We start from the raw sequence: 57671 nt of genomic DNA on the forward strand, positions 1-57671 counted from the left end.
GTTGGCCTCAACTTGCAGCCGCTTTTTCGGCTTTCAGACGGCCTGTCGTCATCATCGATTTGGAAGCCACGGGCGGTAATCCCTATACGGACCGCATTACTGAAATTGCCTTCCTCCGCTTCGACGGCAACGGGGTTTCAAGCTACCGCCAACTGGTGAATCCCCAACGGAACATCCCCGAATTCGTCAGCAACCTGACCGGCATCGACGATGAAATGGTGGCCGATGCGCCGCCGTTTGCCGACTTGTCGGACGATTTGCTGCCCCGGCTGCGCGGCACGCTCCTATTGGCGCACAACAGCAAATTCGACTATACCTTCCTGCGCCACGAATTTTCCCGCTGCCGGCTTTCTTACGCCGCGCCCACACTCTGCACCGTCCAGCTTTCGCGGCGGCTCTATCCGCAGTTTTTCAAACACAATTTGGACAGCATCATCGAACGCCATCAGATTGCCGTCAGCTCGCGCCACCGTGCCATGAACGACGTATTGGCACTAGCAGACTATTTGGAGCTGACGGCGGCCAGCCATGGCATCCTGCCTTTTGTCGAACAAGGCAGTGCGCTGACCCTCCCCAAGCTGCCGCCTGTCGGGCTGCATCCCGAACTGGCCGGGCAGCTGGATGCCCTGTCCGACGGCGATGGTGCCCTGCTGTGGCTGGATTCAGACGGCCTGCCGCTGTATGCGGACGCACACGCCAAAACCTTTCGCGAAGCAGTGGAACTGCTGCACCGAAATCCTGCCCTGCAACGGGCAGCATCGCTGCGCTTCCTGCCGGCCGTCGGCCCGCTGCATGCCTTGATGCTCAAAGCCAAACTGTCGGCCGAACACGGATTCAGGCCGTCTGAAAACGATGTACGCCCGACAGATTACTTTACCGTCCGCTTCCATCCAAACGAAAAAGGCAAACTTCAAGCGCAAATCCGCCCGCTTTCAGACGGCCTCTATTCCGACCGCCCCAACGGACTGTTTCTGCACAAAAAAGCAGCCAAGCGCGCACTGGATGCCTGGGCGCGCGAACAGCAATTCTGCCCGGCCGAACTGAATATCCTGCCGCCGGGCTATGACAGAAACGCCCCTTGTCCCGTTGCCGCCATCGGCCGCTGCCAAGGGCAATGCGGCAACATCGGGGAAGCTGCCCGGCAACGGCAGCGCATCGAAACGGCTGCCCGCCTGCTGCCCGTGGCCGACTGGGGCAAGGCGCACCAAATCGAAATTTGCGAAACGGATACGTTAAACGGCCGGCGGCTTTCCTTCCATTGTGCCGGCGGTGCACTGCAAATGCCCGACGGCTCTTGGTATTTCGACCGAAAACTGCCTGCCGTGTTCAAAGAAAAATTCAGGGCGCACAGGAACGACATCGCCGTTTCCTTCTGAAAACGACAGGCCGTCTGAAAGGGTGGTTTCAATCAAGTTACAACCGGTGGCAGTTGTACTGAAACCACTTTTTCAGACGGCCTTTATGCCATAGATTTTCAGACGACGTTTGAGGCCGTCTGAAAGTTTGAAGTTTTCCGTAGGTCGGATTCTCGAATCCGACATTACTTTAATCGTATTCAATAGAAAAGTCCGGATTGCCGCCACCCCAATTATGCGGATAAATACCCTGTTTGACATAACGGTGAAACGTAGAAAACCGCCAATCGGAAATTTGTCCTACATGTCCATGTTTGACCGGATTGAAATGCAAATAATCAAAATGGCAGGCAAAATCGGCCTCATCACGGATAGTATGTTCCCAAAAGCGTTTTTGCCAAAGCCTGAGATTGCCGCCGATTAAATATTGGCTGTGCCGCTTGATTTGCCGCCAGCGTTCCGAATAAGCAGAATCATTGTCCGGCAGCCGCCATATGGTATGCAGATGGTCGGGCATCAACACCCATGCCAAAATTTCAAACGGATACCGTTCGCGCACCACCATTACCGCCTGCCGCAAAGCCAAACGCACCGCATCATCGGTCAAAATCTTCTGCCGTTTATTGGTTACAACCGTAAAAAAGTAAGTGCCGCCATTGCGGTAAAAACGACGGTATTTCATAGTGTTATGCTCGGAATGATTTTGTAGGTCGGATTCTCGAATCCGACATTTTGGGCATTGCTGCAATGGATTGCAACGACGGGAATGTTAAAGGTTTTGTCGGATACAAGTATCCGACCTACGCTTGCTAGGATTGTTTAGGGAGCAATTTAATACCGGCTACTTCCAATCTTTCCTCCGGTCGCCCTACCATAAAATCCCAACCATCTGGCATTTTACTCTTCAATCCTGCTCCCGATTTAGCATCTAAGTATCCAGCCTCTTCCAGAGTAATACGTGCTACTTTCCAATTTTTCTGAAGTGCTGTAGCTAATTCTTCATCAGAATAATCTTTTTGTTTAATCAATTTATCTAACTCATCAATCATATAAGAGCAGGGAACTACATGCTCGAGACGACATCGATCTGTAGTAGCTGCTGCTTTTTCTGACTCCCCCAAAAACACAAAAGAATCTTCTTTGTGCAACATATGTTCAAAAATTCTTGAATTGTACCCAAGACGAATTTGATTGGTTTCATTTTGGAATTCAATTAAGTTTCTGAAATGTTTAATTAATAACAAACAAGTTTGAAAGACAACTTCTTGAGTCCGTTTTTCTAGATTTTCCATTACATAATCCTTTCTAAAATTTCAAATATTAAAATCATCACTCCGCCCCAAACAACAACCCTTCCTTAATCCCCCGAATCCTATCCCTCAACACCGCCGCTTCTTCAAACTGCAAATCCCTAGCCGCCTGCTGCATGGCTTTTTCCAGTTTGGCGATTTCTTTAATTGCGTCTTCTTCATTGTGGATTTCGCCGACTTTAACCTTGTTTTTGCCTTTCAGACGGCCTTTGCCGCTGTCTTCTTCGTGGTACACGCCGTCGATGATGTCTTTGACCTGTTTTTTAATCTGTTGCGGCACGATGCCGTGTTCTTCGTTAAATTTAATCTGTTTTTCGCGGCGGCGTTCGGTTTCGTCGATGGCGGCTTTCATGGAGTCGGTGATTTTGTCGGCGTACAGGATGGCGACGCCGTTCACGTTGCGCGCGGCGCGGCCTATGGTTTGAATCAGGCTGCGGTGAGAGCGCAGGAAACCTTCTTTGTCGGCGTCGAGGATGGCGACGAGGGAGACTTCGGGGATGTCCAAGCCTTCGCGCAAGAGGTTGATGCCGACGAGTACGTCAAACAGTCCGAGCCGCAAATCTCTAATGATTTCAACGCGCTCGACGGTGTCGATGTCGCTGTGCAGATAGCGCACTTTGATGCCGAGTTCGCTGTAATAGTCGGTGAGTTGCTCCGCCATGCGTTTGGTGAGGGTGGTAACGAGCACGCGTTCGCCTTTTTGAATGCGGTCGTTGATTTCGCTCATTAAGTCATCAACTTGGGTGGCGACGGGGCGGATGATGATTTGGGGGTCGACCAGCCCTGTGGGGCGGACGACTTGTTCGACCACTTGTCCGGCGTGTTCTTCTTCGTATTTGGCGGGGGTGGCGGAAACGAAGACGGTTTGCGGCATGACTTTTTCAAATTCGTGGAATTTGAGCGGGCGGTTGTCGCGGGCGGAAGGCAGGCGGAAGCCGTAATCCACGAGGTTTTGTTTGCGCGAGGCGTCGCCTTTGTACATGCCGCCGATTTGGGTAACGGTAACGTGGCTTTCGTCGATGAACATGATGGCGTTGTCGGGCAGGTAGTCCATCAGCGTGGGCGGCGGTTCGCCTTCTTTTTTGCCGGAGAAGTGGCGGGAGTAGTTTTCGATGCCTTTGCAGAAGCCCATTTCGTAGAGCATTTCGAGGTCGAAACGGGTGCGCTGTTCGATGCGTTGTTGCTCGACGGGGCGTTGTTCGCGGGCGAAAAATTCGATGCGTTCGCGCAATTCTTCTTTGATGGACTCGCAGGCGCGCAAGACGGTATCGCGCGGGGTAACGTAGTGGCTGGACGGGAAGACGGTGTAGCGGCCGACGCGCTGGTGCAGGCTGCCTGAAAGCGGGTCGAACATATCGAGACGGTCGATTTCGTCGTCAAACAGGCTGATGCGCAGGGCATTTTCGGAGCTTTCGGCGGGGTACACGTCAATCACGTCACCGCGCACGCGGAAGCTGCCGCGTTTGAAGTCCAAATCGCCGCGTTCGTACTGCATGGAAACGAGCGTGGCGATGATGTCGCGCTGCTCAATGGTGTCGCCTTCTTTGACGGACAACACCATTTGTTGATACTCGGTCGGGTCGCCGATACCGTAAATGGCGGACACGGTGGCGACGATAATCACATCGTCGCGCGTCATCAGGTTTTTGGTGGCGGAAAGGCGCATCTGCTCGATGTGTTCGTTGATCGCGCTGTCTTTTTCGATGAACAAATCGCGGCTGGGCACATAGGCTTCGGGCTGGTAATAGTCGTAGTAGGAGACGAAATATTCCACCGCGTTTTCGGGGAAAAACTCGCGCATTTCGGCGTAGAGCTGGGCGGCAAGGGTTTTGTTGTGCGCCATGATGATGGCGGGGCGGCCGCTTTGCGCAATGACGTTTGCCATGGTGTAGGTTTTGCCCGAACCGGTTACGCCGAGCAGGGTTTGATAGGCCAGGCCGTCTGAAAGCCCTTCGAGCAGGCCGGCAATGGCGGTAGGCTGGTCGCCGGCGGGCGGGAAGGGTTGGTGGAGTTTGAAGGGGGAATTTGGGTATTGGATGACTTCCATATTGCCGCCTGTACTGTTTTCTAGTTCGGGGAAAAGGGAAATTATAGCAAGCGGCTCGCGTATTGGCGTTTTGTCTTTATGGGGCGGAATGAAAAATCCGCCGGGTTTCGGCGGATTTGGTCAGTTGATGGGATGAGGCCGTCTGAAAACGTTGCGCGGCGGGTTTTCAGACGGCCTTAAGGTTAGGATTTGATGGCTTTGTCGGCAATATCTTTGCGGTATTGCATGTCTTCGAAATGGATTTCTGCCACGGCCTCATATGCTTTGGCTTTGGCCTGTTTCACGTCGTCGCCCAAACCGACCACGCACAACACGCGCCCGCCGTTGGTTACCGTGTGGCCGTCTGAAACCGCCGTTCCGGCGTGGAAAACCTTGCCGATTTTATTGGCGGCTTCCACGCCTTCGATGGCGTCGCCTTTGCGCGGGCTGTCGGGATAGCCGGCCGCAGCCAGCACCACACCGACGGCGGTTTGCGGGTTCCATTCCGCTTGTACCTTATCCAAACGGCGGTCTAAAGCGGCTTGCACCAAATCGGCCAAATCGCTGTCCAAACGGCTCATGATGGGCTGGGTTTCGGGGTCGCCGAAGCGGCAGTTGAACTCAATGGTGCGGGGCGCGCCGTTTTCGTCAATCATCAAACCCGCATACAGGAAGCCGGTAAATTCGCAGCCGTCCGCCGCCATGCCGCGCACGGTGGGCAGGATGATTTCGTCCATTGTGCGGCGGTAGACTTCGGGTGTAACCACCGGGGCGGGGCTGTACGCGCCCATGCCGCCGGTGTTCGGGCCTTGGTCGTTGTCGAGCAGGCGTTTGTGGTCTTGGCTGGTGGCCATGGGCAGGACGTTTTCGCCGTCCACCATCACGATAAAGCTGGCTTCCTCACCCTGCAAAAAGTCTTCGATGACCACCCGCGCACCGGCGTTGCCCATCTTGTTGCCCAACAGCATGTCGTCGATGGCGGCGTGCGCTTCTGCCAAAGTCATGGCGACAATCACGCCTTTGCCCGCCGCCAGGCCGTCGGCCTTGATGACGATGGGCGCGCCTTTCGTGTCCACATAATCATGCGCCTGCTGCGCGTTGTCGAACGTTTGGTAGCCGGCGGTGGGAATGCCGTGCCGTTTCATAAACGCTTTGGCAAAATCTTTCGAACTTTCCAACTGTGCGGCGGCACGGGTCGGGCCAAAAACAGGCAGTCCGGCGGCGCGGAAATCGTCCACAATGCCTGCCGCCAGCGGGGCTTCGGGGCCGATAATGGTGAAGGCGACGTTTTCTTTCCGGCAAAAGTCGATTAGGTCGGTATGCGCCGTCAGCGGCAGGTTTTGCAGCTTGGGTTCGGGCGCGGTGCCTGCATTGCCGGGGGCGACGAAGACAGTGGCGACTTTGGGCGACTGTGCCAGTTTCCAGGCCAGTGCGTGTTCACGGCCGCCGCTGCCGATAACGAGCAGTTTCATGGGGATTCCTTAAATTGATTCGGGTTTTTCGGAAAGGGACGCCGGATGTGCCGGAGCCTGTCGTATGGAGGCCGTCTGAAAAAGTGTCGTTGGGTTTTCAGACGGCCTCGGATTCATTTGCCTCAAAATCAAACCTTATGGTTTGCTTAAGGCCGTACTTGGAGCGACCATCAGCATCAATAACCGAAGTGTCGGCCAAACATTAAAGACGGAATCTTAACATTTTTGACCGTATCGACCAATCGGCCAAAAGCGGGAAGGCCTCAATATTTCCCTTTAGGCCCTATCGGCATTTACTTTTCCAACTGCTCAGCAACGCTTCGAAAACTCATCAAAGCCGCTTCGATATTTTCAATGATTTCATCGGCTAAAATATCGGGGGCGGGCAGATTGTCCAAGTCGGTTAAAGAATGGTCTTTCAGCCAGAAAATATCCAAGCTGGTTTTTTCTCGCTGATTGATTTCATCGATACTAAATTTACGCCAGCGTCCGTCGGGATTGTTTTCGGCATGATAGGTTTCCGCGCGCTTTGAACGGTCCTCAGGGCAATAGCAGGTAATAAAATCCTGCAAATCAGCCAACTGCATCGGTTTTTTCTTCAGCGTGTGGTGTACATTGGTGCGGTAGTCATACACCCAAACTTCTTGGGTAACGGCTTTTTCCTGTGCGGGGCGGTTATCAAAGAACAACACATTTGCTTTCACGCCATTGGCGTAGAAAATACCTGTTGGCAAACGTAAAATCGTATGCAAATCAGTCATCTGCAATAGTTTCTTACGCACGGTTTCGCCTGCGCCGCCTTCAAACAGCACATTATCGGGCACGACCACCGCCGCACGCCCGTTGTTTTTGAGCATGGTGTAAATATGCTGCAAGAAGTTGACTTGTTTGTTGGAAGTGGTTGCCCAAAAGTCTTGGCGGTTATAGACAAAATCTTCGGTTTCGGCTTCGCCCTCGGCATTGGTAATGGTCATGCTGCTTTTTTTGCCGAACGGCGGATTGGCTAAAACCAAGTCCACTTTGCGTGCGCTGGGTGCAACCAAGGAGTCATCGGAACTAATCGGGCTATCCCCGTCCATTTCGCCGATGCCGTGAAAAAACAGGTTCATCAAACACAAACGTCGGGTATTGGCGACGATTTCATTGCCGAAAAACGTCCCTTTTTTTAACCGCTCTTTTTGGTCGGTGTTTAGATTGGCGTGTTTTTCCAAATAACTGTATGCCGCCAATAAAAAGCCGCCGGTGCCTGCTGCCGGGTCGGCAATCAGGGTATCTGCCTGCGGGCGGACGCATTCGACAATTGCTTGAATCAAAGCGCGCGGCGTAAAGTATTGCCCCGCGCCTGATTTGGTATCTTCGGCATTTTTTTCCAAAATGCCTTCGTAAATATCGCCTTTCACATCCACGCCCAAGCGCGTCCATTTGGTTTCATCAATCATCGCCACCAAACGGGATAATTTGGCCGGGTCTTGGATTTTGTTTTGCGCCTTGGCAAAGATTTGCCCAAGCAAGCCTTTACGCATACTTAAATCACGCAGCAGCGCAAGATAATGACTTTCCAATTCCGCGCCCGTGCGGTCGGTCAGACTTTTCCAGTTGTATTCTTCCGGAATGCCGACATCACGATTGTAGGGCGGCTGGCTGTATTCAAACGCCATCTTTAAGAAAATCAGATAGGTAATCTGCTCCAAATAGTCGCCGTAGCCCACGCCGTCATCGCGCAGCATATGGCAGAAACTCCAAACCTTTTGGACGATGGCATTTGAAGTGTGATTTTGCGTTGTAGTCATATTCGTTTTGCTCTAAACACATGATTTTGGGTGATACAGTTTGGTATTTGATTCTCCCAAATCCAACCTCGCCCCAATTTATCCCTATCTCCACCTTCATTAAATAACACATCTCCCAATCTCAAACTATATTTATCAAAATTTTCTGCCTCAATCTGCATTTCTTTAATTTCTTTTAAGTCCAAATAACCACGTTGTACATTTCCCACACGCAAATAATTAACTGTAATTGGATTTTCTAATTTTCGGCTAGCACTTACAGACATTCCCGAACCAATATCTGCAATATTTTCTAATTTCACTACCCCCCCACCCATTCGGCAAATCTGCAAAATTTTCTTCAAATTTGACCGCTTGTGTCGGCGCTTTGGGTTTGCTCGGTTTTTTCCCTTCTTTTCCATTTTGTTCCCATTGGCTGACGGCTGTTTGCCAGTCGGCAAGCTGTTGGGCGTGGTGTTGTTCTCGGGTCGTCTGAATTTGGGCGAGCAGTTCGTTTTCAGACGGCAAGGTGTCTGCGTGCTTGCTACGCCATTTTTTGGTGAGCTCGCCGTTAAAGGCGTTTTTAAGCAGGGATTGGCGGTATTGTTGGATTTGCTGCGCTGCGGTTTTTAGACGACCTATGCCTTCGTCGATTTCGTCAAACAGGCTTTCGATTTTATTGACGATGGCTTGTTGGGTTTCTTTGCTGGTTGGGTAAAAAAAAGGAACGCCTTTTAACACTGTTTGGCTGATATTTTGTTGTGTTCCACCTTTACCCATAGAAATTAATTGACTTCTAATGGATAATAAATAATAAAAAAGAAATTTATTCAAAATATATTCAGGAATTTTTTTTGTAAAACAGATTGCCTGATTAGTCGCTAGCGGTATGGTGTTAATACCCAACTTCCCTATACTTCCATAAATTGCAATTAATACAGCACCTTGGGGAACTATTTTGGCAGAACTTTCCTGTAAACCAAGTTCTGTGATTTTTTTTCTGCATAACTAACCAAACCATCATTTAAATCACTAATGTTCAGCCAATGAATCGAACCATTCTCATAATAGGCCGGAACGCCTGATTTAGGTGTACCACCTGAACTCCATTCAAATTCAGCACCAAGAGTAGTTTTCTTCCACTCTTTCGGTAATTGCTGTTCTATGGTCATTGTTATGCTGTCCATTGTCGGTTAATCTCGTTTAATAGGGTGTTAAAGTCTTGGTCGTTGGCGACAACTCCGCTCAATACATCATAGGCTTGCCCTAAGCCGCCGTGTTGGTTGAACGGGGTAAGTTCAAAGTCGTTCCCTTCGATGGCAAAGGAAGTGATGATGTGGTCGCGAATCATGGTCAGCCATTGCATTTGCTCTTCGGTCAGCGGTTTGTCGGCGCGGGCGTTGTGTTCAAACGTCCATGTTTGGAAGTTTTTACGCACGGTTTTGCTAAACGGGGTGATTTTGTCATCAATGCCAATCACTCGGCGAACAAGGCTGACTAAGGCGGTGAGTTCGCTTTCTACCTGTTCGCTGACGTTATCCAAACGCGCGTATGCCTGCCAGATATGAGTAAATGCCAATTTCGGTTTGGCTTTTTTGATGGCGGTTGCCAGCTCTTTAATCATCGCCAGGCTTAAGGCTTGGCGTTGATAAGGCTGGTTATAGAAAATCTGCAAGGCGGTGATTTCGTCTTTGTTGCTGCGTATCCATTCGGCAAAATCTTGGGTCAGGGTTTCATCATTTTCTGCCCAGCCTGCGTGGATGACTTCATCAATCTCGGCGTCAATTTTCTGCTCGTTTTGTTTGCGGATGTCGTCCAACGTGGTGATGAGTTCCATGGAAAGCGGACGTGCGGCGGCTTTGACGCGCTGTTTTTGTATCTGTAAAACGGTTTTTTCAGACGGCATCTCATCAATGGAAATGCCTTCTTGCTCGCAGGCTGCCCGATGGATTTCATCGGCATTGATGGCGTGAAACAGGTCTTTGACCAATTGCGGTAATGGGACGCCGCCTGTGATTTCGGTAATCTGCTGCTGTTGTTCGTTATCCAGCTGTTTGTTTAAACGGGCAAGGCGTGCCGCCAGTGAGCTGATGCTGTCGCTATCAAATGCGCCGCCGAAGACGACGGCTTTGCCCAATTCGGAAAAGCTGACCGAACGTTTGGTGTCTAATTGTTGACTTGCCGTTTTGAGCCATTTGGTAACACCGATGGCATCGACAATCACATAATGGGTTTTGGCTGATGATGCGGAAGGGCTGACTTTTTGCAGGCCTTCTTTATCAAGCGTGCGTGTGCCGCGTCCTTTCATTTGCTCGAAATAATTGCGGCTTTTGACATCGCGCATAAACAGCAGGCATTCAAGCGGGCGGACATCGGTTCCCGTGGCAATCATATCGACGGTAACGGCGATGCGCGGGTTATAGCTGTTGCGGAAATTCGCCAAGACGGTTTTGGGTTCTTCGCCTTGTTCGATGACTTCGCCGTTCTCTCCCACAATATCGTCTTTGGCTTTGTAAGTGATTTTTTTGCAAAATTCGTTGCCTTGCCCGAACTCTTCGCGAACCATTTTGATGATGTCGTCGGCGTGGCTGTCGTTTTTGGCAAAAATCAAGGTTTTGGGTACTTCTTGACGATTTGGGAACATCACCGGTAAATGGTCGCGGAAAGTACGGATAATGGTGCGGATTTGGCTTGGATTGACAACATCCCTGTCGAGTTGCTTGGCGGTATAGTCTTCATCGCTATCTTGCTGCTGCCAGCGTTTGCGGCGTGTGGTGCGTTCGCGGTGTTCGACCAGCTCTTCAGCTTTGAATTTGCCGCCATCCAGGCTGATTTTGGTATTAATCAGATAGACTTCATTGCCTACGTTTACGCCATCGGCAACGGCTTGCTCGTGGCTGTATTCGCTGACGACATTTTGATTGAAAAAGCCAAAAGTGCGGTTGTCCGGTGTGGCGGTTAAACCAATCAGATAGGCATCAAAATAATCCAACACTTGCCGCCAAAGGTTGTAAATGGAGCGATGGCATTCATCGATAAAGATAAAATCAAAAAATTCGGGTGGCAGATCCGGTTGATAGGCAACGGGCAACGGTTCTTTTAAGCGGTTTTCCCATTCTTCCAATTCCATACTGTCATCCGGTATCGCCAGATCTTCCCCTTTTAATAGCGAATACATGCGCTGAATGGTACAAATGCAGACTTCTACGCCGTTGGGAATGTGCGGCGATTTAATGACTTGAGCGTTGTAGAGTTCGGTAAATTTGCGGTTGTCGTCAGACGGGGTAAAAACCAACATTTCCTGCTCGGCCTGTTCGCCCAAGTTGACGGTGTCGACTAAAAATAAAATGCGGCGCTTGCCTGTGTATTTGAGCAAACGATACATAATGCTAATGGCGGTATAGGTTTTGCCTGCGCCTGTGGCCATCTGAATCAAGGCGCGCGGCAAATCTTTTGCCAAAGAGTCTTGCATATTTTCGATGGCGGTTAATTGGCAATCGCGCAATCCTAACGCCGCTGCAGATAGATGGTTAGGATTGAGTGCCGGTATGGCTTTAAGTTTGGCGCGCAGGGTGTTTTTGCCTTCGTTTGCCCATTTTTGCAATGTCTCTGGGCGATGAAAATGGAATACTTCACGGGCACGCGGCGCGGGATCGTTGCGGTTGGTAAAACGTGTTACTACGCCCGTGCTTTCATATAAAAAGGCAATCTCTGCTTGCTGAATATAATTAAGTTCGCTATCGGCATAGCGTGCGCTTTGCTCTTCCACCGTATTAAGCTTATGGCCAAAGTTTTCCGGCTTGGCTTCAATCATGGCAACCGGATCGCCATCAACAAACAACAGATAATCTACCGGACCGCTGTCGGTTGGATATTCACGCACCGCCACACCTAAACTGCTGTTGCGATTAAAGTTCTTCACCGACTGTATCGCCCAGCCCGCCTGCTCCAATTTTTGGTCGATGATGTCGCGGGCTTGCTGCTCGGGGTGTTGGTTGTAGGTTGTCTGTTGAGTCATATACTCTCCGGATGGCGCGGTTATTTTTACAAAAATATAAAACAGGGTTTTGATTATATTCAATTCAGCCGAATCGGATAATCAAAATCAGGAAATATTTAACTTGAACTAGGGTTCCCCTCCTATTCGGCATAAGCATTCCTTAACGGCGGCATTGTCGTCATATCGTGCCTTTCAGACGGCCTATCATCAAAGCGTGTACAATCCCACCCCATTATGAGTGAAAAAAACTGTTTCCACTGCGGCCTGCCCGTTCCCGATGGTACCCATTTGCCGATTGTCTATGAACAGCGGGAAGAGCCTGCCTGCTGCGCCGGCTGTCAGGCTGTGGCGCAGGGCATTATTGATGCCGGGCTGGGCAATTATTACAAGCAGCGAACTGCCGAAGCGGAGCAGGCCGGGTTGCCTCCGCCCGAGATTCTGGCCCAACTGAAACTGTACGACCTGCCCGACGTGCAGCGCGAATTTGTCGAAACGCTGTCGGAAAACGAGCGTGAAGCATCGTTGATGCTGGGCGGCGTTACTTGCGCCGCCTGCGTCTGGCTGATTGAACAGCAGCTATTGCGGCAAAGCGGTATTCTGTCGGCCGAATTGAATTACAGCACGCTGAAGGCGCGAATCAAGTGGGACGACAGCCGGGTAAAACTCTCCGACATTTTGCTGAAAATCCGTCAAACAGGTTATTTGGCCTCGCCTTACGACGCGCACAAGGCAGACGAATCGGCGCGGAAAGAACGTAAAAAGGCCATCGTCCGCCTGGCCGTGGCCGGGATGTGCATGATGCAGACCATGATGTTTGCCCTGCCGACCTACCTGTATGACGATATCGAGCCGCAATTTCTCACTATTTTGCATTGGGGAGCATTTTTAATGGTGCTGCCCGTTATCTTTTTCGCCGCCGTCCCGTTTTATCGCGGCTGTCTGCGCGATCTGAAAAACCGCCGCCCCGGCATGGACACGCCGATTGCGTTATCCATCTGGCTGGCTTTCGGTGCCGGCCTGTACGCCCTGTTGCGGAATGCAGGACAAGGAATGTATTTCGAGGGTTTGGCCATGCTGGTGTTCCTGCTTTCACTGGGGCGTTTTATGGAACAGTCCGCACGGCGCAAAGCAGGGGATGCGGCGGAAAGGCTGGTCAAACTCGTACCTGCCTTCTGCCGCAAACTGCCGAACTATCCTGAAGACGAAACGGTTGAAGAAGCCGCCGTGGTACAGCTTCAACGCGGCGACGTGCTGCTGGTGAGAGCGGGCGAAGTGATACCTGCCGACGGTTGCATCCTGACAGGTGAAAGCGAAGCCGACGAAGCCATGCTGACCGGTGAAAACCTGCCCGTACCCAAACAGCCGGGCGATAAAGTTACCGCCGGCACGCTCAACACCGCCGGCCCGATCATCATCCGTGCAGACGGCGTGGGCGGCGATACGCGTTTGGCGCACATCGTCAAACTGCTCGACAAAGCCTTATCGCAAAAACCGCGTTTGGCCGTTTTGGCCGACCAATACGCCTCGCGCTTCGTGTTCGGCATGATTGCCTTCTCACTGCCCGTCTTCATCGGCTGGTGGTGGTATAGCGACATCCATCAGGCCTTATGGATTACCGTTTCACTGCTGGTCATTACCTGCCCGTGCGCCCTGTCGCTCGCCACACCCACCGCCCTGGCCGCATCCACGGGCAAGCTGGCCGCGCAAGGCGTATTGGTGGCCGGCCCGCAGGCTTTGGAAACTTTGGCCGTTGCCACCGATGCCGTATTCGACAAAACAGGCACGCTGACGGAAGGCCGTCTGAAAGTAAAACAAACAATCTGCCTAGGCAGCCTGACAGAACAACAGGCGGCACAAATCGCACAAACGCTCGAAGCCCAATCCGAACACCCGATTGCCCGCGCCATCGCCGCCCTACCCTTTTCAGACGGCCTCCATATCGAGCCCGGACAAAGGCTGAACCGCGTCGGCCACGGTGTCAGCGCGATGCTGGCCATCAACGGTCAAACCGACCTCTGGCTGCTGGGCAAACCCGAATACGTCGCCGAAACCGCCGGCAACCTGCCCGATACCGTTACCGAGGCAAAACATACGGGCACACTCATCACCCTCGGCAACCGCTACGGTTTTGAAGCCGTTTTCCTGCTTGAAGACCAAACCAAATCCGGCATCCCGCAAATGGTTGCCGAATTGAAACAACAAGGGTTAACCGTCCACCTCCTCAGCGGAGACCGCCAAGCCGCCGTGCAATCGCTGGCGCAGAACCTGCGTCTGGACGCATTCCGCGCCGAAGCCGTTCCGGAAGACAAACTGGCCTATGTCGAAACCCTGCAACGGCAGGGCAAGAAAGTGCTGATGGTGGGCGACGGCATCAACGACGCACCCGTTTTGGCCGCCGCCGACGTATCCGTTGCCGTGGCGGGCGGGGCCGACGTTGCCCGTGCAGGTGCAGACATCGTATTGCTGAACGACGATATGGCCGTGATTCCGCAAGCGGTAAACCAAGCCAAACGCACCGCCGCAATTATCCGTCAGAATCTGATTTGGGCAGCCGCATACAATCTGATCGCCGTCCCGCTGGCCGCAGCAGGATTCGTTACCCCCTGGCTGGCCGCATTAGGCATGAGCGGCAGCTCCCTGTTGGTATTAGCCAATGCGCTGCGCTTAAGGAAACATGGCAAACCGGTTTAATTTCCGATTTGATTTCCGACTGTGCCGCATCAAAAGCTGAAGGCCGTCTGAAAACACGCTTGACAGACGCTTAGTAAAACAAACCGATGCGGCATTGCCCTCCTTGCCCGAATGCAAGCTAATCCGCCGCCAATCCAAATCAAAAAACAGTGAAACCAAAAATATGGGGCTGACAATCGTCAGCCCCATTATGAATCCGGTTTGAAACCCGATTATTTATTTACAATATTTCGCTACTTCTTGATTGAAACGCTGAATCAATGCTTCACGCTTGTCGGTACGCGCATTTTGCGCAAAAGACAAATTCATCTGTGCGGTTTTACAGTTTGCTTCTTGCGCCTGTTTATTCTGCTCTTCAATTTCTTTATTGCGTTTTTCAGCTTCTTTATTCTGCTGTGCAATCTGCTCGCTCACTCTGGCCTGTTGTTCAGCCAAAGACGGTGTAGCATTAGGATCACCGACGGTTGTAACGGAAGCGGGCTGAACGGTCGAATTCACCGGCGGCGTTACTTTGTTGGTACGGATGTTGATAATGGTAGTGTCTGCAGGTATCAATTTATAGGGGACATCGGAATAAGTATTGACACCCCGCTTGTCTTTCCAACGGTAAATATCGGAAGAAACGGAAGCTGCGTAAACGCTGCCGGACACCAACAAGCTGCCCAACAACAAAACTTTGGCAATTTGAGTAATGTGCATAATTCGACTCTCTCTTTTGTATCGGTATGAATGAATAAGATTGTACTGTATTTACCCTTATGCTGCCATGTTATCGTCTGTACTGCCGCCAAATCTGTTGGGGCGGCGCGGCAAATTTGATACAATGGCGTGCATCTTGCACAAACTGAAAGTTGAAAGCATCATGCGCATCGTAGAAAAAGCCTACACCTTCGACGACGTTCTGCTCGTTCCCGCCCATTCCCAAGTGCTGCCGCGCGACGTTTCCCTCAAAACCAGACTCACCCGACAAATCACCCTCAACCTCCCCTTGCTTTCCGCCGCTATGGATACCGTAACCGAAGCCCGTTTGGCCATTTCGATGGCTCAGGAAGGCGGCTTGGGCATCATCCATAAAAACATGTCCCCCGACATGCAGGCCAAAGCCGTGGCTAAGGTAAAACGCCATGAAAGCGGCGTGGTCAAAGACCCCGTTACCGTCGCACCCAACGTCCTTATTCGCGAGCTTTTGGAACTGCGCGCGCAACGCAAACGCAAAATGTCCGGCCTGCCGGTCGTGGAAAACGGCAAAGTGGTCGGCATCGTAACCAACCGCGACCTGCGTTTCGAAACCCGCCTCGACCTGCCGGTTTCCGCCATCATGACCCCGCGCGAACGCCTGGTTACCGTAGCCGAAGGCGCGAGCATCGAGGAAGCGCGCGAACTGATGCACCAGCACAAAGTCGAACGCGTTTTGGTCTTGAACGCCAACGACGAACTCAAAGGCCTGATTACGGTTAAAGACATCATCAAAACCACCGAATTCCCCAATGCCAACAAAGATGCCGAAGGCCGTTTGCGCGTCGGCGCGGCAGTCGGCACGGGGGCGGACACGGAAGAGCGCGTCAGAGCGTTGGTGGCCGCAGGCGTGGACGTGATTGTGGTCGATACTGCGCACGGCCACAGCCAGGGCGTACTCGACCGCGTGAAATGGGTAAAGGAAAACTTCCCCGAAGTACAGGTTATCGGCGGCAATATCGCCACTGCGCAGGCGGCACGCGATTTGGCCGCTGCCGGTGCGGACGCGGTCAAAGTGGGCATCGGCCCGGGTTCCATTTGCACCACGCGTATCGTGGCCGGCGTGGGCGTACCGCAACTGACGGCGATTCACAACGTTGCCGAAGCCTTGAAAGGCACCGGTGTGCCGTTGATTGCCGACGGCGGCATCCGTTTCTCGGGCGACATCGCCAAAGCCTTGGCTGCCGGCGCGTCATGCGTGATGTTGGGCGGCATGTTTGCCGGCACGGAAGAAGCCCCGGGCGAAATCGAGCTGTACCAAGGCCGTTCGTACAAATCTTACCGCGGCATGGGTTCGCTGGGCGCAATGAGCCAAGGCTCTTCCGACCGCTATTTCCAAGACAAACAGGAAAGCGCCGACAAATATGTGCCCGAAGGCATCGAGGGCCGCGTCCCCTACAAAGGCCCGATTGTAAACATCATCCACCAGCTCACCGGCGGACTGCGTTCCAGCATGGGCTATCTGGGCTGCGCCACGATAGACGAAATGCACGAAAAAGCGGAATTTGTCGAAATCACTTCCGCAGGCATGAACGAATCGCACGTTCACGACGTACAGATTACGAAAGAAGCACCGAACTATCACCGCTAAGGTAAAGTAAACAAAGGTCGTCTGAAAAGCTTTTCAGACGACCTTACTTACAAAAAAATTACAAATCGCTATTCCACTTCAACCGGTTTGCCTTGCTTATCAATATAAAAAAATTCATCTTCACTAAAATCTTCGTCTTTAAATATATTCTTCATATTAACAAGTGCCACACCATTTTGGAAATCATTAAAAGTACCAAATTTGAACGGTATGATTACTTTGCCGGTTTTATCTAAATAGCCGAATTTGCCGTTTAATTCTGCACCAATCAGACCTTCGCTCAATGAACCTAGATATGTATATTTAAAAGGAATAACTACCTTTCCCTTTTTATCGATATAACCATATTTATCATTTTGTGTAACTTTTGCCATACCATCCTGAAAACTAGAAGCACTTTTATATCGAGCAGGAATTACCCACTTATTTTCCTTATCAATATAACCCCATTTATCAAGAATCTTAACAGCAGCTAAGCCTTCATTAAAATAAAAAGCTTCTTCATATTTTGTTGGAATAACCATCTCACCTTTTGTATTGATATAACCATATTTATTTGTATCAGCAGTGGCGACTGCAGCGAGTCCTTCACTGAATGAATCGGCTTTAACATATTGAAATGGGATGACAACTTTACCCTTTGTATCAATAAAACCCCATTTACCTTTTTGTTTGGTAGGAGCAATACCTTGTTCAAAATCACCAGGCAAGTCTTCAAATTTTAAAGGAATAACTTCTTTGCCACTGGCGTTAATATAGCCACATAAAATCTGATCTGATTTTCCTACGGTTTTACATACTGCTGCCAATCCTTCATAAAAATCATGGGCAACGTAATATTTGAGCGGAACAACAACTTTCCCTTGTCGATTGACAAAACCATATAAAAAAGGAATCTTCTCGTTACCCGGCTTAGTAACCATAGACAAACCTTCTTCATTAAGGCACTCAACCATGCTATAACCTTCTCTACCGGTTAATTTTGGTTTTTCGCAGGTATCAGCCAGTGCAACAGGCATATACACTGAAGCGATGAAAGCACCTAAAAATATTTTCTTCATATATTAACTTTATCTAAAAATGATGTATGAATTTTATAAAAATTCATAAGGCATGTCCATATTCAAAAACAGTTAACTTACTTAAGATATTTTCAGACGACCTTTCCACCTAAAACAAAGCATTTGCAGCAAGCCTCCCTGCCCTAAAATCTCAAAAACTGTTAAAATATGAGGCTGTTTCGGCATATCTTGCTTCTTATGCAAACCGATGTGGACGTGAAACAAACTTACAGTCGGTTTCATCGCAATTTTGGTATCGCTATCGGTATTAATCGCCGCCGACCACACGGCCTTAGAGGCCGTCTGAAAACATCATCCATCCCTATCGACCACAAAAGGAAGAAAACATGAGCGCCATCATCGACATCTTCGCCCGCGAGATTTTGGATTCGCGCGGCAACCCCACCGTAGAATGCGACGTGCTGCTGGAAAGCGGCGTGATGGGTCGCGCGGCCGTGCCCAGCGGCGCGTCCACGGGCCAAAAAGAAGCCCTGGAACTGCGCGACGGCGATAAAGCCCGCTATCTGGGCAAAGGCGTATTGAAGGCAGTCGAACACGTAAACATCGAAATCGCCCAAGCCCTGATCGGCATCGACGCTTCCGAACAAAGCTACATCGACAAAGTGATGATCGAACTGGACGGCACCGACAACAAAGGCCGTTTGGGCGCAAATGCCACCCTGGCCGTTTCCATGGCCGTCGCCCGCGCCGCAGCCGAAGATGCCGGACTGCCGCTCTACCGCTACCTGGGCGGTGCCGGACAAATGGCCATGCCCGTACCAATGATGAACGTCATCAACGGCGGCGCGCACGCCAACAACAGCCTGGACATCCAGGAATTCATGATTATGCCCGTCGGCGCGCCGACCTTCCGCGAAGCCCTGCGTTGCGGCGCGGAAGTCTTCCACGCCCTGAAAAAACTGTGCGATGCCAAAGGCTTCCCCACCACCGTCGGCGACGAAGGCGGTTTCGCACCCAACCTGAACAGCCACGAAGAAGCCTTGAAACTGATGCAGCAGGCCGTTGCCGACGCGGGCTACAAAACCGGCGAAGACGTACTGTTCGCCTTAGACTGCGCCTCCAGCGAATTTTACAAAGACGGCAAATACCACCTCTCCGCCGAAGGCAAAGCCCTGAGCAGCGCGGAATTTGCCGACTACCTGGCCGACCTGGCCGCCCGCTACCCCATCGTTTCCATTGAAGACGGCATGGACGAAAACGACCGCGAAGGCTGGAAACTGCTGACGCAAAAACTCGGCGGCACAGTCCAACTGGTGGGCGACGACCTGTTTGTCACCAACCCCAAAATCCTGGCCGAAGGCATCGAAGACGGCATCGCCAACGCCCTGTTGGTCAAAGTGAACCAAATCGGCACATTGAGCGAAACCCTCAAAGCAGTCGAACTGGCCAAACGCAACCGCTACACCAGCGTGATGAGCCACCGTTCCGGCGAAACCGAAGACAGCACCATCGCCGATTTGGCCGTCGCCACCAACTGCATGCAGATTAAAACCGGCTCGCTCTCCCGCTCCGACCGCATGGCCAAATACAACCAACTTCTCCGCATCGAAGAAGAATTGGGCGAAGCGGCCTACTATCCGGGCAAAGCCGCGTTTTACCAACTAAAAAAATAAGGCCGAAACATGAAGTGGGTAACTTTGGTGCTCGTGTCCGCCATCACCCTTTTCCAATATCAACTGTGGATAGGGAAAGGCAGCTATCACGACGTGGTCGTTACGGACGGCAAAATAGCGGCACAACAGGCCACGAACGCGAATCTGCAGCTGCGTAACAACGCCCTGAGTGCCGAAGTCGCCGACCTGACCGACGGCAGCGAGGCCATCACCGAAATCGCCCGCGTCGATTTGGGCTACATCGAACAAGGCGAAACCTACTACCGCCTGATCAAACGGAACGATTAAGGCTTCCCGCCCGTTCCTTCAACAAAGGCCGTCTGAAAACCCGCAAACAAGGTTTTCAGACGGCCTCAATCCATATTTTCAGACGGCCTAACTTTGTTTATCATCTGCTTTCCATTTCCCGACCAACATCAGGAGGACACCATGCAGGACACCGCCGCCTACGTCCGCGCCCAGGCCGCCGCCGCGCGCAACGCCTATTACGCCGTATCCGCCGCCGACAGCTCGGCCAAAAACGCCGCCCTGCTCCGCACGGCCGAACTACTGGACAAACACCGCACCGCAATCTTGGCCGCCAACCGCCAGGACATGGAAAACGCCGAAGCAAAAGGACTGGACGCCGCCATGCTCGACCGCCTGCAACTTTCCGACGCGGGCATAGACAACATCTGCGAAGGCCTGCGCCAGATTGCCGCCCTGCCCGACCCCGTGGGCGAAATGGACGAATTCCGCACCCGCCCGAACGGCCTTCAAATCGGCAAAATGCGCGTACCGCTCGGTGTCATCGGCATCATCTACGAATCGCGGCCGAACGTAACCGCCGATGCCGCCGCCCTGTGCCTGAAATCCGGCAACGCCTGCGTCCTTCGCGGCGGCAGCGAGGCCGTCAACAGCAACAGCGCGATTGCCAAACTGTTCCGTCAAGCCCTGCACGAAAACGGCCTGCCCGCCGATGCCGTCTGCTTTATCGAAGACACCGCCCGCGAAGGCGTGGGCGCGATGCTGCAAAGCCCCGATTTAATCGACGTCATCATCCCGCGCGGCGGCAAATCGCTGGTGGCGAGGATTGCCGCCGAAGCCCGCGTACCGGTCATCAAACATTTGGACGGCATCTGCCACGTCTATCTGGACGAATTTGCCGACCCCGAAAAAGCCGTCTCCATCGCCTTCAACGCCAAAACCTCGCGCTACGGCACCTGCAACACCATGGAAACCCTGCTGGTCCACGCCGCCCGTGCCGCCGAACTCCTGCCGCCGCTGGCAGAAAAATACCGCGAAAAAGGCGTGGAACTGCGGGGCTGCCCGCAAACGCTGTCCATACTGCCCGACATTCAGACGGCCTCCGACCAAGACTGGGACACCGAATACCTCGCCCCCGTACTTGCCGTCAAAATCGTCGGCAGCCTCGAAGAAGCCGTCGCCCACATCAACCGCCACGGCAGCGGCCACACCGACAGCATCGTAACCGAACACCTCGGCCGTACCCAAACCTTCCTGCGCGCCGTCGATTCCGCCAGCGTGATGGTAAACGCCTCCACCCGTTTTGCCGATGGCTTCGAATACGGCCTCGGCGCGGAAATCGGCATTTCTACCGACAAAATCCACGTCCGCGGCCCCGTCGGCCTGCACGGCCTGACCTCGCAAAAATGGATCGTGCTCGGCAACGGCCAAATCCGTACCTAAACCCTGCAAGGCCATCTGAAAAACAATTTTCAGACGGCCTCCCAACCGCAAAACCACATACGGCAAACACATGGCGAACCAACGGGAAAAGCGCGTCAAACCATCCAACAAACACCACAGCCAGCCCTTTTGGCAGGCCGACAAACCCTACCTGCACGACTGCCAGATTACCGACGGCGGCTTCCGCGCCCTCGGCTACATCATGTCCTTCCTTGCCGGCGCAATCAACGCCGGCGGTTTCTTCGCCGTCAAAAGCTACACCTCGCACATCACCGGTTCGATGTCGGGCGCTGCAGACGCGGCCTATCTGGGCGACTGGCACGGCTTCTTCGCCGCCATGTCGTGCGTAGTCGCCTTCCTAATCGGCTCCGCGCATTCCAGTTGGACGATACTGTGGGCGAAACGCCAACGCTTCCGCAGCAGCTACGGCCTGTCGATGTGGCTGGAAAGCCTCTACCTGCTCGCCTTCGGCCTTTTGGGCGTGGCCTTGTCGCACTACGGCCGCATCCTCCTGCCGCCCACCGTGCTGCTGCTGTGCTTCATCATGGGGATGCACAACACCGTCATGACCGTACTCTCCGGCGGCATCATCCGCTCCACCCACATGACCGGCACCGTAACCGACCTGGGCATCGAATTGGGTAAAGTGCTGTATTACCGCCGCAGCAAAAACCCAAAACTGCCCGACATCGCCGTCAACCGCCCGAAAATGCGCCTGCTGCTGGCACTCCTGGCCGCCTTCATTTTAGGCGGCGTAGTCGGCGCGTGGGGCTACCACCGGCTCGGCTACCACTTCACCCTCCCCGTGGCCGCCCTGCTGTTCTGGTTCGGCGCCGGATCGGTCGGCTACGACGCCAAACTGCGCTGGCGCATCTACTGGCGGCAGAAAAAACGGTTTAAACGGTAGGCAGGGCGTAATATCAAGTTAAGGCCGTCTGAAACACCGCACAATCGGCTATAGTTGCAGTATTTCCACACCCGACAGAAAGGACAATCATGAAACTGTTCAACACGATTACTGTCATCACCGTTTCCTCCGCCCTGATGCTCGGCGGCTGCATCACCTACCCCGACGGCACACAGAAAACCAGCAAAACCGCCATGTACGGGCTCGGCGGCGCGGCGGCCTGCGGCATTATCGGCGCACTGACCCACGGCGGCAAAGGCGCGCGCAACTCCGCCCTGGCCTGCGGCGCGGTCGGCGCGGGCATAGGCGGCTACATGGACTACCAAGAGAAAAAACTGCGCGAAAGCCTGGCCAACACCGGCGTGGATGTGGAACGCAACGGCAACCAAATCAAACTGGTGATGCCTGAAAACGTTACCTTCCCCACCAACAGCTCCACGCTGAACGCCAACGCGCAAAACGCCTTGGCCGCCGCCGCGCAAACCCTGACCCAATACCACGACACCACGCTGACCATCAACGGCCACACCGACAACACCGGCTCCGACGCCATCAACGATCCGCTGTCGCAACGCCGCGCCCAAGCCGTTGCTTCCTATCTGCAATCACGCGGCGTGAGTGCTTCCCGCATGAACATCTTCGGCCACGGCTCCCGCCAGCCGATTGCCTCCAACGCCACCGTTGAAGGCCGCGCGCAAAACCGCCGTGTCGAAATCTTAATCAATCCGGACCAAAATGCCGTGCGTGCCGCACAACAGCAACTGCGTTGATTAAGTTCTTTTGCCGCATGACAAAAGGCCGTCTGAAAACAACTTTCAGACGGCCTCATTTTATGCAGGGGCATCAACCGCTGCCTGCGGGTTTGATATCCATAGATTTGCAATTTGCCGCATCGTTATCCTGCCGCTACCGAAAAAATTGATTTCATCGTTCACCCTGCTGCATAACATAGATAATGAAAAGGAAAAAACAAAAGGCCGTCTGAAAAGGATTTTTAGCTTTTCAGACGGCCTTCCGCTATTTTACCTATTTCACCCACCAAGTCTGCAACGCCCAAGATGCCGCCTGATAGTATTTCGGCGGACGGGCGGGGATGCCCAGCGTACGGCGGTAAATGATGCGGTAGCGGTCGCTGTACCAGTTGGGGACGACGATGTATTGGTGGCGCAATACGCGGTCGAGGGCGCGGGCGGCGGTAACCAGTTCGCGGCGGTCGGAGAAGTGTTCAAACCGTTTCAGCAGTTGTTCGACGGCAGGGTCGCATACGCCCGCATAGTTGCCGCTGCCTTTGGTTTGGGCGGCGGCACAGCCGAAATAGTCGATTTGTTCGTTGCCCGGGCTTTGACTGTTGGAGTAAGTGGCCATAATGATGTCGTAGTCGAAATCGGCCAGCCGCTTTTGATAAAGGGAGGCATCGACGGTGCGCAGGTTGAGGGTGATGCCGATTTTGGCCAGGTCGCGCTGCCATTTGCCCGCCACGCGCTCGAAGGTTTTGCTGTTGGTCAGATATTCCAATACCAGCGGCCTGCCCTGTTTGTCGGTCAGCACGCCGTTTTGATAACGGTAGCCGGCCTCCAGCAGCAGGCTGCGGGCTTTCAGCAAATTCGGTCGGATGCCGAGCGCGGGGTCGCTCTGCGGCGGCATCGGCACGGGTTGGCGGAAGACGGCGGCAGGCAGGCGGTCGGACAGCGGGGTCAGCAAGGCGAGTTCGGCGGCATCGGGCAGGCCGGAGGCGGCCATTTCGCTGTTGGTAAAGAAACTGGGGCTGCGGCGGTAGGCATCGTACATCATGCGGCTGTTCACATTTTCAAAGTCAAAGCTCAAAACCAAAGCCTGCCGTACCCGGATGTCTTTCAATGCCGCACGGCGTTGGTTCAGGACGAAACCCTGCATGCCGACGGTGTTGCTGTGCGGCAGTTCGGCCTTTTCCAGCCCGCGCTTTTTCAGGATGTCGGCCGGATAGGCGCGCGCCCACGAACGGGCGGCGGTTTCCTGCGTGAAGTCGAAATCGCCCGCCTTCACGCCTTCAATCCGCATGGTCGGGTCGCGCAGGTAGCGGAAGCGCACAGTGTCGAAGTTGTACATGCCGCGCCGCGAGGGCAAATCGCGCGCCCAATAGTTTTTGTCGCGGGCAAACTCGCTCAGGCGGCCTGAATCGGTTTTCACCAAACGGTAGGGGCCGGAACCGATGGGGGCGGTGTTGCCGCCCTTTTCCAAACCCTGCGGGTAACTTTTGCGCGAAAACACGGGAAGCTGCCCCAAAATCATGTGCAGTTCGGCATTGCGTTTTTTGAAGCGGAAGCGGACGGTTCGGCTGTCGGGCGTTTCCACCGCCGCCACGTCCGACCAATAGAATTTCCAACGCGGTTGCGCGGCTTTGTCCTGCGTCAGCAGTTTGAACGAGGCGGCCACGTCTTCGGCCAGCACCGGATCGCCGTTGTGGAAACGCGCTTTCGGATTGAGCCGGAAGGTAACGGAGAGGCCGTCTGAAGCCAGCGAAATATCTTGCGCCAACAGGCCATACATGGCAAAAGGATCGTCGCCGCCCTCCGTCATCAGCGTATCCACCGTCAGCATCGCAACGCCCGACTCCGCCGAACCTTTCAAGGTAAACGGGTTCAGCGTATCGAAACTACCCTGCACAGGCAGGGTGAAACTGCCGCCCTTGGGCGCGTTCGGATTCACATAGCCGAAATGTTTGAAACCTTCGGCATACAGCGGCGGCTGCCCCAAACCGGCCGCATAACCGGCAACGGCGGGACGGACGGCGGCCGACAACAGGACGGCGGCGCAAAAGGCGGAAACGGCGGACGGCTTCATGCGGATACCTTGCAGGCAGAAAAAGGAAAGCCGCATTGTAACCCGTTTTCAGACGGCCTTTTCCACCGCCGCGCAAACTCAGCTATAATCGCGCCTATTTTCATCTCCCAACCAAGGACTATCGACATGGGCTTCCTGCAAGGCAAAAAAATCCTGATTACCGGCATGATCTCCGAACGCTCCATCGCCTACGGCATCGCCAAAGCCTGCCGCGAACAAGGCGCGGAACTGGCATTCACCTATGTGGTGGACAAACTCGAAGAACGCGTACGCAAAATGGCCGAAGAACTCGGTTCGCAACTGGTATTCCGCTGCGACGTACAAAGCGATGCCGAAATCGAGCAACTGTTTACCGATCTGGGCAAAAGCTGGGACGGCCTCGACGGCTTGGTACACGCCATCGCCTTCGCCCCGCGCGAAGCACTCAACGGCGACTTCCTCGACAGCATCAGCCGCGAAGCCTTCAACACCGCACACGACGTTTCCGCCTACAGCCTGCCCGCGCTGGTGAAAGCCGCCCGCCCGATGATGAAAGGCCGCAATTCCGCCGTCGTCGCCCTCTCCTACCTCGGTGCGGTGCGCGCCATCCCGAACTACAACGTCATGGGTTTGGCCAAAGCCAGCCTCGAAGCCGCCATCCGCTTCACCGCCTCTTCGGTCGGCCGCGACGGCATCCGCTGCAACGGCATCTCCGCCGGTCCGATTAAGACACTGGCCGCCTCGGGCATAGCCGATTTTAGCAAACTGCTCAAACACGTTGCCGACCAAAACCCGCTCGGCCGCAACGTAACCATCGAAGAAGTCGGCAACGCCGCCGCCTTCCTGCTGTCCGACCTCGCCTCCGGTATCACCGGCGAAATCACCTATGTGGACGGCGGTTACAGCATCAATGCCCTGAGCGAAGTCTGATTCTCGCACATCAGACCGTCTGAAAAACAGCGCAGGCACGGAAACTTCCGCACCTGCGTTTTTTCATGCGCCGAAACAGCAAAAAATCGCCGTATATTGCCCAAAACAACCGAAAATCATATAAATATAACGAAAACGACGCATTTCCCTACACTGCCGCCTTTATTGATACACGGCAACATCACGAAAGGACAAAATCATGTCAATCAAACAAGAATTCAAAGATTTCATCATGCGCGGCAACGTCGTCGACCTCGCAATCGGTATGGTGGTCGGCACCGCCTTCTCAGGCATTGTCAAATCACTGGTAGACGACGTCATCATGCCCCCCATCGGCCTGCTGATCGGCGGCGTGGACTTTTCCAACCTGTTCCTCACTTTGAAAAACGGCGCCAACGCCCCGGCAGACGGCTACGCCTCACTGGCTGCCGCACAAGCGGGCGGCGCGGTTACCCTGAACCTCGGCCTGTTCATCAACAGCATCATCAGCTTCCTCATCATCGCCTCCGCCATCTTCATGGTGGTCAAAGCCCTGAACACTTTGAAAAAACAGGAAGCACCGCCCGAAGAAGCACCGGTCGAACCGAGCGAAGAAGTATTGCTGCTGCGCGAAATCCGCGATTCATTGAAAAAATAATCCCCACGCATATTAAGCAGCCGTCTGAAAACATTTTCAGACGGCCTTTTGTCAGCGGATGGAAGTGATGGCGGCATTTTTTCCCTTTGGTATCAAACGTTGCATCGCGATAGGAAACTATAGTGGATTAAATTTAAACCAGTACGGCGTTGCCTTGCCTTGCCGTACTATCTGTACTGTCTGCGGCTTCGTCGCCTTGTCCTGATTTAAATTTAATCCACTATAAATAATCAAACTGTCTTGTACCATCCGGCCAAACGGTATGCGGGCGGATGATGTTTACGATACTGGCCCGCCGTGATTTTGAAAGGCCGTCTGAAACATACTTTCAGACGGCCTTTCTGTCGGGAAACCTCAAGGGTAGGCGATATAGGCGTAAGCCGAGTGGTTGTGGATGCTTTCGAAATTTTCGCTTTCCACCGTGAAGGATTCTATCCTGTCGTCGCCGCGCAGGGCGACGGCCACGTCGCGCACCATGTCTTCGACGAATTTCGGGTTTTCATAGGCGCGTTCGGTGACGTATTTTTCGTCGGGACGTTTCAAGAGGCCGTAAAGTTGGCAGGAGGCTTGGTTTTCTACAATGTCGATAACCTCTTCCACCGATACGTTTTCGCGGCACACCAGCGATACGGTAACGTGCGAACGCTGGTTGTGCGCGCCGTATTGCGAAATTTCCTTCGAGCACGGGCAGAGCGAGGTAACGGGTACCAGCACTTTGAGGCTGTGGCGGTATCCGCCGCCGGCCACTTCGCCGCAGAGGGTAACGTCGTAATCCAACAGCGAGCGGATGCCCGATACGGGTGCGGTTTTCTGGCGGAAAAACGGAAACGCGATGCTGATTTTGCCCGCGTCGGAATCCAACAGCTCCAACATGCGCTGGGTGAGGTCTTTCAGTTCGCCGTAATCGAGTTCGCGGCGGCGGTCTTCCATCAGGGCGACGAAGCGCGACATGTGCGTGCCTTTTTGTTCTGCGGGCAGGCGGACGGTCATGGTGAGCCGGGCGACGGTGGACTGGGTGCCGGAGGCGGTGGTGATTTGCAGGGGGAAGCGGAGGTCTTTGATGCCGACTTGGTTAATCGGCATATTGCGTAAATCTTTACTGCTCTGCACATCGGCGATGGCATTCATGCGTTGTTATTCCTTAAAGGGCGTGCGTGTTTGAGAAATGCGCGAGTATATATCCGCAGCCGCGTGGCGGCAATGCGGATTGGGAATGTCTATTGTTTGATAGCCTTTCGAGGCCGTCTGAAAACCGCTTTCGGACGGCTTTGGCGTGTTGCCGCCGTTTTTCAGACGGCCTACAATCCCGTTTCCCGTCAAACCATCGGAAGACAGAGATGAAATACCGTTTCGACACCCAAGCCATCCATACCGCCTACAACCCCGACGAACACAACCGCGCCATCATGCCGCCGATTTATCAAAATTCGATGTTCGCCATGAAGGAAATCGGCGAGCAGATCCCCTTCCGCTACGCCCGTTTGAGCAATCCGACGCGCAAGGTGCTGGAAGACACGGTGGCCGCGCTGGAACACGGCGCGGCGGGCTTTGCTTTCGGCAGCGGCATGGCGGGCATAGACTGCGTGTTCCGCACTTTTTTACGGCCGGGCGACACCGTCGTCGCCGTCTGCGACATCTACGGCGGCAGCTATGATTTGCTGACCGAAGTTTACGCGCCTTGGGGGGTGAACGTCGTGTTTGCCGATTTGACCGACCCCGCCAACCTCGACCGCGCGTTGGCGGAAAATCAAAACGTGAAGCTCGTGTGGCTGGAAACGCCGTCCAACCCGCTTTTGCGGCTGGTGGACATCGTCGCGCTGGCGGCCAAGGCCAAGGCGGCAGGCGCGCTGGCCGGCATTGATAACACTTTTGCCACGCCCTATCTGCAACAGCCGCTGGACATGGGCTGCGACATCGTTTTCCATTCGGCCACCAAATATTTGTGCGGCCACTCGGACGTTTTGATGGGCGTGGTCGTCGTGAAAGACGAAAAGCTGGCCAAACCCATGCAAAACATGATGGTGAATACCGGCGGTGTGGCCGGCCCCATGGATTGCGCGCTGGTGTTGCGCGGGATTAAAACCCTTGCCCTGCGGATGCGGCGGCACTGCGAAAACGCGCTGGAAATCGCCCGCCGCCTGGAAAACCACCCCGCCGTGGAAAAAGTGTTCTACCCCGGCCTGCCGTCGCACGAACATCACGCGCTGGCGCAAAGGCAGATGGCCAAAGGCTGCGGCGGCGTGGTCACACTGTATCTGAAAAACGACAGCCGCGAAGCCGCAAACAGTGTGATTAAAAACATGAAACTGGTTACGATGGCTTCCAGCCTGGGCGGCGTGGAAAGTTTGGTGAACCACTGTTACAGCCAGTCGCACAGCGGCGTACCGCATGACGTGAAGATGCAGCTCGGCATCAAGGTCGGCCTGCTGCGTTTCTCCATCGGCATCGAAGACGTGGAAGATATTTGGGCGGATATTTCATCCGCATTGGATACCACGTTATAAAGGCCTGCAGGCCGTCTGAAAAAACTTTTCCGCTTTTCAGACGGCCTGCCGTTTTATAGGAAGTCGCCCGATATGCGCAAATGGCTGAAAAGGGAGCCGCTGCCCGCTGCTGCCGATGACGCACCGGCAGCAGGTTTTCTTTACTGTCAGCATGCTGGTGATGTACAGCTGCCTGCTGTGGATAATGCCGATATACCTAAGCGACAAACACAACCGCTTCAAATAACCAAAGGCCGTCTGAAAACCCGAAATACGGTTTCAGACGGCCTTTCCGTTTCCTTCAACTGTGGATTACCAAATATCCGATTTGATTTTCCGCTTCAGGCTCGGATGTTCGGACAGCTTGAATTCCGGGTCTTTGCCCATTCTGAGTTTGGCCGAATAATCTTTCAGCAACAGGAACACCAGCGGCGACAGCAACAGGATGGCAACCAGGTTGATCAACGCCATCGTGGTCATGGTCAAGTCCGCCATATCCCACACCAGCGGCACTTCGGCCACCGCGCCGAAATACACCATGCCCAACACGGCCATACGGAAAATGGCGATTGTCAGCCAATGGTTGTTGATGAACTGCATGTTCGATTCCGCATAGGCGTAGTTGCCGATGATGGTGGAGAAGGCGAACATGAACAGGATGGCGGTCAGGAAGTCCGCACCCCAGTTGCCGACCTGGCTGACAATCGCGGTCTGCGTCAGTTCGACGCCGCTCAAGGTTTCGTAAGGCGCACCTGAAGCAAGCACGATAAACGCGGTGCAGGAACAAACGATGATGGTATCAACGAACACGCCCAGCATCTGAATCGTGCCCTGCGACACCGGGTGCTTCACATCGGCTGCTGCGGCGGCGTTCGGGGCGGAACCCTGTCCGGCCTCGTTGGAATACAGGCCGCGCTTGATGCCATTGAGCATGGTTTGCGAAATCAGGCCGCCGAGCAGGCCGCCTCCGGCCGCGTCAAAACGGAAGGCATTGCCGAAAATCTGGCCGAACACGGCCGGCACGGCGCTGATATTCATCGCCATGACATACAACGCCATCAGCAGGTACAAAACCGCCATAATCGGCACCAGCCCTTCGGCAATGCGCGAAACGCGGCGGATGCCGCCGAAAATAATCGGCGCGGAAAGGATGACCAAGGCAACGCCGACCGCATCCCTATCCCAGCTCCACGACCCTTTGGCCGCCACCGCGATGGTATTGGACTGCACGGCGTTATAAACCAAACCGAAGCAGAAAATCAGGCTGACGGAAAACAGCACCGCCATCCAGTTCTGCCCCAAGCCCTGACGGATGTAATAAGCAGGGCCGCCGCGGAAGTGGCCGTTTTTGTGGTCGCGGACTTTGAAAAGCTGCGCCAGCGACGATTCGGCAAAGGCAGAGCTCATACCGATGACGGCGGTTACCCACATCCAAAACACCGCGCCCGGCCCGCCCAAATGAATGGCGATGGCCACACCGGCGATATTGCCCACACCCACACGGCTGGCCAATCCGGTCACGAAAGCTTGAAACGGCGTGATGCCGTGCGGATCATCGACCGCCTTACGCCCGCCCAGCATCTCGCGGATGCTGCGGCCGAACAGGCGGATTTGGACAAAACCGGTGGCCAAAGTGAAAAACAGCCCCGTACCCAACAGCAGGAAAATCAGATAAACGCCCAATTCGCCGTTAATCTTATTGACCCATTCGTGTATCGTCTCAATCATAAATTCCGAACCTCCCAAACAGAACCGGCCGTCGCCCATGCGGCGGACATACGGCGGAAAAGGCGCGATTGTAATATACTGCAAAGAAATTGAGAAAACTTTACATTGCAACCGCAGGCCGTCTGAAACATCCCCGCCCTTCAGACGGCCTGCGGCTGCCAAACCGAGGATACGCCCGTGTTTACCGTCCAACGCATCTATGCCTTCCACCCCGAATCCGGCCTCTGCGCCGTCTTCATCGACCGCCTCTACCCGCGCGGAATTACCAAAGAAACATTCGCCGCCGTCGAATGGCTGAAAGACATCGCCCCCAGCACCGCCCTGCGCCGTTTCTATCACGAAAATCCGGAGGAAAACTTCGCCGCCTTCGCCTCCCGCTACTATAAAGAACTGAACGGTGCAGAAACGAAGCAGGCCGTTTCACGGCTGCTCGAACTGGAAAAAGCGCACGGCGAAGTCCGCCTGCTGACCGCCGTCCGCCATCCGGAACAGTCACACGTTTCCGTATTGGCGGACTTCCTCGGCGAAACCTTCGTTTACCTCGATAAAACAGACGGTGCCTAGCGTCTTCGGCAACTGCCGTTTTCCGCCCACTTTCACTCAAAGCGACATTTTCCGTGCTGAAAATTCTCACAAAATATCCGGCCTGACTGCCGTTTTCCGCCTCGAATTTTCCGCTCCCAGGTCAAAAACCCGCATGGAAAAGTAATTATCGACAGACCCTAATCCTTTCAGACGGCCTGCTATAATCCGCCGCCTATCCCGTTCAAACTCGCATTCAGGCAAACACCATGACTGACATCCTGCAAAAAATCCTCGCCACCAAAGCCGAAGAAGTCGCCGCCGCCAAGGCCGCCGTCCCATTGGAAACACTCCGTCGCCAAGCCGAACAAGCCGAAGCGCCGCGCGGCTTTATCGCCGCCATCTGCGCCAAACGCACCGCCGGTCTGCCCGCCGTGATCGCCGAAATCAAAAAGGCCAGCCCGTCCAAAGGACTGATACGCCCCGACTTCGATCCCGCCGCCCATGCCGCCGACTACCAACGCGGCGGCGCGGCCTGCCTGTCGGTATTGACCGACGAACCATACTTCCAAGGCGCGCCCGAATACCTGAAACAGGCCAAAGCCGCCTGTTCGCTGCCCGTATTGCGCAAAGACTTCATCATCAACGAATATCAGATTTACCAAGCGCGCGCCTGGGGTGCGGATGCCGTGCTGCTGATTGCCGCCGCACTGGAAGCGGGACAACTCGAACATTTCGAACAAACCGCGCACCAATTAGGCATGGACGTATTGCTGGAGCTGCACGACGAAAGCGAATTGGAAAAATGCGCCCGCCTCACCACCCCCCTGCGCGGCGTCAACAACCGCAATCTGCGCACGTTTGAAGTCAGCCTCGACCAAACCCTGCGCCTGCTGCCCCGTTTGGACGGCAGCATCGTCGTGGCCGAAAGCGGCATCCGCAACAAAGCCGACGTCGAATCCATGCGGAAACACGGCGTGCACACCTTCCTCATCGGCGAAACCTTCATGCGTGCCGACGACATCGCCGCCGAAGTCGCCAAACTGTTTTAACGCCCGCCCGTCCTGCCCCGGCACACGGATGCCCGGACTGTGATATAGTGCCCGCGTTTGCAATTCCTCCGTATTTCAGGCCGTCTGAAAGGAAGTTTCCGCTTTCAGACGGCCTCTTGGCATCATCATTCATGAATCAAAAAGTTTTACGCCTCTGCATCCTGCTGTCTGCCGCCGCACTGGCCGCCTGCACAGCCAAAAAACCCCGCCCCGCCTTAAAGCCCGCCGGCACCACCGTGCAACCGGTCAACACCTACCGCACCCCGCAGCCCGCAGGACAGCGCGCCACCGCCGGTACGACCGTCCGCCCCGCGGGCAGCAGCGCGTCCTACACCGCCGTCGACTACGCCGCACTGCCGCAATGGTCCCACCAGCACTTCGCCAAAAGCCTCGAATCCTTCCTCAAAGGCTGCGAAAAACTGCAAAACCAACCCGGCTGGCAGGCCGTCTGCACGCAGGCCGCGCAAACCCAACGCAACAACCACGCCGCCCGCAGTTTTTTCGAACAATACTTCACCCCCTGGCAGGTCAGCGAAAACGGCCAACTCGGCGGCACCGTAACCGGCTATTACGAACCCGTCCTCCACGGCGACACGCAAGCCTCCGCCCGCGCCCGCTTCCCTGTTTACGGCATCCCCTACGACTTCGTCTCGGTAGACCTGCCCGCCAACCTGCGCGGCAGCAAAGCCACCGTCCGCGTGCGCCAAACCGGACAGAACACCGGCCGCATCGCCGCCGACGGCACCCACACCGCCAACCTCGCCGCCTTCCCCATCACCGAGCGCACCAAAGCCCTCAAAGGCCGTTTTGTCGGCGGCAGCTTCGTCCCCTACCACACCCGCAACGAAATCAACGGCGGCGCGCTGAACGGCAAAGCACCGATACTCGGCTATGCCGACGACCCCGTCGAACTCTTCTTCCTCCAAATACAAGGTTCCGGCCGCCTGAAAACCCCGTCCGGCAAATACATCCGCCTCGGGTTTGCCGACAAAAACGAATACCCCTACGTCTCCATCGGCCGCTACATGGCCGACCGCGGCTACCTCCCGCTGGCGCAGACCACCATGCAGGGCATCAAAGCCTATATGCAGCAGAACCCGCAAAAACTAGCCGAAGTATTGGGGCAAAACCCCAGCTATGTCTTCTTCCGCACCCTCGACGACAACAGCGACGGCCCCATCGGCGCGCTCGGCACCCCCCTGATGGGCGAATACGCGGGCGCGGTAGACCGCCACCACATCACGCTCGGCGCACCCCTCTTCGTCGCCACCACCCACCCCGAAACCCGCCACGGCCTCAACCGCCTGATTATGGCGCAGGATACCGGCAGCGCCATCAAAGGCGCGGTGCGCGTGGATTACTTCTGGGGATACGGCGACGAAGCCGGACGCGTCGCCGGCAAAATGAAACACACAGGCTACGTCTGGCAGCTCCTGCCCAACGGCGTCTCGCCGCAATACCGCCCCTGAGCCGGAAACCGACAGGCCGTCTGAAAGTCCCGCTTCTGCATATTGAAAACAGAAAACCCTGTTTCGTCCAGAAAACGGCGTTTCCGCGAAGCCCGAGCGGCTTTTCAGACGGCCTCAGCACTACAGCCAAGAGCATAAAATGCCATAAAACCACACAAAACGGCGCATCAAATAACAAACAACGCCGAAAACGGAAAATTAAGCAATTTAATAACACAAAACCGCAAATTCCATCTTGCCAAGCCCCTGCCGGGGCGGCTATCCTTCCCGCCTGACAAAAACAACGCGACAACGGACACAGCCATGAACCGCATGAACAAAACCGACGACATCCGCATCAACGGCATAGACGAACTGCTGCCCCCCATCGCCCACCTCTACGAACTGCCGCTGGACGACAAGGCGGCCGAACTCGTCGAAAGCACCCGCAACCAAATCGCCGACCTCATCCACGGCCGCGACAAACGCCTGCTCGCCGTTATCGGCCCCTGCTCCATCCACGACCCCAAAGCCGCCCTCGAATACGCCCGCCGCCTGCTGCCCCTGCGGCAAAAATACGAAAAAGAGCTGCTCATCGTCATGCGCGTTTATTTTGAAAAACCGCGTACCACCGTCGGCTGGAAAGGCCTCATCAACGACCCCTATCTGGACGGCACCTTCGACATCAACTTCGGCCTGCGCCAAGCCCGCCGCCTGCTGTTGGATCTGAACAACCTCGGCATGCCCGCCTCCACCGAATTCCTCGACATGATTACCCCGCAGTATTACGCCGACCTCATCTCCTGGGGCGCCATCGGCGCGCGCACCACCGAAAGCCAGGTGCACCGCGAGCTTGCCAGCGGCCTGTCCTGCCCCGTCGGCTTCAAAAACGGCACCGACGGCAACCTCAAAATCGCCATCGACGCCATCGGCGCGGCCTCCCACCCGCACCACTTTCTCTCCGTTACCAAAGCCGGACACTCCGCCATCGTCCACACCGCGGGCAACCCCGACTGCCACGTCATCCTGCGCGGCGGCAAAGAGCCGAACTACAGCGCGGAACACGTCCGAGACGCAGTCGCCCAACTGACCAAAGCCGGAGTCAGCCCCCGCCTGATGGTAGACTGCAGCCACGCCAACAGCCGCAAAGACTACACCCGCCAAATGGAAGTCGCTCAGGACGTGGCGGCGCAAATCCGCAACGGCAAACAAAACATCATGGGCGTGATGGTGGAAAGCCACCTCGTCGAAGGCCGTCAGGACAAACCCGAAACCTACGGCCAAAGCATCACCGATGCCTGCATCGGCTGGGACACCACCGAAGAAATGCTCGCCCTGCTGGCCGACGCCGTCCGCAACCGCCCCTGACGCACGCACACCGTCCGAGGCCGTCTGAAAAGCACCACCCGCATTTTCAGACGGCCTTTCCGCATCAGCCGTCGGACAGAACCGCAAATACCGATTGCCGTCAGACAAACGGCCTGCTATAACCGCAAACCTTTCTTTCAGACGGCCTTCAAACACACGGAACACCCATGAAAATCATACTGGCCACCTCCATGGGCGGGCTGGGCGGCACCGAAACCGCCAGCCTGCGCCTCGGCAGCCTGCTGGCACGGCACGGACACGACGTATTGCTGGCCGCATCCGACGGCCCGCTGGTCTCCGACGCACAAGCCGCAGGCATGCGTTGGCAAAACATCGACTTTTACGGCGGCGGCCGCACCGGCTACCTGCGCGCCGCCCTCGCCTTCGCCCGCCTGCTGCGCCGCGAACGCCCCGACATCGTCCACTGCCAAATGGCGCGCATCGTCCCCGCCTGCGCAATAGCGGCCAAAATCTGCTCGCCGCGCAGCAAGGTTTTCTACCACGCGCGCGGCCTGAACTCCGAAACCTATCCCAAAATCGCCCGCCTGTTTGCCAAGCTCGGCGTATACATCATCGCCAACTGCCGCCACGAACAGCAGAAACTCATCCGCCACGGTTTTCCCGCCGAACGCACCGCCTACACCTACAACGCCCTGCCGCCCGCCCCCGCCGTTTCCGCCAAAACGCCGCGCGGTTTCGTCGTGCTCGGCACATTGTCGCGCTTGGACAAAGTACGCGCCGTCCACCTGACGATAGACGTTTTCCACACCCTGCTACAACGCGGCCTGCCCGTCCGGCTGCACATCGCGGGCACGGGCGAAGAACGCCCCGCCCTAGAAGCGCAGGCCGAACGGCTGGGCATTGCCGACAAAGTTTCCTTCCTCGGCGCGGTGCGGGATTTGAACGCCTATTTCGCCGACACCGATATTCTGGTGAACACCTTGGACTGCGCGGGCGACCACGGCGCGGGCGTGGGCAACAATATTTTGGAAGCCGGGCTGTACCGCACCTCTGTCGCCAGCTACGACGCAGCGGGCATTGCCGAAATGGTGGAAAACGGCAAAACCGGTTTCTGCACCCCGCTGCACGACCAGGCCATGCTGGCCGACGCGCTGGAGCAACTCGTCCGCTCGCCCGAACTGCGTCAAACCTTCGGCAACGCCCTGCACGAACGCGTTACCCGCCTGTGCTCGGACGACGAAATCTACCGCACGACCATGGCCGCCTACGCACTGTAAGGCCGTCTGAAAAAAACCGTTTCATCCAGCTAAACCGTGCTTTCAGACGGCCTCATCCGCAAAACCGCGCCTGACGGAAAACCAAGCCTGCGGTCGCGGATTGCCGAAGCGCACGCGCACGGCCAACCCGACATGCAAAACCCGCACCGGCGGCAGAAAACCATCCTGAAACCGCCCCGACCGACCGCCGCCCGCCACATGGCGGCAAACTGTTTTTCAGACGGCCTCCCGCACACACTTTGCGGATAAAACCGCCGCCCTTACAATAGCCCCTTTTTCAGACGGCCTCCCGCACCATGAACATCACCATCGTCGCCCCTTTCTGCTCGCTGCCGAACGAACCCTACTTCAACCGTTTCCGCTATCTGGCCGAACGGCTGGCCGAACGGCACGACGTTTTGCTGATTACCAGCAATTTCCGCCACCACGACAAAACCTTCCGCCGCCCCGAAGACGCGGCCGCCGCATCGGAAGGCCGTCTGAAAGTCATGCTGCTGGCCGAAGACGGCTACCGCAAAAACGTTTCCCCCGCCCGCCTGAAAAGCCACCGCACCTTCGTCAAAAATCTCGAACGCTGGCTGCAAAACTGCCCGCCGTATTCGCAGGACGTCGTCTATTCCGCCTACCCGCTGATGGGCAGCAATATCCTGCTGGGGCAACACAAAGCGCGGCTGGGCTTCAAACTGATTACCGACGTGCAAGACGTATGGCCCGAATCCTTCTCCGCCGTTTTGCCCTTCATCAAAAAACTCCCGCCGCGCCGCCTGCCCTTCGCCCGCCGCGCCGACCGCGCCTATGCCTGCGCCGACGGCCTGATCGCCGTCTCCGACAGCTACCTTGCCCGCGCCCGCGCCGCCAATCCCGACGTACCCGCCGAAACCGTCTACATCGGTGCCGACTTCGGCGAAATCGCCGCCATCCCGCCGCACCGCTTCGCCGAACGCAAAACCCGCCTGTTCTACCTCGGCACCCTCAGCCACAGCTACGACGTCGAAACCGTCTGCCAAGGCGTGCGGCTTCTCGAAGCGGCGGGAGAAACGGTGGAACTGCACATCTGCGGCGGCGGCCCCGACCTCGCCCGTCTGCAACAGAAATTTTCAGACGGCGGCATCATCTTCCACGGCTACCTGCCCTACCGCGAAATGATATCGCTGGCCAAAGGCTGCGACATCGCGGTAAACCCCATCCACAGCTACGCCATGCAGTCCGTCACCAACAAACTGTCCGACTACATGGCACTGCAAAAACCCATCCTCAACAGCCAGCAAAAACCCGAAGTACACCGGCTGCTGAACCTACTGCCGCACGAACACTACCGCTCGGGCAACGGCGCGGACTTCGCCGCCGCCTACCGCCGCCTGACGCACAACCGCCAAGCCCCTGTTCAACGCGACGAAATCGCCCGCCGCTTCGACCGCGACACCGCCTACCGCCGCATCATTGCCATGATAGAAGGCTTCGTGTAAATTACCACGCTTCCCGCCGTCCACACGGCATAACAAACCCCAAAAGGACTTCCCATGAAAACCCGCACCGCCGCCATCGTTTTGGCCGCCGTTTTAACCGCTCCCGCCTTCGCCGCCGAACCGGCGCAAACCGCCGAGACAACACAAGCCTCCGAAGCGGCAACCACCTTCTGCAAACTTTCCGCCACCATCGCCCATGATGCCGTATTGGCCAGACTGAACGGCGAAAAACGCGAACAAGCCGAAAAAAGACTGCTGAAACGCTTCATGCCTGCGGCCAAACACGTCAAAGCCCGCGAAATGGTTCAAGAAACCGTCACACGCCTGACCGGCTCAATCTACCAATCCAAGCTGAACCCGAACCTGGAAAAATCGGATTACAAATACATTGCCGAAGAAGTCGGCAAAGGCGAATTCCAACTATGCATGGAAGCCGCAATGTCAAACTGATAGAATCCGCCAATCAGGCCGTCTGAAACCGAAAATCCCACCCTTCAGACGGCCTGCAATGCGAGGCAACCCGCCTACCCCCGTAAACACGATACCGACCGAAAAGGAAAAACATGAATACCAAAGCCACCCTCACCGCCGTCCTGCTGCTGGCCGCCTCCGCCACCTTTGCCGCACCGTCTGAAGAAGACAAACAGAAAGGCATCGAAGCCTTCTGCAACGCAGCCGCCAACATGGCATACGACTCCATGCTGTCCGGCCTGAAAGGCGAAAAACGCCCGGCCGTACAAAAAAAACTGGAAGCCAAATACCTCAAACCCTTTGCAGAAGATAAAAACCTGTCCGGAATCATGGGCGAACAAATCAAATACGCACTGAAAAAAACCGAAGTCATCCTGAAAGAAGCCAAACAAGCCGGCTTAAAAGTAAAACCGGCAGAATACGAGGAACTGGCCATGGAAGCCGGCAGGGCCGAAATGGAAGTCTGCATGAAAAACATGGCCGAATAAGCGATGAAGGCCGTCTGAAAAAGCTTCAGGCGGCCTTTTGTCAAACCGAGGAATACCAATGAACACATCAAAATACGCCGCCGCCATACTTTTTGCCGCCGCTTTTTCCGCCGCATCCGCAGAGCCTCGGGAAGCCTCCGTCCAAGACAGATGTATCCTCACCGGCCTGATGGCGCAAACCGCCATGGGCGAAAGGCTGGCCGGTACGGACATCGGGCAGGCAATGGAAAAAATGACCGAACGCTACATGGTGGTTGCCCAAAACGACGCCACCCGCGCCTTCGTCGAACGGCAAATCGCCCGCGTCGCCCGCGGAATATACCGTTTGCCGCAATCGGCTTTAAACGCGGTCCCGAAATCCGACTATGCAATCTTCGCACGCGATGCGGGCAAGGCCGAATACCAACTGTGCATGGAGACACTGACCGGCAAACCCGCGAAAGCCGAATAAAGGCCGCCTGAAAACCATGACCGACCCCGTCAAACGCCTGCTCGACATCATCATCACCGCCGCCGCACTCGTCCTGCTGTCGCCCGTCCTGCTGCTCCTCGCCTGGCAGATACGGCGCAAACTCTGCACGCCCGTCCTGTTCCGCCAAGTCCGCCCCGGACGCGGCGGCATCCCCTTCGTGATGTACAAATTCCGCACCATGCGCGACGCGGAAGACGAAAACGGCCGCCCCCTGCCCGATGCCGAACGCCTCACACCCTTCGGACGCAAACTGCGCGCCGCCAGCCTGGACGAACTGCCCGAACTGTGGAACGTATTGAAGGGCGACATGAGCCTCGTCGGCCCCCGCCCGCTGCTGATGGAATACCTGCCGCTCTACAACGCCGAACAACGCCGCCGCCACCTTGTGCGCCCCGGCATCACCGGCTGGGCGCAGGTAAACGGCCGCAATGCCATCTCGTGGCCGGAAAAATTCCGCCTCGACGTATGGTATGTCGAAAACCGCTCCCTGCTTCTGGACATCAAAATCCTCTTTTTAACGGTTAAAAAAGTCTTAGACCGCAGCGGCATCAACAGCGAAGGCGAAGCCACCGCCGCCAAATTCACCGGCAACGACGACGCATAAAACCGGCCGTCCGAAACCCGTTTCCGCTCCGCCGAAACCGCACTTTCAGACGGCCCCTTCCCCAATCCGACCCGAAAAAACATGAAAACATTCCGACTATTCGCCGCAACGATACTGGCCTGCTCCTTTCAGACGGCCTCCGCCTACGATGTAACCCGTGGCGCATTGCAAAACCACCCTGCCTTGGCAAGCTACGGCTACAACCTAAACGCCATTCACAATAACAACCGAAACGTTGTTTATTACGGCAACAATACAAGCACCTATAACGGCGGCAATATCCTAACGCTGAAAAACCTTTACTATCTCAACGAGATAGATCGGCAAATCGAAAGGCGCAGAAGACCCGTAAATTACAACAACCCGCGCATATGTATGAAAGTTCCGGTTGTTGAAAACAGAGGTTCGCAACTCTGCATGCATCTCTTTCTCGACCGCGCGCTCCCCGCACCGAGGGCAGAACTGTATTTCAGCAACGATGACATCGGATATCAAGGCCCAGTCCTCACATACGAAAACGGCATCCTCATAGAAAGCACCGTTTACCACGATAATTTCGAGCTCCAAGAAGGCGGGAAACGTTACGAACGCATCAACGAAAAAACCTATGCCGTTACCCAATACGGCCGCGAACGCACACCCGTCGCCGGTTCGTACGCCGAAATATCGGCCGAACAGGCCGCACAGGAAATCGGCGTAAAAAGCGTGTATCTACAAGATGCGTTGTCTCCGTCCCTTTACGAACGCGTCGTGAAAGCAACGAAGAAAATACGCGGCTCGAAATAAACGGCGTTTTCAGACGGCCTGCCGCCTCCAATCTTGGAAACACCCATGCAGAAAACACATAAAAAACTCGCCATCATCGGTGCGGGCGGCCACGGCAAGGTCGTTGCCGCCACCGCACTGTCCGCCGCCCGCTGGACGGAAATCGTCTTTCTCGACGACGAAGCGGAAGGGGAAATACTCGGCCTGCCCGTCATCGGCTGCACAGGGCTGGCGGGCATGAGCGTTTTACCCGCCGAATACGATTTGGCCGTGGCCATCGGCAGCAACGCCGTCCGCGAACGCCTCTGCCGCCGTTTTGCCGCGCTGGGCTTTTCCCTGCCCGTTATCATTCATCCGAGTGCCGTCATCGCGCCCGATGTCGAAATCGGCGCAGGCAGCGTAATCTTCGCACAAGCCGTCATCCAGCCGTGCTGCCGCATCGGCGACGGTGCAATCGTCAATACCGCCGCCACGGTCGATCACGACTGCATTCTGGGCGGCTTCGTCCACATCAGCCCCGGCGCGCACCTGGCGGGCGGCACGCAAATCGGCGGCGGTTCTTGGATAGGCATAGGCGCGTGTACCCGCCAGCAAATCAAAATCGGCGCAAACGTCATTGTCGGCGCGGGCGCGGCGGTGGTATCCGATGTTTCAGACGGCCTGACCGTCGTCGGCAATCCGGCCAAACCCTTAATCAGGCCGTCTGAAAACACTTTGGCGGCTAAGTCCGAACAAACGGACGGGCAAAAATAAATCCGCCGCCGTATTCAAACAGGCCGTCTGAAAAGCTACAATCCGCCGTTTCGTTTTTCGATTAAAGGCCGTCTGAACGGTTTTCAGACGGCCGGAAAGCCCGTCATGCTCAACACCGCCCTCTCCCCGTGGCCGAGCTTCACCCAGGAAGAAGCCGATGCCGTTTCCCGCGTTCTCTTGTCAAACAAAGTCAATTATTGGACCGGCAGCGAATGCCGCGAATTTGAAAAAGAATTCGCCGCCTTTACCGGCACGCAATACGCCGTCGCCGTCGCCAACGGCACGTTGGCACTCGATGTCGCGCTTAAAGCAATGGGCATAGGCGCAGGCGACGACGTCGTCGTTACCTCGCGCACCTTCCTCGCCTCCGCTTCCTGCATCGTTACCGCAGGCGCAAACCCCGTGTTCGCCGACGTGGATTTGAACAGCCAAAACATCAGCGCGGAAACCGTCAAAGCCGCGCTGACGCCGAATACCAAAGCCATCATCGTCGTCCACCTCGCCGGTATGCCCGCCGAAATGGACGGCATCATGGACTTGGCAAAAGAACATGATTTGTGGGTTATCGAAGACTGCGCCCAAGCGCATGGCGCGAAATACAAAGGTAAATCCGTCGGCTCCATCGGACACGTCGGCGCATGGTCGTTCTGCCAAGACAAAATCATGACCACCGGCGGCGAAGGCGGCATGGTGACTACCAACGACAAAGAGCTGTGGAGCAAAATGTGGTCGTACAAAGACCACGGCAAAAGCTATGACGCCGTGTACCACCGCGAACACGCCCCCGGCTTCCGCTGGCTGCACGAAAGTTTCGGCACCAACTGGCGCATGATGGAAATGCAGGCGGTCATCGGCCGCATCCAGCTCAAACGTATGCCCGAATGGACGGCTCGCCGCCAAGCACACGCTGCCAAACTGGCAGAAAGCTTGGGCAAATTTGCCAGCATCCGTTTAGTTGAAGTAGCCGACTACATCGAACACGCGCAATACAAGTTCTACGTTTTCGTCAAACCCGAACACCTGAAAGACGGCTGGACGCGCGACCGCATCGTCAACGAACTGAACGCGCGCAAAGTCCCATGCTATCAAGGAAGCTGCTCCGAAGTCTATTTGGAAAAAGCCTTCGACAACACGCCGTGGCGGCCGAAAGAGCGACTGAAAAACGCCGTCGAACTGGGCGACACCAGCCTGATGTTCTTGGTGCATCCGACGCTGACCGACGACGAAATCGCGTTCTGCAAAGAACACATCGAAGCCGTGTTGGCCCAAGCCACGGCATAAACCGTTTTTTCAGACGGCCTCCCCCGATTGAGGCCGTCTGAAAACAAAATGGAGTACAATCCGCCGTTTCCGTTTTATCCCTTACCGAGGCCGTCTGAAACGGGCCGGGCGCGCTTTTCAGACGGCCTCAACCGTTTGACGGCCGTCTGAAAACGGCTTTCAAGAAGTAAAAAGGCATCCGCTATGCAAGCATCCGAAATCAAACAATCCGCCATCGGCAAATTCCGCGACAAAACCGCCACAATCGGCATCGTCGGCCTGGGCTACGTCGGCCTGCCGCTGATGCTGCGCTACGCCGAAACCGGCTTCAAGGTGCTGGGTTTCGACATCGACGCCGAAAAGGTCAATAAACTGAACAAGGGCGAAACCTATATCGAACACATCACGGCCGACAAAATCGCCGCCGCCCGTACCACCGGTTTCGAAGCCACCACCGACTTCTCCCGCATCGGCGAAGCGGAAGCCGTGATTTTGTGCGTGCCGACCCCGCTGAACAAATACCGCGAGCCGGACATGAGTTTCGTCATCGACACCACCGACGCGGTAAAACCGTATCTGCGCGCCGGCCAGGTTTTGTCGCTGGAATCCACCACCTATCCGGGCACGACCGAAGAAGAGCTGCTGCCGCGCGTGGAAGAAGGCGGCTTGAAAGTCGGCGAAAATGTATTCCTCGTTTACTCTCCCGAACGCGAAGACCCGGGCAACCCCGATTTTGAAACCCGCACCATTCCGAAAGTCATCGGCGGCCACACACCGGCCTGTTTGGAAGTCGGCCTCGCGCTGTATCAGCCCGCCATCGACAAAGTCGTCCCCGTCAGCTCCACCAAAGCTGCCGAACTGACCAAACTTCTGGAAAACATCCACCGCGCGGTCAATATCGGCTTGGTGAACGAGATGAAAATCGTCGCCGACAAAATGGACATCGACATCCACGAAGTCATCGACGCCGCCGCCACCAAACCGTTCGGCTTCGTCGCCTACTATCCCGGCCCGGGCTTGGGCGGCCACTGCATCCCCATCGACCCGTTCTACCTGACTTGGAAAGCGCGCGAATACGGCGTAAACACCCGCTTCATCGAACTTGCCGGCGAAGTGAACTCTTCCATGCCCGAATATGTGGTCAATAAAACCGCGCTGGCGTTAAACGACCGCCAACGTTCGATTAAGGGCAGCAAAGTGTTGGTATTGGGCATCGCCTACAAGAAAAACGTAGACGACATGCGCGAAAGTCCGTCGGTGGAAGTAATGGAACTCTTGCGCGACCTCGGTGCGGAAATATCCTATTCCGACCCGCATGTGCCCGTGTTCCCGAAAATGCGCGAACACAAATTCGACCTGAAAAGCGTACCGCTGACCGCCGAGAGCATCGCCTCTTACGACTGCGTGGTGCTGACCACCGACCACGACAAATTCGATTACGATCTGCTGAAACAACACGCCAAACTGATTGTCGATACGCGCGGCAAATATTCGGGCAAACACGACAACATCGTTAAAGCATAAGAGGCCGTCTGAAAATGTTTGAAACCATCTCAAACCGCAAAATCAAATTCGCCCTGGTCGGCTGCGGCCGCATTTCCAACAACCATTTCGGTTCGTTCGAATCGCTGCAAGACGAGTGCGAACTCGTTGCCGTGTGCGACACCGATCCCACCGCGCTTGAAGCGGCGGTCAAACGCACCGGTGCAAAAGCTTATGCCCGCTACGCGGAAATGCTGGCCGAAACCGATGCCGACGTAATCGTCATCACCACCCCGTCCGGCCTGCACCCCGAGCAGGCAGTACAGGCATTGGAAGCCGGTTTTCACGTCGTTACCGAAAAACCGATGGCCACCCGCCTGCACGACGGCGAACGCATGGTCCAAGCCGCCGACAAAGCCGGCAAACGCTTGTTCGTGGTGAAACAAAACCGCCTGAACGCCACACTGCAACTGCTCAAGCGCGCGGTAACGGAAAAACGCTTCGGCAAAATCTGCATGGTGCATTTAAACGTCTTCTGGACGCGCCCGCAGTCGTATTACGACCAAGGCAACGGTTGGCGCGGCACTTGGGAGTTTGACGGCGGTGCGTTCATGAACCAGGCCAGCCACTACGTCGATTTGATGGAATGGCTCATCGGCCCGGTCGAAGACGTGCAGGCGATGATTTCCACCCACCGCAACATCGAAGCCGAAGATACCGGCGTGATGAACATCCGCTGGCGCAACGGCGCGCTCGGCTCGATGGCCGTTACCATGTGCACCTACCCGAAAAACCTCGAAGGCTCGATTACCATTCTGGGCGAAACCGGCACGGTACGCATCGGCGGCATGGCGGTGAACGAAATTCAGGAATGGAACTTCGCCGACGAACGCGATTACGACGAACAAATTAAAAACGCCAACTATGAAACCACTTCGGTATACGGTTTCGGCCACCCGTTGTATTACAAAAACGTCATCGACGTACTGCGCGGCCAAGCCGAGCCTGTTACCGACGGTCGCGAAGGCCTGAAATCGCTGGAACTGATTATCGCCGCCTACCTCTCCGCCCGCGACCATAAAACGGTTTCGCTGCCACTGGTTTACTAACAAAAGACAACAAACATAAAAAGGCCGTCTGAAAACCTGAAATAGGGTTTTCAGACGGCCTTCCGTTATTTGCCACCCTCTCCTGCCAAGCCGTGCAGCAACAATCCCAATACGTCCTGCGGCAGCTTTTGCGGCGCAGCGGCATAGGGGGCGGCCAGTTGCGGGTGACGCATCAACACGTCCGCCTGACGGATGAACAGGTCGATGAGTTCCACCGGCAAATCGGGCTGAATCAGGCGGCGTTGCTGCAGGGTGTAGAAGAAGCCGCGCATAAAGGCGTATTTTTCTTCGTTCAACTCATGGAAAAACCGTTCCAGCTCCAAATCGGTGTTTTCTTCGATGTCGCGCAGGAAGGCGGCGGAATAGAGTTCTTCAAATGATTGTTTTTGCAGGGCAAACACAGATTCGGCGGCTTCGCGCAGGCTGCATTGCTGTGCAAGCAGGTTTTCAAATTCGGTACGGACGCGGTTTTTCTGCCCGGTAACGATTTCCTGCAAGAGCACGTTTTTGCCGCTGTAATATTTGTAAAAGGTAACGCGGCTGACGGCGGCCTCGGCGCAGATTCTGCCCACGGATACGGCGGAAAAGCCGTGTTCGCGGAACAGGCGGCGGGCGGCGTTGATGATGGTTTGTCGTTTGGCGGTGGTCATTTGTCTGTTTTTGTGAAATTTTAAAAGCCGTATCAGCCGAAATATCCATCCAGATGCGCCAGATAGCCTGCCGCGCTTTGCGCCACCAGCCTTTCGGCGGCTTCGTCGTAGCCCGCATTGCTGTCTATGGTGTGGAAGGCAAACGGCGGCTGCCAGTCGGCATTGCAGTAGCGGGCGGTCAGCTCGAACGGGCGCAATACATCGTCCAACCCGTAACCGACTGCGCCGTTCGGGCGGTAATCTTCGGCGGGCGCGCCCAGCGATACGGCAATGCCTGTTTTGCGCCCGGCAAACGCCCTGCCCGCCGAACCGTAGGCCCAGCCGTAGGTCAGCACGTCGTCAAACCATTGTTTCAACAACGGCGGACAGTTGAACCAGTAAACGGGAAACTGGAACACGATACCGCCGTGCGCCTCCACCAAAGCCTGTTCGCGGGCAATATCGATTTTGCCGTCGGGATAGGCGGTGTAAAGCCGATGGACGGTAAAGCGGTCGGGATGTTTGGCCAATTCGTCCAACCAGCGTTTATTGACGACGGACTGCGCGATATGTGGGTGGGCGGCGATGATTAGGGTTTTCATACATGTCTCCTGACTAAGAGTTCATCGGACGGCTGCCGCCGTCCTTATGATTGTACCGTTTTTCGCAAACCGCGTTTGCAGGCGGTACGGCTTTATATGCGGAGAATTGATAACCTCTTGCATTTCATCATTCCCTTTCCTATAATTTACAAATATAGTAATTTAATGTAAATCTGTAAACCAATATAAACTTGTCTGAACGGATAGAGAAATGCCAACCCCGCGCCCGTTGCCCCTGTTGATTGCCGCCATTTTTGCGTCTGCCGCCCATGCCGCCGACCTGCCCGCCGAAACCGAAGACGGACGGTTGGAAGAAGTCGTCGTAACCGGCGAACGCACCAACCGCAGCGGCTTTGAAACCGCCACGTCCAACCGCGTTTTCACCACGCCGAACATCGACCGCAACGGCCACAATCTTTCCGCCTCCGACCTGCTCAAACAGACCGTGAACACGGTGGACTTGGGCAGCGGCAACGATTTGCCGACCGTGCGCGGCGTGGACGGCTCGGGACCCGCCGTCGGCGCGGTGGCGTTTTTCGCGGGCACGAGGCCGCGCCTGAACCTGTCCATAGACGGCCGCTCCGCCACTTACAATGAATACGCCTTCGGCACGCAGTCGTTGTGGGACATGCAGCAGGTGGAGGTCTTGCGCGGACCGCAGAGCCATGTGCGCGGGCAGAACGCGGTGGCGGGCGCAGTGGTGATGCGCTCCAAAGACCCGACCGACGAATGGGAAGGCGCGCTGCGCTTGGGTTTGGGCAACCAGAAAACGCGCAACATCGCCGGCGTAGTGTCCGGCCCGATTGTGAAAAACAACCTTGCCTTCAGATTGAGCGCGGAGCGGCAGCAGCGTGAAAGTTACGAGCCGTTCGTGTCCTATGAGCCAACCGGCAACCCGCGCCGCGTGGAAAACACCAACGTGCGCTTCAAACTCCTGCTCACGCCCGAAAACCATCCCGATTTTTACAGCCGCCTGACGCTGAACCACATCCGTTCGCGCGCGCCGCAAAACGAAATCATGGGCAACACCGCCAGCCGCCGTTTTTTAAAAGAAAAGCCCGTGTTCGTAACTGGCTCGACATCGGGCATCTGGGACGTATCGTGGCAGCTTAACGACTACCTGAAGCTGGAAAACAAACTGGTTTACGGCCGCTACCACAACGAGCGGCTGCACCTGCCGATGACCGTCAGCCCGCAAGGCGTGCCCGCAGAACTCAAAGGCCGTGAACTGCAATGGGAGCCGGTATTGCATTTTTCAAACAAAGGCCGTCTGAAAGGCCTTGCCGGACTACACTACTTCCGCAGCAAACAAGACGAATGGGTGGACATCCGCAGCGTCGGCGGCCGCAACACCTTTGACGACCGCAACAGCGTGCGCGCCCTGTTTGCCGAAACCACATACAGCCCCAGCGAAAAATGGGACATCACAGCCGCCGCCCGCATTGAAAAAGAAACGCACAAACGAAGCGGCGGCAGCGGCGCACTGCACCTCGATTTAGACAAAGGCCAGACCGTGTTCCTGCCCAAAATCGACATCGCCTTCAAACCCACCGACCAATGGGTCAGCGGCATCAAAGCCGCGCGCGGCTACAACCCCGGCGGCGCGGGCATCACCTTCGGCCGCCCCGTCGTAACCTACACTTATGAGCCCGAATATGTGAACAACTACGAGTGGTACACCCGCTGGCGCAGCGCAGACCGCCGCCTGCAACTCTCCGGCAACCTGTTCCTGAACCACTACCGCGACATGCAGCTCCCCTTCTATCTCGGCACCAACTCCGTCGTCATCCGCAACGCCAAAAAAGTCCATACCTACGGCGCAGAACTTGCCGCCGACTGGCAGGCCACCGACAGCCTGAAACTCACCACCGGACTGGGACTGCTCAACACCAAAATCAAAAGCTATCCCAACAGCGGCATCGAAGGCAACAAACTCGGCCGCGCGCCCAAATACACCGCCAACATCGGCGTGAAATACCTGAACGACAAAGGCTGGGAAGCCGGCGGCGACGTGCGCTTCTACGGCGGCTACTATTCCGCCGCCGACAATGCCGAATCAGGCAAAATCGGCGCGTACAACCAAGTCAACCTCTACACCGCCTACAACTTCAAACAAGGCCGCGTCTCGCTCTACGCCGACAACGTGTTCAACCGCCGCCGCCCCATATTCATTTCCAGCGCCGACCGCCAAGACGCGCTCTACCAACGCCCCAGAAGCGTAGGCGTGAGCGCGGAATGGAAGTTTTAGGCGAAGCTGAAATGATGGAAGCCGTCTGAAACAATCGTAGGTCGGGCATCAATGCTCTACCTACGGTGACTGGAATAACGAAGGTCGTCTGAAACGGCCGTAACAACCGATTATCGTCATTAGCTTACGCAAGTCCGCTTCGCTACCCCCGCGCAGGCGGGAATCCAGACCTATCCGCACAGAAACTTATCGGATAAAGAAGTGCCCTTGAGTCTCCATTCTGGATTCCCGCCTGCGCGGGAATGACGGCACAAGAAGTCTAATAAAAAGCCAAGCATAAACGCCCAACTATTGACCTACCCTGCTTCCCCAAAACACCCAAAGGAACCCCATGCACTACTTCACCCCCGCCAAAACCCTGCCCGAAGGCACCGTCTACCTGACCGATCTGACCCACGTCGCCGACTTTTCCGACTGGCTGGCCGAATTCGAAACCCTGTTAAACCAAAACCGCCGCTTCGCCACCGTCTGCACCCCCATGCGGCGGCAGGTAAGCGACGAACAGCGTATTGCCGACCGCAAAACCTACATCGAATGGATAAAGGCACACCGGCCGCAACTCGCCGAACGCTGCGCCGCCATGCTCCTCATCGAACCCGACGCGGCGCAACTGGCGTTCTTCCGCGAACAATCGTCCAAACTCGCCCCCGCGCTGGGCGTAAACTACATCGTCGAAGCCGACGAGCAAACCGCCCTGCAAAAGGCGGAAGAAGCGTTGAAGGTCGTCTGAAAACAGAATCCATGCTCCGGCAGCGGCTTTATCATCCAGTCTTGCCTGCCATATACGGATTTGAGCAAACCGACATTCTTTTGATAGCATGGGAAAACTCGGCAACTGACTTTCAGGAGTACAAAAATGTCATTTACCACAATCATTTATGCCCATCCCTACGATCAGAGCTTCAATCACGGCATTTTGCGGCGCGTGCAGCAACTATTGGACGAAAAAGGCGAAAAATACCAACTGATCGACTTATACGCAGACGGCTTCAACCCCGCCTACACCAAAGAAGAGCTTGCCCTGTTCAACCAAGGCAAAGCCCTTGACCCGCTGGTTTTGCATTATCAGGAACTATTGAAAACCACCAACCGACTGATTTTCATCTTTCCGATCTGGTGGTCGGACATGCCCGCCATCGTCAAAGGATTTGAAGACAAAGTTTTCCTAAAGACACTCGCTTACGTCCCGACTGCCACAGGCTTGAAAGGCAACCTATCCCACATCAAAGAAGCACTGGTCATCAGCACGTCCACCGCCCCCACATGGTATCTGAAATGGTTTTGCGGCAACGGCATCGGCAAAGCGATGGTGGGGCACACGCTCAAAGGCATCGGTATCGCCAAACGCCGGTGGCTCAACTTCGGCAATATGGACAAATCCACCGCCGAACAGCGACAGGCGTTTTTGGCGGATTTGAGCCGTAGCGTGTAATGCCCGAACCATCCGCACGTCCCGCCACAGCAAGAAACGGCTGCGGACGGGAAAGCGGATTCAGAAAGGTCGTCTGAAAACCAAAACGACAAACGATGCAACAAACATCGTTTTTCAGTTTTTCAGACGACCTCAAACCAAGGAAACACCATGCCGCAAAAACCCACACCCCCCGCCCCGCGCGACTGGCTGCTGCTTATCGGCGGCAGCACCTACAAATTCACGCTGACCGGTTTTTATCTGGTCGCGCTGGTCGCTATTTTGAAAAACCACGGTTACAGCCTGAACCAACTGAGCTGGATACATTTAATCGGCGGTATCGAAGCGGCGAAGGTGTTGTTTGCTGCGCTGATGGAGCGGCGGTCGGCGGGGCGGTTCGGGCGGTTTCGCGGCTGGCTGCTGGCGGCGACGCTGGGGCTTTCGGCGGTGTTCGGGCTGATGGCCTGTACCAACATCACGCAGAACTTCCCGCTGCTTCTGGCCTGCTGCGTTTTGCTCTCGGCAATGTCGGCGGTGTACAGCTGCGCGATGCTGGGCTTGTCGTGCATCGTTCTGCCGCACCGCGAACGCGGTTTCGGCGGCGTGATTCAGACGATGGCGGCGCGCGGCGGCAAGATGATAGGCGGCGCACTGGTGTTGTGGCTGTATCAGGAATACGGGCAGACAGCGGCGGCGGGCTTGATGCTGGCGTTCACCCTGCTGATGCTGCTGCAACTCTTGTGCTACCGCGAGCCGGAAAGCCCGACGGCGCAAGGCGGTTTGACGGCGTTGGCGGCGCGGCTGGTCTCCTTTTGGCGGCGGCCTGAAACGGGCTGGCGGTGGCTGGTTTTGCTGTTTACCGTTGCCGCGCCGTATGCGTTTGCGGCGGCGACTTTTGTGCCCAAGCTGGCGGATTTCGGCTTCTCCCCCAAACAGACGGGCGGAATTCTGGCGGTGGGTATTCCCGTTGCCTGCCTGATTGTAACGCCGCTGTCGGGCTGGTTTTCGCGCAATTATCCGCGCCGCAAACTCGTTTTTCTACTCTACGCGCTGCAACTGCCGCTTTTGGCGTCCATGACCGCCATCGACGCGCTCGCCCGCGTCCACCCTTGGCTGCCACCCGCGCAAATCATCGCCCTGAGCCTGAGCTACACGCTACTGCTGCCGGTGATACTGGCGTTGGTAATGGACAAATCCGACCGCGCCACCGCCGCACTCGACAGCAGCCTGCAATTTTCCGTCGTCCTGCTCGGCAGTTACGCGGCGGGTTTCGCCGCCCTACGGCTGGCAAAGGCAGTCGGCTATGCCGATGCGTATTGGGTGGCGGTGGGTCTGGCCGTATTGGCGGGCGGGCTGCTGTATGCGTGCCGAGGCCTGTTTGATTCAGACGAGCCGTAAGACTCAAAGAAAGGCCGTCTGAAAACCCGAAACGGGGTTTTCAGACGGCCTTCCGTTATTTGCTGCTACTCCTGCGCTATGATTTCCACGCCCGCTTCTTGCAAGGCATGTATCAATTCCGGCGGCGGATTGCAGTTTTCCAGCCCTATAATGCGTCGCAGGTTCGGCAAGTATGCCAAATCGGCAACGGCCTGTTTGCCGATGGGTAAAAGTTCGTCGCCGCAACCGGGGTCGAAAAAGGGAAACATTTCTTCGTAAAGTGCCGAACCGCCGTCCAAGCCGCCGTCGATATAGAGTTCGCCTACTTCGTTTAACAGATGCTGCGGGATGTCCAACCGCTCGAAATATTCAAGGATTTCAGGGATAACGGCATAACCGTCGGCTTCCCTGTCTATCCGCCGACCTTCGTATTCTTTGACAAAAGTGTCCAGCAGCAGGCGCGGCTTGAGTAGGTTCCGCCGGTACATCAACTCGTCAATCACGGCGATTTTCAGGCCGATATCGGCAAACGGTACGCTGGGTATCTGGTTCAAATTGTATGTACCGACAGCTTTAGGCGAACTTTCCGCTTCCGACAGAAGTGCGCGGACGGTTTCGGCGGTGGGATTATCCGGCAGGCTGTCGGCCAACAATTTCAGGCAGTGTCGCGTAACAGGGTCTCGGCGGATACAAATATGCGCTTCTTTACGGCTGTCGGTTTTTTCGGGCACAAGATTCAAGGTATCCAAGGCGGCACAAAGCAAGGCCTCCCGTTTATCCACCGATATTTTGCCGTCGGTAGTGAGCGCAGTTAAAAGCTGTTCCGCCTGTCGGTAAACATTGCTGCGTTTGTCTGCATGGATACCCATCATATTGTTCCATAATCCGCCTGCAGGACGCGACTGTTGACGGGCATTTTGGGCTTCAATCATCAGGTATTCCGACAATGCGGACGCATCGCCCCAATCGTCAAGCGCGCTCAAAATCAATATATCCCCCTGTTCAGGCCAACGCCGCAGAAACGGCACAACCCACGGTGCAGCAGCAGTCTTGACAACATGATTGCCGGCACGGGCATGATAAAAAAACAGGCAGAACACTTCGGCAAGCCACGCGCCGGTTTGCATTTCAGCAGGCCATTCGCGTTCTAGTACGGCATCGATGCGCGCGCAGATTGCCGGCGCATATGAGGTAATAGTTTGATCAGCTTCCTGTTCAGATTTACTGCGACAACGGTCTACGGTATGGAAGAATTTGTCGCTGGCAAACGCTTCAGCGAATTTGTGCAGCCCTGTTCCGTCTTTCAGACGGCCTGCCAGCGCGGCATCAATGTTTTCCAGCAAGAAATCGTAAAAATAGGGCAGGCATGCCGCTACGGAATAAGTCTCAAAATGCTTTTTCCATGCAGCACGGATTTTGCTTGTTTTTTTACCCGCTTCCATGGCCGCCGTATCGGCAGCAAGCATGGCGTACAGGGGATTGGGCGGTGTTTCAGGCGGAGACGGCGGTTGGTTGTCGAAGAAATTTTTGAGTTTGGAAAACATCGGGAGTCCTTAAAACAGGCCGTCTGAAAAGACAGATTTTCAGACGGCTTTTTTGTATATTGTACGGATTTACACGTCGTAAGTACCCATCACGCTGGCACTGGCGAGGATGTGCCCCTGCATGGCGAAGTGCAGGTCGTTGAAGCGGAACCCGCGCGGCAGGTTCAGTTTGGTGTCGAGGGCATAGACAATCAGTTCGTAACGGTGGCGGCAGTTGGGTGGTGCCATGCCGCCGTAGCAGGAGGCTTCTTCAATGTCGAATTTGCCCAGCACGCTCGCCCAGCTGTTCGCTCCTTGAACGTAGTCGGTAGCGCGCAGGCTTTCGTTTTCGGCAACGGAAGTGCGTTGCAGGTCGGCAATCAGCCAGTGCGTCCAGACGAAGCCGCTGGCGGTAATCGCATCTTTGTCTTCCAATACGACGGCGAAGGATTGCGTGCCTGCAGGCACGTCGCTGATGTCGAACGGGATGGAGTAGGTCGGCATGCCGTTCGGGCTGAACTGGCTGCCGCGTTTGCCGAAACGGTCGGCAAATTCGCCGTTGATGATTGCGCTGCTGTCAATTTGCATGTTGATCTCCTGAAAGGTCGGTGGGGGACGACTATGATATGGAGATAATATGCCGTCTAAAAAGGTGGTGGGACAGGTAAAAATTCGTATGGAATTTCAGCTTTTAAATAATGCAGTTAAACGGTCATTCCCTATTTCCAAACGGCCTGGTTCGGTCTGGCGGGACAAATATCGGATTCGGACGGATGCTCCCGAATCATCACGTTCAATACCGGCCGGCCTCATTTTCCCGCCCACACAAAAGGGATAAACGGTGGATGGGGCATTCCTCTTTCAAGCCGCCATCTGTCGGTCAGCCGCCCGCTTCTTCGCCGAATACCTGCCGCCACAATTCGCGCACGGTTTGGTAGTGCGCCGCCAGTTCTTCGTCGTTTTCGGCAACGGCGGTGTCGCGCAGTTTGGTGTCGTGCTGGCAGGCGCGGTAATGGCGGTAGGCGCGGCGGGCGCGTCCGGCCAGCGCGGGGTCGATTAGGCCGTGTTCGGCGGCGGTTTCGAGCAGGGCGATGTTGCCGGTGTTGTCCATGAGGGCGGGACAGTCGGCGGCGTGGGCGAGTATCAGGTATTGGACGATGAATTCGACATCGACGATGCCGCCGCGCGCGTATTTGATGTCGGCGGGCAGCGGGGGATGGGCGGCGGTGATTTTTTCGCGCATGGCGAGTATTTCCCGCCTCAGGGTGTCGGGGTCGCGGCGGAGGCGGAGTATGCGGCGGCGGGTGTCTTCGAATTGGCGGCCAATGTCGGGGTCGCCGCAGATGAAGCGGGCGCGGGTCAGGGATTGGTGTTCCCATGTCCATGCGTTTTCGTGCTGGTATTTGTCGAAGGCGGCGGTGCTGTGGACGGGAAAGCCGTCGTCTCCGTTGGGGCGCAGGCGCAGGTCGATGTCGTAGAGCGTGCCGGCGGCGGTGCTGCCGGACAGCCATGTGGTCAGGCGGTTGGACAGTCGGGCGTAGGTCTGCCCTGCCTCTTGGTCGGGGTCGTCAAATAGGTAGACCAAATCCAAGTCGGACGTGTAGCCGAGTTCTTTGCCGCCGAGTTTGCCGTAGCCGATGATGGCGAAGGCGGGTTCGTCGCGGTGTTTTTTCGGCATCTGCCGCCATGTGTGTTGCAGGGTTTGGTTGAGTATGATGTCGGCCAGATGGGAGAGTTGGTCGCTGACGGCTTCAACCGTCCATCTGCCGGACAGGTCTTGTACGGCCAGACGGAAGGTGTGGGCGTGGTGGAAGTGGCGCAGGGTGTCCATTTTGGCTTCGGCATCGTCGCAGGCGGCCAGGGCGGCGGCCAGTTCGGTTTGCTGCTGCGGCCAGTCGGGTCGGTTGTCGGTCAGCTGCGCACTCAGGAGTTCGTCCAGCAGGATGGGGTGTTGTTGCAGGTAGGCGGCTATCCACGCGCTTTGGCTCATGAGTTCGGCCACGCGGGTGAGTTCGTTGGGGTATTCGAGCAGGAAGGCGAGATAGGACGGGCGGCGGCTGACGGTTTCGAGAAAGTCGGTCAGGCGGGACAGGGTTTCGGTCGGGCGGCGTGTGTCGGCGGCGGCCTGGATGATTTGGGGCATAAGTGCGTCGAAACGGGGCTGGCTGCGCGGCGACAGGCTGCGGTAGCGCGTGCTCAGCCTTAGGGCGTGCAGGCGGCGTATGGTGTCTTCGGCTTCGAATCCCGCCTGTTGCAACAGGGGGATGTGCTCTTCGGCAGGTTCGGGCCACAGGGCGGCAAAGCGGGCGGCAGGCTGCTCTTCGGGTTCGGAAAGGATGTTGTCGAATTCGGCGGTAACGGCGGCGCGGTGCGCGTTCAGGCCGTCTGAAAAGGCTTCGTAGCCGGTGTAACCCATGCTTTCGGCCAAGAGTTGCCGCTGTACGCCATCTTGCGGCAGGGTTTGGGTTTGCAGGTCGTCCCAGTATTGCAGGCGGTGTTCGAGTTGGCGCAGGAAGCGGTAGGCTTCGAGCAGGGTTTCGGCGGTATGGGCGGGGATGATGTTTTGGACGGCGAGTTGGCGCAGGGTTTCCTGCGTGCCTTTCAATTGCAGGGTTTTCAGACGGCCTGCGCGTATCATTTGGAAGATTTGGGCGATGAATTCGATTTCGCGTATGCCGCCCGCACCGAGTTTGATGTTGTCTTCCATGCCTTTTTTACCGACTTCGGCGCGGATTTGGCGGTGCAGGCCGCGCATGGCTTCGTAGGCGTTGTAGTCGAGATACTTGCGGAAGACGAAGGGGCGGACGATGGCGGCGATGTCGTTTTTATGCGGCGTAACCACGCGGCCTTTGCACCATGCGTAGCGTTCCCATTCGCGGCCGTGGGTGATGAGGTATTGTTCGAGTGCGGCTTCACTCCACACCAGCGCGCCCGCGTCGCCGTCGGGGCGCAGGCGCATATCGACGCGGAATACTTGGCCGTCGGGGGTAATGTCGTTTAGCAGGGCAATCAGTTTTTGCCCGACTTTGGTGAAAAATTCCTGATTGTCGCGTTCGCGCCGCCCGTTTGTCGCGCCGCCTTCGGGATAGGTGAAAATCAGGTCGATGTCGGACGAGACGTTCAACTCGCCGCCGCCCGCCTTGCCCATGGCAACAACGGTGAGAAACTGGGCTTCGCCGCTGTGGCGGCCCGTGGGCGTGCCGTAAAGCCCGACGTAGTAGCCGTAGGCATAGTCCAACGCGGTATTGACGGAGAAATCGGCAAAACGGGTGATGGTTTGGGTTACTTCGTTCAAACCGCTCATTCCGTTCAAGTCGCGGACAATGATTTGGACGACGACGTGCCGCCGCAATATCCTGAGCTGCCGCGCCAAACCGGCTTCGTCTTCGTTTTCCCGCAACGCCTGCCAGTCGGCGAAGTTGCGGAAGTCGTCTTCGGACAACTGCCGCGCCGTCCAGTCGGCCAGCAGGTTCAGGTCCAACGTGTTGCTGTCGAGGCAGCGGGCGAGAAAGCGGGAATGGCGGCGGGCATGGGCAAACAGTTCGGCGGTGTTCACGGCGCGATCTTTCGGTGAATGGGAATAAACAGGATTATAAGGCCGTCTGAAAACGCCGTCTGCGGTAAAACCGCCCAAACCGCACCTTTTAACCGCCCAAGCGTCTTTCCACCGCCTGCCAAACGGCCTCGGTCGGAATCGCCGTCAGCAGCGAACGTTCGTCGCGCGTGTCTATTTGGTCGGGATGCGGCAGTTCGCCGTAGTCGCCCGCCCAAATAACCGTGGCGCGGTCGGAATACGGCCGCCAGTTTTCCAGGCGCGTGGGGCCGAACAGCGCGACCTGCGGCTTGTCGAGTGCGGCGGCGATGTGCATGGGCACGGAGTCCACCCCGACAAACAATTCCGCGCCTTCGATGGCGGCAGCCAATTCACGCAGGTTGAGCGTACCGTCCAACACAAACAGCGGCGCGTCTTCAGACGGCACGACCTGCCGCCGAACCGCTTCCAACATCGCATGTTCGCGCGCGTCGGGTGCGGCGGTCAAAACCACCGCACGGCCGCCGTCAATCAGCCTTTGCACGATTTGCGCCGTGTTTTCAGACGGCCAGCATTTGAAAAACCAGCGCGACCCCGGATGCAGCAAAACATAATCCTGACCCGTCCAGCCCTGTTGCGCCAACTTCTGCCGCAACGACGCGCGGACGGCATCCGAAACCGCCATCCGCACGCGCCCCGATTCGGCAGCGGGCAGATTCAACGGCGAAAGCAGATGCAGATTGCGCTCGACGACATGCACGCCTTCCCGCTGCCGCAAGACCGAAGTGTGCATCCGCCGCCAAAACCCGTTGCCGCCGCGTGCGCGAGGATACGCCAACCGTACGGGCGCGCCGCTGAAAACCGCCGCCAAGCCTGCCCGCCAACGGTCGGAATAATTCAAAACCACATCGTAGCCTTGGGCGCGTATCTCGCGCAGCAGCGCATACTCCTGCCGCAACTGATACCCGACACCCTGCTTCTTCCAATTCCTATCCACTGTCAAAACACGGCGGATAAGCGGATTATCGGCAACA

At 56.0% G+C, this 57671-nt stretch carries 51 protein-coding genes (2 of these 51 cut by a window edge); 31 read left to right on the plus strand and 20 right to left on the minus strand.

Features of this window, described 5'->3' with window-relative positions; translation table 11 throughout:
- Nucleotides 1-1376 carry the 3' portion of a 3'-5' exonuclease gene (locus BM261_RS07495; RefSeq protein ID WP_074897040.1) on the plus strand. Its footprint begins 16 nt before the window's first position, so the window shows 1376 of its 1392 coding nt (coding positions 17-1392); the start codon falls outside the window, past its left edge; its stop codon occupies nt 1374-1376.
- A gap of 169 nt (nt 1377-1545) precedes the next feature.
- Here BM261_RS07495 and BM261_RS07500 read toward each other — a convergent pair whose 3' ends face one another.
- The 9 genes from BM261_RS07500 to BM261_RS07535 all read right to left on the minus strand — a co-directional run bounded on the left by BM261_RS07500 (nt 1546) and on the right by BM261_RS07535 (nt 11950).
- Nucleotides 1546-2037, minus strand: a complete 492-nt coding sequence (locus tag BM261_RS07500; protein ID WP_074897042.1) for an REP-associated tyrosine transposase — start codon at nt 2035-2037, stop codon at nt 1546-1548.
- Nucleotides 2038-2164: 127 nt separating this feature from the next.
- Complete coding sequence (locus BM261_RS07505; protein ID WP_003710116.1) at nt 2165-2647, minus strand: hypothetical protein; 483 nt, start codon at nt 2645-2647, stop codon at nt 2165-2167.
- Between the two features lie 37 nt (nt 2648-2684).
- The gene (uvrB, locus tag BM261_RS07510; RefSeq protein ID WP_074897044.1) at nt 2685-4712 is read right to left on the minus strand and encodes an excinuclease ABC subunit UvrB; all 2028 of its coding nucleotides are present in this window, start codon (nt 4710-4712) and stop codon (nt 2685-2687) included.
- Between the two features lie 182 nt (nt 4713-4894).
- Nucleotides 4895-6163, minus strand: a complete 1269-nt coding sequence (gene purD / locus BM261_RS07515) for a phosphoribosylamine--glycine ligase (RefSeq protein WP_074897046.1) — start codon at nt 6161-6163, stop codon at nt 4895-4897.
- Between the two features lie 293 nt (nt 6164-6456).
- The gene (locus BM261_RS07520; RefSeq protein ID WP_074897048.1) at nt 6457-7953 is read right to left on the minus strand and encodes a class I SAM-dependent DNA methyltransferase; all 1497 of its coding nucleotides are present in this window, start codon (nt 7951-7953) and stop codon (nt 6457-6459) included.
- Nucleotides 7950-8255 (minus strand): restriction endonuclease subunit S domain-containing protein, encoded by a 306-nt coding sequence (locus BM261_RS12465; protein ID WP_143095759.1) that lies wholly within the window; start codon nt 8253-8255, stop codon nt 7950-7952. Before BM261_RS12465 ends, BM261_RS07520 begins: the two co-directional genes overlap by 4 nt.
- Nucleotides 8203-8925 carry a restriction endonuclease subunit S gene (locus tag BM261_RS07525; RefSeq protein ID WP_083426670.1) on the minus strand — a complete coding sequence of 241 codons (723 nt, stop codon included), beginning with the start codon at nt 8923-8925 and terminating at the stop codon, nt 8203-8205. The genes BM261_RS12465 and BM261_RS07525 overlap by 53 nt, the downstream gene beginning before the upstream one ends.
- Entirely contained in the window at nt 8886-9104 is a 219-nt protein-coding gene (locus BM261_RS07530) for a restriction endonuclease subunit S domain-containing protein (RefSeq protein WP_074897052.1), read from the minus strand. The genes BM261_RS07525 and BM261_RS07530 overlap by 40 nt, the downstream gene beginning before the upstream one ends.
- Before the next feature lie 2 nt (nt 9105-9106).
- Nucleotides 9107-11950 carry a type I restriction endonuclease subunit R gene (locus BM261_RS07535; RefSeq protein WP_074897055.1) on the minus strand — a complete coding sequence of 948 codons (2844 nt, stop codon included), beginning with the start codon at nt 11948-11950 and terminating at the stop codon, nt 9107-9109.
- Between the two features lie 216 nt (nt 11951-12166).
- On the opposite strand from BM261_RS07535, the gene BM261_RS07540 reads away from it, so the two are divergent.
- Nucleotides 12167-14623 (plus strand): heavy metal translocating P-type ATPase, encoded by a 2457-nt coding sequence (locus BM261_RS07540; RefSeq protein ID WP_074897057.1) that lies wholly within the window; start codon nt 12167-12169, stop codon nt 14621-14623.
- A gap of 216 nt (nt 14624-14839) precedes the next feature.
- Here the strand turns inward: BM261_RS07540 and BM261_RS07545 are convergent, their stop codons facing one another.
- On the minus strand, nt 14840-15322 hold the full coding sequence (locus BM261_RS07545) for a DUF4124 domain-containing protein (protein ID WP_074897059.1): 483 nt from the start codon (nt 15320-15322) through the stop codon (nt 14840-14842).
- 163 nt (nt 15323-15485) lie between these two features.
- On the opposite strand from BM261_RS07545, the gene guaB reads away from it, so the two are divergent.
- Nucleotides 15486-16949 (plus strand): IMP dehydrogenase, encoded by a 1464-nt coding sequence (gene guaB, locus BM261_RS07550; protein WP_074897140.1) that lies wholly within the window; start codon nt 15486-15488, stop codon nt 16947-16949.
- A gap of 68 nt (nt 16950-17017) precedes the next feature.
- Here the strand turns inward: guaB and BM261_RS07555 are convergent, their stop codons facing one another.
- Nucleotides 17018-18010 carry a WG repeat-containing protein gene (locus tag BM261_RS07555; RefSeq protein ID WP_074897061.1) on the minus strand — a complete coding sequence of 331 codons (993 nt, stop codon included), beginning with the start codon at nt 18008-18010 and terminating at the stop codon, nt 17018-17020.
- Nucleotides 18011-18357: 347 nt separating this feature from the next.
- Here BM261_RS07555 and eno point away from each other — a divergent pair, with 347 nt between their 5' ends.
- From eno to BM261_RS07585, 5 genes are all read left to right on the plus strand, one after another.
- Nucleotides 18358-19644, plus strand: coding sequence for a phosphopyruvate hydratase (gene eno, locus BM261_RS07565; protein ID WP_074897066.1), 1287 nt, complete (start codon nt 18358-18360; stop codon nt 19642-19644).
- Nucleotides 19645-19653: 9 nt separating this feature from the next.
- Entirely contained in the window at nt 19654-19932 is a 279-nt protein-coding gene (gene ftsB / locus BM261_RS07570) for a cell division protein FtsB (protein WP_049251662.1), read from the plus strand.
- 102 nt (nt 19933-20034) lie between these two features.
- Nucleotides 20035-21333: a glutamate-5-semialdehyde dehydrogenase gene (locus tag BM261_RS07575; protein ID WP_256205708.1), complete on the plus strand. Its 1299-nt coding sequence runs from the start codon at nt 20035-20037 to the stop codon at nt 21331-21333.
- A gap of 70 nt (nt 21334-21403) precedes the next feature.
- On the plus strand, nt 21404-22240 hold the full coding sequence (locus tag BM261_RS07580; RefSeq protein ID WP_074897071.1) for a YoaK family protein: 837 nt from the start codon (nt 21404-21406) through the stop codon (nt 22238-22240).
- 89 nt (nt 22241-22329) lie between these two features.
- A complete protein-coding gene (locus BM261_RS07585; protein ID WP_041961528.1) occupies nt 22330-23010 on the plus strand; it encodes an OmpA family protein in 681 nt (226 codons plus the stop codon).
- Nucleotides 23011-23266: 256 nt separating this feature from the next.
- Here BM261_RS07585 and BM261_RS07590 read toward each other — a convergent pair whose 3' ends face one another.
- Complete coding sequence (locus BM261_RS07590; protein ID WP_074897150.1) at nt 23267-25060, minus strand: extracellular solute-binding protein; 1794 nt, start codon at nt 25058-25060, stop codon at nt 23267-23269.
- Between the two features lie 126 nt (nt 25061-25186).
- Here BM261_RS07590 and fabI point away from each other — a divergent pair, with 126 nt between their 5' ends.
- Together fabI and mscL are read left to right on the plus strand one after the other, a co-directional pair.
- Entirely contained in the window at nt 25187-25969 is a 783-nt protein-coding gene (fabI, locus tag BM261_RS07595) for an enoyl-ACP reductase FabI (protein WP_074897073.1), read from the plus strand.
- A 199-nt stretch (nt 25970-26168) separates the two neighbouring features.
- Nucleotides 26169-26606 carry a large conductance mechanosensitive channel protein MscL gene (gene mscL, locus BM261_RS07600; protein ID WP_074897075.1) on the plus strand — a complete coding sequence of 146 codons (438 nt, stop codon included), beginning with the start codon at nt 26169-26171 and terminating at the stop codon, nt 26604-26606.
- A 354-nt stretch (nt 26607-26960) separates the two neighbouring features.
- On the opposite strand, the gene folE2 is transcribed toward mscL, so the two are convergent.
- Nucleotides 26961-27734, minus strand: coding sequence for a GTP cyclohydrolase FolE2 (gene folE2, locus BM261_RS07605; RefSeq protein ID WP_049250380.1), 774 nt, complete (start codon nt 27732-27734; stop codon nt 26961-26963).
- 209 nt (nt 27735-27943) lie between these two features.
- On the opposite strand from folE2, the gene BM261_RS07610 reads away from it, so the two are divergent.
- Entirely contained in the window at nt 27944-29110 is a 1167-nt protein-coding gene (locus BM261_RS07610; protein ID WP_074897077.1) for a trans-sulfuration enzyme family protein, read from the plus strand.
- Nucleotides 29111-29401: 291 nt separating this feature from the next.
- Here BM261_RS07610 and BM261_RS07615 read toward each other — a convergent pair whose 3' ends face one another.
- Nucleotides 29402-30817 (minus strand): alanine/glycine:cation symporter family protein, encoded by a 1416-nt coding sequence (locus BM261_RS07615; protein ID WP_114910558.1) that lies wholly within the window; start codon nt 30815-30817, stop codon nt 29402-29404.
- Between the two features lie 177 nt (nt 30818-30994).
- Between BM261_RS07615 and BM261_RS07620 the strand changes: the two genes are divergently transcribed.
- From BM261_RS07620 to BM261_RS07695, 16 genes are all read left to right on the plus strand, one after another.
- Nucleotides 30995-31381 (plus strand): DUF488 domain-containing protein, encoded by a 387-nt coding sequence (locus BM261_RS07620; protein ID WP_074897079.1) that lies wholly within the window; start codon nt 30995-30997, stop codon nt 31379-31381.
- Nucleotides 31382-31608: 227 nt separating this feature from the next.
- Entirely contained in the window at nt 31609-32391 is a 783-nt protein-coding gene (trpC, locus tag BM261_RS07625; protein ID WP_074897082.1) for an indole-3-glycerol phosphate synthase TrpC, read from the plus strand.
- Nucleotides 32392-32522: 131 nt separating this feature from the next.
- A complete protein-coding gene (gene mltA, locus BM261_RS07630) occupies nt 32523-33860 on the plus strand; it encodes a murein transglycosylase A (protein ID WP_074897084.1) in 1338 nt (445 codons plus the stop codon).
- 303 nt (nt 33861-34163) lie between these two features.
- Nucleotides 34164-35207, plus strand: a complete 1044-nt coding sequence (aroG, locus tag BM261_RS07635; protein ID WP_074897086.1) for a 3-deoxy-7-phosphoheptulonate synthase AroG — start codon at nt 34164-34166, stop codon at nt 35205-35207.
- A 167-nt stretch (nt 35208-35374) separates the two neighbouring features.
- Nucleotides 35375-36445, plus strand: coding sequence for a glycosyltransferase (locus BM261_RS07640; protein WP_074897088.1), 1071 nt, complete (start codon nt 35375-35377; stop codon nt 36443-36445).
- A 36-nt stretch (nt 36446-36481) separates the two neighbouring features.
- Entirely contained in the window at nt 36482-36694 is a 213-nt protein-coding gene (locus tag BM261_RS07645; protein WP_074897090.1) for a hypothetical protein, read from the plus strand.
- Between the two features lie 47 nt (nt 36695-36741).
- Nucleotides 36742-37911 carry a glycosyltransferase gene (locus BM261_RS07650; RefSeq protein ID WP_074897093.1) on the plus strand — a complete coding sequence of 390 codons (1170 nt, stop codon included), beginning with the start codon at nt 36742-36744 and terminating at the stop codon, nt 37909-37911.
- Between the two features lie 54 nt (nt 37912-37965).
- Nucleotides 37966-38361: a hypothetical protein gene (locus BM261_RS07655; protein ID WP_003771788.1), complete on the plus strand. Its 396-nt coding sequence runs from the start codon at nt 37966-37968 to the stop codon at nt 38359-38361.
- Nucleotides 38362-38474: 113 nt separating this feature from the next.
- On the plus strand, nt 38475-38870 hold the full coding sequence (locus BM261_RS07660) for a hypothetical protein (protein ID WP_074897095.1): 396 nt from the start codon (nt 38475-38477) through the stop codon (nt 38868-38870).
- A 58-nt stretch (nt 38871-38928) separates the two neighbouring features.
- Nucleotides 38929-39321, plus strand: coding sequence for a hypothetical protein (locus BM261_RS07665; RefSeq protein ID WP_074897097.1), 393 nt, complete (start codon nt 38929-38931; stop codon nt 39319-39321).
- A gap of 16 nt (nt 39322-39337) precedes the next feature.
- The gene (locus tag BM261_RS07670) at nt 39338-39946 is read left to right on the plus strand and encodes a sugar transferase (protein ID WP_074897099.1); all 609 of its coding nucleotides are present in this window, start codon (nt 39338-39340) and stop codon (nt 39944-39946) included.
- Between the two features lie 81 nt (nt 39947-40027).
- Entirely contained in the window at nt 40028-40732 is a 705-nt protein-coding gene (locus tag BM261_RS07675) for a hypothetical protein (protein WP_074897101.1), read from the plus strand.
- A 45-nt stretch (nt 40733-40777) separates the two neighbouring features.
- A complete protein-coding gene (locus BM261_RS07680; RefSeq protein WP_074897103.1) occupies nt 40778-41464 on the plus strand; it encodes an acetyltransferase in 687 nt (228 codons plus the stop codon).
- Between the two features lie 105 nt (nt 41465-41569).
- Nucleotides 41570-42745: a DegT/DnrJ/EryC1/StrS family aminotransferase gene (locus tag BM261_RS07685; RefSeq protein ID WP_074897105.1), complete on the plus strand. Its 1176-nt coding sequence runs from the start codon at nt 41570-41572 to the stop codon at nt 42743-42745.
- A gap of 183 nt (nt 42746-42928) precedes the next feature.
- Complete coding sequence (locus BM261_RS07690) at nt 42929-44248, plus strand: nucleotide sugar dehydrogenase (RefSeq protein WP_205277217.1); 1320 nt, start codon at nt 42929-42931, stop codon at nt 44246-44248.
- A 14-nt stretch (nt 44249-44262) separates the two neighbouring features.
- On the plus strand, nt 44263-45315 hold the full coding sequence (locus tag BM261_RS07695) for a Gfo/Idh/MocA family protein (RefSeq protein WP_074897107.1): 1053 nt from the start codon (nt 44263-44265) through the stop codon (nt 45313-45315).
- A 65-nt stretch (nt 45316-45380) separates the two neighbouring features.
- Here the strand turns inward: BM261_RS07695 and BM261_RS07700 are convergent, their stop codons facing one another.
- Entirely contained in the window at nt 45381-45965 is a 585-nt protein-coding gene (locus BM261_RS07700; protein ID WP_074897109.1) for a TetR/AcrR family transcriptional regulator, read from the minus strand.
- A 32-nt stretch (nt 45966-45997) separates the two neighbouring features.
- Nucleotides 45998-46546 carry an NAD(P)H-dependent oxidoreductase gene (locus BM261_RS07705; RefSeq protein ID WP_074897111.1) on the minus strand — a complete coding sequence of 183 codons (549 nt, stop codon included), beginning with the start codon at nt 46544-46546 and terminating at the stop codon, nt 45998-46000.
- A gap of 211 nt (nt 46547-46757) precedes the next feature.
- On the opposite strand from BM261_RS07705, the gene BM261_RS07710 reads away from it, so the two are divergent.
- The 4 genes from BM261_RS07710 (at nt 46758) to BM261_RS07725 (ending at nt 51603) form a co-directional block, all read left to right on the plus strand.
- Complete coding sequence (locus BM261_RS07710; RefSeq protein WP_074897114.1) at nt 46758-48794, plus strand: TonB-dependent receptor; 2037 nt, start codon at nt 46758-46760, stop codon at nt 48792-48794.
- A gap of 331 nt (nt 48795-49125) precedes the next feature.
- Nucleotides 49126-49524 (plus strand): extensin, encoded by a 399-nt coding sequence (locus BM261_RS07715; RefSeq protein ID WP_070603220.1) that lies wholly within the window; start codon nt 49126-49128, stop codon nt 49522-49524.
- 126 nt (nt 49525-49650) lie between these two features.
- Entirely contained in the window at nt 49651-50226 is a 576-nt protein-coding gene (locus BM261_RS07720) for an NAD(P)H-dependent oxidoreductase (protein WP_074897116.1), read from the plus strand.
- 150 nt (nt 50227-50376) lie between these two features.
- On the plus strand, nt 50377-51603 hold the full coding sequence (locus BM261_RS07725; protein WP_074897118.1) for an MFS transporter: 1227 nt from the start codon (nt 50377-50379) through the stop codon (nt 51601-51603).
- A 65-nt stretch (nt 51604-51668) separates the two neighbouring features.
- Here BM261_RS07725 and BM261_RS07730 read toward each other — a convergent pair whose 3' ends face one another.
- The 4 genes from BM261_RS07730 to rfaQ form a co-directional block, all read right to left on the minus strand.
- Nucleotides 51669-53126, minus strand: a complete 1458-nt coding sequence (locus BM261_RS07730) for a DUF6892 domain-containing protein (protein ID WP_074897120.1) — start codon at nt 53124-53126, stop codon at nt 51669-51671.
- A 69-nt stretch (nt 53127-53195) separates the two neighbouring features.
- Entirely contained in the window at nt 53196-53693 is a 498-nt protein-coding gene (locus tag BM261_RS07735; protein ID WP_074897122.1) for a YbhB/YbcL family Raf kinase inhibitor-like protein, read from the minus strand.
- 292 nt (nt 53694-53985) lie between these two features.
- Nucleotides 53986-56661, minus strand: a complete 2676-nt coding sequence (glnE, locus tag BM261_RS07740; RefSeq protein ID WP_074897157.1) for a bifunctional [glutamate--ammonia ligase]-adenylyl-L-tyrosine phosphorylase/[glutamate--ammonia-ligase] adenylyltransferase — start codon at nt 56659-56661, stop codon at nt 53986-53988.
- An 88-nt stretch (nt 56662-56749) separates the two neighbouring features.
- On the minus strand, nt 56750-57671 hold the 3' portion of the coding sequence (rfaQ, locus tag BM261_RS07745; RefSeq protein ID WP_240317926.1) for a putative lipopolysaccharide heptosyltransferase III. It continues 209 nt past the right edge of the window; the window shows 922 of its 1131 coding nt (coding positions 210-1131); the start codon falls outside the window, past its right edge; it ends in the stop codon at nt 56750-56752.

Source organism: Neisseria elongata subsp. elongata, from assembly GCF_900113545.1.
GTDB classification, from domain to species: domain Bacteria; phylum Pseudomonadota; class Gammaproteobacteria; order Burkholderiales; family Neisseriaceae; genus Neisseria; species Neisseria elongata.

Bases quoted from the DNA above. Each gene is read 5' to 3' on its own strand.
- BM261_RS07540 (WP_074897057.1), top strand. From the start codon at position 12,167: ATGAGTGAAAAAAACTGTTTCCACTGCGGCCTGCCCGTTCCCGATGGT.
- BM261_RS07725 (WP_074897118.1), top strand. From the start codon at position 50,377: ATGCCGCAAAAACCCACACCCCCCGCCCCGCGCGACTGGCTGCTGCTT.
- BM261_RS07580 (WP_074897071.1), top strand. From the start codon at position 21,404: ATGGCGAACCAACGGGAAAAGCGCGTCAAACCATCCAACAAACACCAC.
- ftsB (WP_049251662.1), top strand. From the start codon at position 19,654: ATGAAGTGGGTAACTTTGGTGCTCGTGTCCGCCATCACCCTTTTCCAA.
- BM261_RS07615 (WP_114910558.1), bottom strand. From the start codon at position 30,817: ATGATTGAGACGATACACGAATGGGTCAATAAGATTAACGGCGAATTG.
- mltA (WP_074897084.1), top strand. From the start codon at position 32,523: ATGAATCAAAAAGTTTTACGCCTCTGCATCCTGCTGTCTGCCGCCGCA.
- BM261_RS07500 (WP_074897042.1), bottom strand. From the start codon at position 2,037: ATGAAATACCGTCGTTTTTACCGCAATGGCGGCACTTACTTTTTTACG.
- BM261_RS07720 (WP_074897116.1), top strand. From the start codon at position 49,651: ATGTCATTTACCACAATCATTTATGCCCATCCCTACGATCAGAGCTTC.
- BM261_RS07705 (WP_074897111.1), bottom strand. From the start codon at position 46,546: ATGAAAACCCTAATCATCGCCGCCCACCCACATATCGCGCAGTCCGTC.
- BM261_RS07715 (WP_070603220.1), top strand. From the start codon at position 49,126: ATGCACTACTTCACCCCCGCCAAAACCCTGCCCGAAGGCACCGTCTAC.
- purD (WP_074897046.1), bottom strand. From the start codon at position 6,163: ATGAAACTGCTCGTTATCGGCAGCGGCGGCCGTGAACACGCACTGGCC.
- BM261_RS07700 (WP_074897109.1), bottom strand. From the start codon at position 45,965: ATGACCACCGCCAAACGACAAACCATCATCAACGCCGCCCGCCGCCTG.
- BM261_RS07610 (WP_074897077.1), top strand. From the start codon at position 27,944: ATGAAATACCGTTTCGACACCCAAGCCATCCATACCGCCTACAACCCC.
- BM261_RS07505 (WP_003710116.1), bottom strand. From the start codon at position 2,647: ATGGAAAATCTAGAAAAACGGACTCAAGAAGTTGTCTTTCAAACTTGT.
- BM261_RS07735 (WP_074897122.1), bottom strand. From the start codon at position 53,693: ATGCAAATTGACAGCAGCGCAATCATCAACGGCGAATTTGCCGACCGT.
- BM261_RS07675 (WP_074897101.1), top strand. From the start codon at position 40,028: ATGAAAACATTCCGACTATTCGCCGCAACGATACTGGCCTGCTCCTTT.
- BM261_RS07710 (WP_074897114.1), top strand. From the start codon at position 46,758: ATGCCAACCCCGCGCCCGTTGCCCCTGTTGATTGCCGCCATTTTTGCG.
- BM261_RS07670 (WP_074897099.1), top strand. From the start codon at position 39,338: ATGACCGACCCCGTCAAACGCCTGCTCGACATCATCATCACCGCCGCC.
- BM261_RS07555 (WP_074897061.1), bottom strand. From the start codon at position 18,010: ATGAAGAAAATATTTTTAGGTGCTTTCATCGCTTCAGTGTATATGCCT.
- BM261_RS07535 (WP_074897055.1), bottom strand. From the start codon at position 11,950: ATGACTCAACAGACAACCTACAACCAACACCCCGAGCAGCAAGCCCGC.
- BM261_RS07520 (WP_074897048.1), bottom strand. From the start codon at position 7,953: ATGACTACAACGCAAAATCACACTTCAAATGCCATCGTCCAAAAGGTT.
- BM261_RS07695 (WP_074897107.1), top strand. From the start codon at position 44,263: ATGTTTGAAACCATCTCAAACCGCAAAATCAAATTCGCCCTGGTCGGC.
- BM261_RS07665 (WP_074897097.1), top strand. From the start codon at position 38,929: ATGAACACATCAAAATACGCCGCCGCCATACTTTTTGCCGCCGCTTTT.
- BM261_RS07530 (WP_074897052.1), bottom strand. From the start codon at position 9,104: ATGACCATAGAACAGCAATTACCGAAAGAGTGGAAGAAAACTACTCTT.
- BM261_RS07585 (WP_041961528.1), top strand. From the start codon at position 22,330: ATGAAACTGTTCAACACGATTACTGTCATCACCGTTTCCTCCGCCCTG.
- uvrB (WP_074897044.1), bottom strand. From the start codon at position 4,712: ATGGAAGTCATCCAATACCCAAATTCCCCCTTCAAACTCCACCAACCC.
- BM261_RS07685 (WP_074897105.1), top strand. From the start codon at position 41,570: ATGCTCAACACCGCCCTCTCCCCGTGGCCGAGCTTCACCCAGGAAGAA.
- BM261_RS07545 (WP_074897059.1), bottom strand. From the start codon at position 15,322: ATGCACATTACTCAAATTGCCAAAGTTTTGTTGTTGGGCAGCTTGTTG.
- fabI (WP_074897073.1), top strand. From the start codon at position 25,187: ATGGGCTTCCTGCAAGGCAAAAAAATCCTGATTACCGGCATGATCTCC.
- BM261_RS07660 (WP_074897095.1), top strand. From the start codon at position 38,475: ATGAATACCAAAGCCACCCTCACCGCCGTCCTGCTGCTGGCCGCCTCC.
- BM261_RS07730 (WP_074897120.1), bottom strand. From the start codon at position 53,126: ATGTTTTCCAAACTCAAAAATTTCTTCGACAACCAACCGCCGTCTCCG.
- BM261_RS07690 (WP_205277217.1), top strand. From the start codon at position 42,929: ATGCAAGCATCCGAAATCAAACAATCCGCCATCGGCAAATTCCGCGAC.
- BM261_RS07680 (WP_074897103.1), top strand. From the start codon at position 40,778: ATGCAGAAAACACATAAAAAACTCGCCATCATCGGTGCGGGCGGCCAC.
- BM261_RS07640 (WP_074897088.1), top strand. From the start codon at position 35,375: ATGAAAATCATACTGGCCACCTCCATGGGCGGGCTGGGCGGCACCGAA.
- folE2 (WP_049250380.1), bottom strand. From the start codon at position 27,734: ATGAATGCCATCGCCGATGTGCAGAGCAGTAAAGATTTACGCAATATG.
- mscL (WP_074897075.1), top strand. From the start codon at position 26,169: ATGTCAATCAAACAAGAATTCAAAGATTTCATCATGCGCGGCAACGTC.
- aroG (WP_074897086.1), top strand. From the start codon at position 34,164: ATGAACCGCATGAACAAAACCGACGACATCCGCATCAACGGCATAGAC.
- eno (WP_074897066.1), top strand. From the start codon at position 18,358: ATGAGCGCCATCATCGACATCTTCGCCCGCGAGATTTTGGATTCGCGC.
- BM261_RS07655 (WP_003771788.1), top strand. From the start codon at position 37,966: ATGAAAACCCGCACCGCCGCCATCGTTTTGGCCGCCGTTTTAACCGCT.
- guaB (WP_074897140.1), top strand. From the start codon at position 15,486: ATGCGCATCGTAGAAAAAGCCTACACCTTCGACGACGTTCTGCTCGTT.
- BM261_RS07590 (WP_074897150.1), bottom strand. From the start codon at position 25,060: ATGAAGCCGTCCGCCGTTTCCGCCTTTTGCGCCGCCGTCCTGTTGTCG.
- trpC (WP_074897082.1), top strand. From the start codon at position 31,609: ATGACTGACATCCTGCAAAAAATCCTCGCCACCAAAGCCGAAGAAGTC.
- BM261_RS07650 (WP_074897093.1), top strand. From the start codon at position 36,742: ATGAACATCACCATCGTCGCCCCTTTCTGCTCGCTGCCGAACGAACCC.